The following is a 57,671-nucleotide window of genomic DNA, read 5'->3' as shown; positions in this document are numbered from 1 at the left end:
AATGCATAAAAATGTATCTTCATTAATTTTTGGAAATGAAGGAGTGTACCAAACTAAATTAAGTGGAAGTGGAATAGTAGTATTAGAAATACCAGTTCCAGATAAAGAAATATTAAGATGTAAGATGTTTAGAGATACTTTAAAGGTAGACGGTAATTTTGCTATTTTAAGAAGTTCTAATATAGAATTTACAGTAGAAAAGTCAGGAACTACGTTAATAGGAACTGCGCTTAATGGAGAGGGTTTACTAAATGTATATAGAGGGACAGGAGAAGTATGGTTAGTTCCAACTAAGGCTATATATGATGAATTAAAGGAAAAGGGATTAAAAGAATTAGTATATCCGCAAAGAGACAGTGATACAGAAATTTAAATAAATAATACTTCAAGGTAATAAAGTTGTAAACTAATGAAAATATAGTTATAATTTATTAAGAGTATTCAAAAGAAAACAAGGGGTGAGATATTTGGGTCAAGCAGAAAGCAAGCTTAAAAATCCAGAACTAGATCTATTTTTTGAAGCTGTTTTAAAGTTAGGAAGTATAGATGATTGCTATAATTTCTTTGAAGATGTTGCAACAATAAATGAACTTAAGGCACTAGCGCAGAGAATGCATGTTGCAAAGATGTTAAAGGAAAAGAAGGTATATACAGAAATTGCAGAAGAAACGGGAGCCAGTACAGCAACTATAAGCAGAGTAAATAAATGCTTGAATTATGGTACTGGAGGATATAATTTAATTTTAGATAGACTAAAAGAAAAGTAGAATATAATAAAGTTTTAATAATAATAAAGTTGTAATATATAACTTGTGAATGTATACTATTTATTAGGACATTATGTAAAACCAATAAACCAATAGAAAAAGTGAGGTAAAAAATATGGGTAGAATGTTTGGGACAGATGGAGTTAGAGGTATCGCCAACACAGAATTAACATCTGAAATAGCGTATGGCTTAGGGAGAGCAGGAGCTTATGTATTAACAGAAGGAACTCACAAGCCAAAAATATTAGTTGCAAAAGATACAAGAATATCAGGAGATATGCTAGAAGCAGCTTTAGTATCAGGAATATTATCAGTAGGAGCTGAAGCTGTTATATTAGGTGTTGTTCCAACTCCAGCAGTAGCACATTTAATAAGAGAATATAATGCTGATGCAGGTATAATGATTTCAGCATCACATAATCCTGTAGAATATAATGGTATAAAGTTTTTTGATAATAAAGGATACAAGTTACAAGATGAATTAGAAGATGAAATTCAAAGAGTTATAGAAAGTGGCTTTGAAGGCGTGCCAAGCCCAACAGGACATGACTTAGGAAGATCATCTATGGAAATTGGAGCTCTTGACGAATATACTGATTATGCATTATCAACAATTCCAGTAGATTTAAAAGGTTTAAGAGTAGCTTTAGATTGTGCAAATGGTGCATGTTACAAGGCTGCAGTAAAGGCATTTAGACAACTTGGAGCAGAAGTTTATGTTATAAATGATAATCCAGATGGAACAAACATAAATGAAAACTGTGGATCAACTCATCCAGAAGAATTACAAGATTATGTTGTAAGAAAAAAATGTGATTTAGGATTTGCTTTTGATGGTGATGCAGACAGATGTTTAGCAGTAGATGAAAAAGGAAATCTTATAAATGGAGATTTCATACTAATGTTATGCGCAAAACATCTTAAGGACTTAGGTAAGCTTAAGGATGATACTTTAGTTGTTACAGTAATGAGTAACTTAGGGTTAGACATTGCTTGTAAGAAAGAAAATATAAAGACAATAAAGACTAAAGTTGGAGACAGATATGTATTAGAAGAAATGGTTAAGGATGGTTATATTTTAGGTGGGGAGCAATCTGGACATATAATATTCTTAGATTATAATACAACTGGTGATGGATTAGTTACAGCTCTTCAAGTTGCAGCAATAAGAAAGAGAAGTGGAAAAACTTTAAGTGAGCTAGCTGGAATAATGAAGGAGCTTCCTCAAGTTTTAGTTAATGCTAAAGTTCCAAATGAAAAGAAAAATATATACTTAGAAGATGAAGAAATAATTAATGAAATAAAGAAAATAGAAGAAGCACTGCATGGTGCAGGTAGAGTCTTAATTAGACCTTCAGGAACAGAACCACTAGTTAGAGTTATGCTTGAAGGAGAAGATCAAGAAGAAATAGATAAAATGGCACATGGATTAGCGGATTTAATATTAAGTAAAATATAGTAGAAAAATGAAAGAATGAAGTGCTGTTTGAAATTATTATTTCAAATGTACATGAAATAATTAAAGAAGAAACTCAGCTGAAGAGCTGAGTTTCTTCTTTAATATAATATATAATTATTTTACGAATTTAGTCAAATTTCAAGGGACTAACGTTTCGTTATATCCTTGAATTTTATGCCTATTCCTCTATTGTTACTGATAATTGTAATTCTCCATTATCCTTTACATCATTTATTCTTACATGAAGTACTCCTGAATATTTAACAGCAACACCTGGGTTAATTGCATGAGGTTTTAATGCATATGAGAAATTCTCTTCATTTGCTTTATTATACATCATAATATCAGTATGATTCTTTAGATTGATAGTAGAAATACCTGTCTGTTTATTTTGTCTAGGTTTTAATGTAGGAATAACTACATCTTCTGACATACTTCCTTCATAATTAAAGGAAATATCATTAATAGTTGTATCAGTATTGTTGGTGATATTTACCACGGTTAATTGTAGTAGTGGAAATCCATACATAAAAAACATCCCTCTCAATTTAAATATTTTATATTAAAATAAATAAATTATTATTAACAAATTATCTGTTTTAGTATCTTGTGAACTAAATTTAATTTAGAATGTAAAATTATATATAAGTAATATGTTTTAAAATCTACTGATTAATAAATAAGAATCTTAGATTTAAACTGTAAATTAAATTAGCAAAAAAATGTATATTTTTCTAATACATATTTATGATGATGAAAAAATAATTACTTATTTATCAATAGATATATAATTTGAATATTAAAATGGTAATATTATACTCTTGAAATAGTATTCAAAAAGCAATCTGGTAAAGTTTTTACTTTATAATTGACACTTGAAGAAATGAAGAGTAAAATTTTAGCAATAACAAAATTTAATATGTCCTTATAAGTTTTATAAATGCGAAGACGGAGACTTTTATTTAGGCGATAAAGTTACAGAGAGTCCATGGTAGGTGTGAATGGATACTTTACTAAATAAATATCACTCTAGAGCAGTGTCCAGAAAGTACAAGGGGGTATGAGTAAGCGACTACCGGTAAGCACCGTTAAAGGCAAGGGTTTGTTAGAACCTAGTGATAGTATAATTTAAGGCGGAATGTTTATTACCACCATATTGAGTCATATCATTAAGGGTGGTTTTTTTACACAATTTTTTAATAAAGGGGGCTAAAAATTTGGAAAGGCATGTATTATCTGTACTGGTACGTAATTCATCTGGGGTATTAACTAGAGTTTCAGGATTATTTGCAAGGCGTGGATTTAATATTGATAGTTTAACTGTTGGAAGAACAGAGAATCCAGAAATATCAAGAATGACAATCGTATTAATGGGAAATGAAGATATACTAGAACAATTTACAAAACAACTCAATAAGCTAGAAGATGTTCTAAGAGTACATGAATTAAAGTCAGAATTTTCGGTATATAGGGAATTAGTTTTAATTAAAGTACAAGCTTCACCAGAAAAAAGAGGGGCAATAAACGAAGTAGTAAAAATATTTAGAAGCAAGATAATAGATGTTGCTCATAACACAGTAACAATAGAGTTGACTGGCGATGATAGTAAAATAAATGCATTAATAGAGCTTATGGAAGACTACGGAATAGTAGAAATAGTAAGGACAGGAATAGCAGCATTAGAAAGAGGCGATAAAGATATAACAAGTTATGGGGAATACTTTAATTGAAATGAAAAAATGGAGGAATGAAAGAATGAAAGAATTTAGGTTGAAATTCTTTTGGAATTTCTTTATTTCATTAAATTTTTCATTATTAATGTTTTCATTCTTCCCATTACTATTGGGGGTGTTTTAGCAATGAGCAATAGGCGAATAGAGATTTTTGATTCGACTTTGAGAGATGGGGCACAGGGTGAAGATATTTCATTTTCTCTTGAGGATAAGATAAAGGTTGCTGTGGCGTTAGATGATATGGGGGTATCTTATATAGAGGCGGGGAATCCAGGATCAAATCCAAAGGATATGGAATTTTTTAAAAGGATGAAGGAAGTTGATTTAAAGAATTCTAAGTTAGCAGCATTTGGGGCAACAAGAAAAGCTAACATTAAGGTTGAAGATGATATTAATATTAAAAGTTTAATAAAAGCAGAAACAGATGTTATTGTTATCTTTGGTAAAGCGTGGGATTTTCAAGTTAAGGAAATATTGAAAACTTCATTGCAGGAAAATATAAATATGATAAATGATTCAATTAAATATATAAAAAGCAAGAGTAAAGAAGTCATATTTGATGCAGAGCATTTCTTTGATGGATATAAAGAAAATAAAGCATATGCTATGGAAACTATAAATACGGCAAAGGAAGCTGGGGCTGATGTAATAGTATTATGCGATACAAATGGGGGGACGCTTCCATCTGAAATTAGAGATATATCAAAGGATGTAATGAAATCAATAGGTGGACGAGTAGGAATTCATTGTCATAATGATATTGGAATGGCTATATCAAATTCAATAATAGCTGTAGAAGAAGGAATATGCCATGTTCAGGGAACTTTTATAGGTGTTGGAGAAAGATGTGGCAATGCTAATTTATCAGCTATTATCCCAACATTACAATTAAAAATGGGATTTGAAGCTATACCACAAGAAAGATTAGCAAATTTAACAAAGACATCAAGGTTCATTTCAGAAATTTCAAATATAAATTTATCAGACAATATGCCATATATAGGAGCATCAGCTTTTGCACATAAGGGTGGGATGCATATAGATGCAGTTTGTAAGTCGTCAAAATCATATGAGCATATAAAACCAGAGCTTATAGGAAATGATAGAAGATTTTTAGTATCAGAAGTAAGCGGTAAAAGTACAATTCTAAAAGAAATACAAAAAAATTTTCCAAACATAACAAGAGAAAGTGAAGAAGTAGAAAAGATAACTAATAGACTAAAGGAATTAGAATATGAAGGCTATAAGTTTGAAGGAGCAGAAGGAACAGTAGAACTTTTAATAAGAAAAACTATAGGAAAGTATAAACCATTTTTCAAACTTAACCATTTTAAAACCATAGGAGAGCAGCCATTGAATAATAAATATTTTACTTCAACAGCATTAATCAATATAACAGTTGATGGTAAAAATAAAATGACTGCATCTGAAGGTGATGGTCCTGTAAATGCATTGGATAAGGCATTAAGAGAAGCACTTGAAAGTTTTTATCCACAATTAAAAGAAGTAAGATTAGTAGATTATAAGGTTAGAGTTTTAGATTCGGAAAGTGCTACAGGAGCAAAGGTAAGAGTTCTTATAGAATCAACAGATGGAATAGAAAATTGGAGTACAGTTGGGGTATCAAGAGATGTTGTTCAGGCCAGTTGGATAGCTTTAGTTGATTCATTAGAGTATAAATTAATAAAAGATATAGAAAAAACAGTAAGAATGTATTTTTAAAAGGGGGACTATAAGATGGGAATGACTATGACTCAAAAGATTCTAGCAGCTCATGCAGGTTTAGAAAGTGTAAAGGCAGGGCAATTAATTGAAGCAAACTTAGATTTGGTGTTAGGTAATGATATTACATCTCCAGTTGCAGTAAAGGAATTTAATAAACTAAATTTAGATAAAGTATTTAATAAAGATAAAATAGCTATAGTACCAGATCACTTTACACCTAATAAAGATATAAAAGCAGCAGAACAGTGCAAGCTTATTAGAGAATTTGCGAGAGAAAAAGAAATAACTAATTTCTTTGAAGTTGGAGAAATGGGAATAGAGCATTGTTTAATACCAGAAAAAGGATTAGCCGTTGCAGGGGATGTTGTAATTGGGGCAGATTCACATACTTGCACATATGGAGCATTAGGAGCATTTTCAACAGGAATAGGATCAACAGATATGGCGGCTGGAATGGCGACAGGTAAGTGTTGGTTTAAGGTTCCTTCAGCAATAAAGTTTGTTTTAAAAAATAAGCCATCAAAATGGGTTAGTGGAAAAGATGTAATACTTCATATAATCGGTATGATAGGTGTTGATGGTGCTTTATATAGATCCATGGAATTTGTGGGTAACGGATTAAAATATTTATCAATAGATGATAGATTTACAATGGCTAATATGGCTATTGAAGCAGGCGGGAAAAATGGAATATTTCCAGTAGATGATGTGACAATTAGATACTTAGTTGATCATGCACAAAGGGAATGGAAGGTATATGAAGCTGATGAAGATGCTGAGTATGATGAAGTTTATGAAATAGATTTAAGCAAATTAAGGCCAACAGTAGCATTTCCACATTTGCCAGATAACACAAGGACTATAGATGAAGTCGGGGAAGTAGCTGTAGATCAAGTTGTTATAGGATCTTGCACAAATGGAAGAATTTCAGATTTAAGAGTTGCAAGGGATATATTAAAGAATAAAAAAGTTAAAAAGGGAGTTAGATGTATTGTATTCCCAGGAACTCAAAAGATTTATCTTCAAGCTTTAGAAGAAGGTATAATAAAAGATTTAGTAGAAGCTGGAGCAGTAGTTTCAACTCCAACTTGTGGTCCATGCCTGGGCGGGCATATGGGGATACTTGCAAAGGGAGAAAGAGCAATATCAACAACAAATAGAAACTTCGTAGGAAGAATGGGGCATGTTGAATCAGAAGTTTACCTAGCAAGTCCAGCAGTAGCAGCAGCATCAGCATTAACTGGAAAGATAACAAATCCAGAAGAAGTGGGAATAGTGAAAGAGTGAAGGAGTGAAAAAGTTTAGGATGAAATTCCTTCGGAATTTATGTAATAAGAAGTAAGAGGGAAGAGTGAAAAGTGAAGAGTTATGGATGAGATTCCTCTGGAATTTTATTGAAAGTATTTAATAATTCAATTCTGTTGAATTATTATCTCAAATCTTTCACTCTTTCCACTAAAAAAAGGGGGTATATAAATGAAAGCAAGTGGAAGAGTTTTTAAATATGGTGACAATGTCGATACGGATGTAATAATTCCAGCAAGGTATTTAAATACATCGGATCCTAAGGAATTAGCAATGCACTGTATGGAGGATATAGATTCTGATTTTACTAAGAAGGTTGAGAAGGGAGATATAATTGTTGCAAATAAGAATTTTGGATGTGGTTCATCAAGAGAGCATGCTCCAATAGCAATAAAAGAAAGTGGAGTAAGTTGTGTAATAGCATCAACATTTGCAAGGATATTTTATAGAAATGCAATAAATATAGGATTACCAATAATAGAATGCGAAGAAGCGGTTAAGTCAATAGATGCTGGAGATGAGCTTGAAATAGACTTTACAACAGGAGTTATAAACAATAAATCAAAAAAACAAGAATATAAAGGCGAACCATTTCCGGAGTTTATGCAGAAAATAATAAATAGCAATGGACTAGTAAACTATATTAAGAGTGAAAAAGTGAAGAGTGAAGAGGGAAAGAGTTAAGGATGAAATTCTTTCAGAATTTCTGTAATAAGAAATAAGAGGGAAAAGTGAAAGAGGTATTGATGAAATTCCTTTGGAATTTCATTTAGAATATTTAATAATTCAACTCTGTTGAATTATTACCTAAATTTTTAACTTTTAACTCCTTCATTCTTCCCACTATTACAAGGGGGCTTTTTAATATGAATTATAAAATAGCGGTTATACCAGGGGACGGAATTGGCCCAGAGGTTGTGGAACAAACTGTGAATATTTTAAATTGTGTTGGGGATAAGTTTAAGCATGTGTTTGAATATGAGTATTTATTAGCTGGAGGATGCGCAATAGATGAAAAAGGAACACCTCTTCCAGATGAAACTTTGGAAGCATGTAAAAAGGCTGATGCTGTATTACTTGGTGCAGTTGGAGGTCCAAAATGGGATGATCCAAATGCTAAAGTTAGACCAGAGCAAGCATTACTTGGGCTTAGAGGTGGAATGAATTTATATTGTAATTTAAGACCAGCTTTATTATATGCACCACTTAAAGATGCATCTCCACTTAAAGATAGCATTATAGGAGATGGAATTAATATATGCGTAGTTAGAGAATTAACTGGTGGAATATATTTTGGAGAAAGAGGAAGAGAAAATTTAGATGGCGTGTCTGGAGCTTATGATACTGAAAGATACAATGTAAATGAAGTGAAAAGAATAGCTAAAATAGCATTTGATACAGCTATGAAAAGAAAGAAAAAGCTTACAAGTGTTGATAAGGCTAATATTCTAGAAACTTCGAGATTATGGAGAGGTGTTATAGAAGAAGTTGCTAAAGATTATCCAGAAGTAGAAGTAAATCATATGTATGTTGATAATGCTGCTATGCAATTAGTTAGGGATCCAAGACAGTTTGATGTAATAGTAACATCTAATATGTTTGGAGATATTTTATCTGATGAAGCTAGTATGATAACTGGATCAATAGGGATGTTACCATCAGCTTCATTAGGAGAAGGTACTCTTGGAATGTATGAGCCTATACATGGAAGTGCACCAGATATTGCAGGAAAGGGAATAGCCAATCCACTAGCAACAATACTTTCAGCAGCAATGATGCTGAAGTTTAGTTTCAATTTAGAAAAAGAAGCAAAGCTTATAGAAGATTCTGTTGTAAAAGTTCTTGAAGAGGGATATAGAACAGGTGACATAATGAGTGAAGGAATGAAGCTAGTTGGAACTAAAGAAATTGGGGAATTAGTTTTAGAAAAAATATTAGGATAAAAGAGGTGAGTTAGTTGAGAAGTGACGTAGTTAAAAAAGGACCATCAAGAGCTCCTCATAGATCATTATTAAAGGCAACAGGTCTTACGGATGGAGAAATAAATAGACCTTTAATTGGAGTTGTAACATCACAAAATGATATAATTCCAGGTCATATAAATTTAGATAAGATAGTTGAAGCAGTAAAAAAGGGAGTATTACTATCTGGTGGAACACCTTTAGTGTTTCCAACTATAGGAGTATGTGATGGTATTGCAATGGGACATGAAGGAATGAAATATTCCTTAGTTACAAGGGAGCTTATAGCAGATACTATTGAGTGTATGGTCAAGGCTCATGGATTTGATGCATTAGTTTTAATACCAAATTGCGATAAAATTGTTCCAGGTATGATGATGGCAGCATTAAGGCTAAATATTCCATCTATTATTGTTAGTGGAGGACCGATGCTTGCAGGAAAATTTAAAGGTAAGGAAGTATCACTTTCAACTATGTTTGAGGCAGTTGGGGCTTATGAGAATGGAACTATGTTAGAAGGAGATTTATGTGAGCTTGAAAATAAGGCATGCCCAACATGTGGATCATGTTCAGGAATGTTTACAGCAAATTCAATGAATTGTTTAGCAGAGGTTTTAGGTTTAGCCTTGCCTGGTAATGGAACTATACCGGCAGTATATTCAGAAAGAATTAGACTTGCTAAGTATGCAGGGATGAGAATAATGGATTTATTAGAAAAAGATATAAAGCCAAGAGATATAGTTAATGAAAAATCTATAAAGAATGCATTGACAGTTGATATGGCACTCGGATGTTCAACAAATAGTGTACTTCATTTAACTGCAATTGCAAATGAAGCAAGGGTAGAAATGAACTTAGACATTATTAATGAAATATCCTCAAAAACTCCAAACCTTTGTAAGTTAGCGCCAGCGTCTGATACTCATATAGAAGATTTATATTGGGCTGGAGGCATACAAGCTGTTATCATGGAACTTTCGAAGAAAGATTTATTAGAGTTAGAGTGTATAACAGCCACTTCTAAGACACATAAGGAAAATTTAAAAGGTGTAGTGGTAAATGATAGTAATGTAATAAGAAGTATAGAAAATCCATATAGCACTACAGGTGGTATTCAAGTGTTAAAAGGAAACCTAGCTGAAGATGGAGCAGTAGTTAAAAAATCAGCAGTATTAGAAGAAATGTTAACACATAAGGGGCCAGCAAGAGTATTTGATTCCGAAGAAGAAGCAATAGAAGCAATTCTTTCTAAAAAAATTATAAAAGGTGATGTAGTAGTAATAAGATATGAAGGACCAAAGGGTGGACCAGGAATGAGAGAAATGCTATCTCCAACATCAGCAATAGCAGGAATGGGCTTAGATAAATACGTAGCATTAATAACAGATGGAAGATTTAGTGGGGCAACAAAAGGAGCTGCAATAGGGCACGTTTCTCCAGAAGCAGCAGAAGGAGGAAATATAGCATTAGTTGAAGAAGGAGATACCATTTCAATAGATATACCAAATGGAAAACTAGAACTTTTAGTAGATGAGGAAGTATTAGCAAGAAGAAGAAAAAATCTAAAAATACTTGAACCAAAAGTAAAAGAAGGATACTTAGCAAGATACGCTAAGTTAGTAAGCTCAGCTAGCAAAGGAGCAATACTGGAGTAGTGAAAAGTGAAAGAGTGAATAGGGAAAGAGTGAAAGAGTTAAGGAAATAATTGATCTTTAATGAATTATAAAAAAAATGAAAAGATAAAAAAATGAAAGAAGTTATGAAATAACTCAGACAAGCTAAGTTATTGGAGAGTAAAAGTTAGAATTGAAGTTGTTAAGGTAGTAGGAAATATGAAATTAATAATTTCAAATTAAATAATTAAGCTTCTGCTTAATTATAACCATAACTTTTTCACTCGTTCATTCTTTCACTCTTCCCATTAAAATTAAGGGGGTTATTTATGTTTTTAACAGGGGCTGAAATATTGATTAAATCTCTCTTGGATGAGGGTGTTGATACTATTTTTGGATATCCTGGTGGTGCTGTTCTTAATATATATGATGAATTGTATAGATATAGGGATAAGATAAATCACATATTAACGGCGCATGAGCAAGGGGCGGCACATGCATCAGATGGGTATGCAAGGGCTACTGGGAAGGTTGGTGTATGTTTAGCAACTTCTGGGCCTGGGGCAACTAATCTTGTGACTGGGATAGCAACTGCATATATGGATTCTATACCAATGGTTGCAATAACGGGAAATGTTACAAAGCAACTTCTTGGAAAAGATAGCTTTCAGGAGGTTGATATAACTGGAATAACTATGCCGATAACAAAGCATAATTATATAGTTAAGGATGTTAATGACTTACAAGGAATTATAAGAGAAGCTTTTTATATAGCTAAAGAAGGAAGACCAGGTCCAGTACTAATAGATATACCAAAAGATATTACAGCAGCTAAAGCAAAATATGAACCTATAATACCAAAGGAAGTAGAGCGAAAAACAAAGCATATAACTGATAAAGCTTTAGAAGAAGTAGCCGCATTAATAAATGAAGCTGAAAATCCTTTTGTATATGCAGGTGGAGGAATAGTTGCATCAGAAGCTTTTGAAGAGCTAAAGGGATTTGTTGAAAAAATAAATTCACCAATAGCTACTTCTCTTATGGCAATCTCAGCATTTCCTTATAATCATCCATTATATACAGGAATGATAGGAATGCATGGAACTAAAGCTTCAAATATATTAGCTACTAAATGTGACCTCTTGATAAATTTAGGAGCAAGGTTTAGTGATAGAGTTATAAATAATCAAAAAAATATAAAGAACGCAAAGGTAATTCATATAGATGTAGATCCGGCAGAAATTAATAAAAACATTAAAGTAGATTCATTTATAGTTGGTGACTTAAAGATCGTTCTTCAAAAATTAATACCATTATTAAAGGAAAAGAAAAATGAAGAATGGTTAAATCAAATGAATGAACTTAAATCTTTAAATGTTAGAGATACTTCAGTTACAGGAGAATTAACTCCAGAATTTTTATTTAGAAAGCTAAGTGAACTAGACGATGGAAGTTTTGTAATTGCAACTGAAGTAGGCCAGCATCAAATGTGGGCTGCTCAGTATTTTGATTATAAATATCCAAGAAGCTTTATATCATCAGGTGGACTTGGAACCATGGGTTTTGGGTTAGGAGCATCGATTGGGGCTCAAATTGCATTAAAGAATAAGCAAGTTTTTAATATAGCTGGAGATGGAAGCTTCGGGATGAATTGCAATGAACTAGTTACAGCAGTAAAGAATAATTTGCCTGTAATTATAATAATAGTCAATAATAATTCATTAGGAATGGTAAGGCAATGGCAAAACTTTTTCTATGAAGCAAGATATTCATCAACAACTTTAAATAGATCAACTGATTTTGTTAAATTAGTAGAGGCCTTTGGGGGAATAGGTTTTAGAGTATATGAAAAAGAAGAACTAGAATCTGCTTTAAGGGAAGCCTTAGAGTTTAAAGGGCCAGTAGTAATAGATTATGTAATTAATAATGATAAAAAAGTATTTCCTATGGTTGCACCTGGTGCACCAATTAATGAAATAATAAGTGAAGAAGATGTAGATAATTAGGGGGTTAGAAAAATGGCAAAAATGTATTATGAAAAGGACACAAATTTAGAATTATTAAAGGGGAAAAAAGTTGCTATAGTTGGATATGGTAGTCAAGGACATGCACATGCATTAAACTTACATGAAAGTGAAGTAGATGTTGTAGTTGGACTTTATGAAGGAAGTAAGTCTTGGGAAAGAGCTGAGAAAGCAGGCTTACAAGTGGCAACAGTAGCAGAAGCTGCAAAAGCTGCAGATGTAGTAGTTATATTATTACCAGATGAAAAGCAAGCAAAGGTATATAATTCAGAAATAGCTCCATACCTAGAAGCAGGAAATTCATTAGTATTTGCACATGGATTTAATATTCACTATGGACAAATAGTTCCACCAGAAAATGTAGATGTATTTATGTGTGCGCCTAAGGGACCAGGACATATTGTAAGAAGAACTTACACAGAAGGATCAGGAGTTCCTTGTTTAATAGCTGTATATCAAAATCCAACAGGAAATGCTCGTGATTTAGCTTTAGCTTATTCAAATGGAATAGGTGGAGCTAGAGCTGGAGTTTTAGAAACTACATTTAAAGATGAAACAGAAACAGATTTATTTGGGGAACAAGCAGTTCTTTGTGGAGGTTGCACAGCACTTATAAAAGCAGGATTTGAAACTTTAGTAGAAGCAGGATATGCTCCTGAAAATGCATATTTTGAGTGTTTACATGAAATGAAATTAATTGTAGATTTACTATATCAAGGCGGAATGAGCATGATGAGATATTCTATATCAGATACTGCTGAATATGGTGACTATATGGTAGGGAATAGAATAGTAACTGAAGAAACAAAGAAAGAAATGAAAAAGGTATTAGCAGAAATTCAAGATGGAACTTTTGCAAAGAATTGGTTACTAGAAAATCAAATTGGAAGACCGATGTTTAATGCAAGAAGAAGAATGGAAGCAGATCATCCAATTGAAAAAGTAGGTCAAGAATTAAGAGAAATGATGAGCTGGATAGATACTAAAAAGTTAGATTAAAAAAGTTTACAAAGTTGTTATGGTTTGTCCATAACAACTTTATTTTATACATATTTAATATATGATATAATAAATTAAGGAAAACAAAGGAGGATTGAGTATGTTTTTGAATGAACTTAGTAGGGAGTTAGGTACTGCCTATATTAACTTACTTGTAGAATTTGCATTAGTAGATGATAAAGTAGAAGAACAAGAGAAGGAATTAATTGAGAGAGCGTTAAAAGAAATGAATATGGAAAACTTTGACTTAGAAGAAGTTAGCCATGAAGAAACAATTAATATCATAAAGAACGCTGGAGGAAGAATAATAAACATAGTATTTTTTGAATTGACTAGAGTTGCACTAGCTGATGCTGAATATGAAATGTCTGAAGTGAGATTTTTAGATGATTTAGCTGAAGAATTAAATATTTCTAGAGTTAAGAGATTCCAAATGGCAGATTATTTTTATAAGCATTCAGAATATGATGAAGGAGATATAGAAAGCCAAGAATCAGCAAAAATAGAAGCACAAGCGTTTTTAAATTAAAAATTAAATAAATAATAGTAAATTAGTAGAGAAAACCTATATGTCTATGTTTTAGAACTTATTTATAAAATTAATAAAATTGAATTTCTCTACTTTTTTCTTTTAATGTTTAAGTGGAAATATATTAGTTTATTCTAATTTTAATTAAAGTTATGAAATTAGTAAACTTACATATTTTCACTTTCCTATTTTGTAAATAAGTAATAAAATAGGTAATGAAATATTTTGAAGGGAGAATTTATTTTGGGAATAGGAAGCTTTTTAAAATTAGTAGAAATACAAACAAAAGTAGCAAGTGTAATTCCATTTTTATTAGGGACTTTTTATAGTTTATACAGATATGATAATTTCAATATAAAAAATGCAATAATAATGTTTTTATCAATGATAATATTTGATATGACTACTACAGCAATCAATAACTATATGGATTATGCAAAAGCAGTCAAAAAAGAAGGATATGGATATGAAACTCATAATGCTATAGTTAGTTATAATTTAAATCCAAAAGTAGTTAGGATAACTATTTATTTTATGCTTATATTAGCAACAGCTTTAGGCTTATTATTAGTTAAAAATACAAATATAATAGTTTTATTAATAGGTGCAGTTTCATTTGTTATAGGAATTACGTATTCATTTGGGCCAATACCAATATCAAGAACACCATTTGGAGAAATATTTTCAGGCCTTGCAATGGGATTTATAATAACATTTTTAACTATATATATACATATATTTGATTTGGGAATATTATCAATTAACTTCAATAATTTAAGTAATATAAGCATTAATTTCAATATAATTGAGTTAATATACATATTTATTGTAAGTTTACCAGCTATAATGGGAATTTCTAATATAATGCTTGTAAATAATATTTGTGACATAGATGAAGATATAGAAAATAAAAGATATACACTTCCAATATATATTGGAAAAGAAAATGCTTTAAAGTTATTTAAATGGTTATATTATATTGGATTTATAGCAATAGTAGTTGGAGTACTACTTAGAATATTACCAATAGTTTCAATAGTAACATTATTAGTATTAAAAGTAATAAATAAAAATATAAATAAGTTCAATAAAATTCAAACTAAAAAAGATACTTTTATATTAGCAGTAAAGAATTTTGTTGTAATGAATGTAACTTATGCATTAACTATATTAGTTGGAGTTGTTTTAAATTTATTTTATTAATTTGTGAGAAATAATTCAAATAATTTTTTAATTTTAAAGAAGGAACTGTCTTTTAAGATAGATCCTTCTTTTTTTACCATAAGTTTAGAGTGAGATGAGTATCATATTGTGGTGACTTTGAGGCTATAGATCTTGTGAGAGCACCATAAATGTGATGCTTACCTAATAAGTATAATTTAAAAATTAAGAGAGAAAATAATTATGTGGTTAAGAGAGAGAATAATTATATGGTGAAAAAAGGAGGAATTAAAATGAAAAAATTATTAATAGGTATGTTAATAACTTGTAGTTTAGGATTAGTAGCCTGTGGAAAAACTACTGCGGAAAATCCATCAACAAACAAAAATTCAGGCACAGGAGTAACAGAAGGAACAAATAATGGGACAAATGGTACTGGCGTGACAGATAATACAAATTCAAATACTAATGGTACCAATAATCAAGGGGGATCAGTAAATGAGAGTAGGACTTCTGTAAATAATTTGTACACAGAATTTAAAGGAAAAGTTGAGGGCGGAATAGAAAATATAAAATCTGAAGATTGGGATAAATATAGCAATGAATTTAAAGGAAAACTTACAAATTTAAAGAATACAGTTGAAGATGCTTCCATAAAAAGTACTGTAGGCGATATGGAAAATCTATTTAACGAATATGATAAAGCAATAAGAGAAAAGACAGATGTTGCTAAAGATAAAGTAGAAGAAATGAAAAATAGGATAGAAAATGCACTAAAGTAGATAGTGAAAAAAGGTTATCTTGAAAAGTATAGTTTAAGATAACCTTTTATTAAGCTATAAATTACTTTTATAAAGGCTTTTTATTGAGTTATAATTTACTTATTAAGATTATAGTAAAGATTAGACTAGGTGATAAAATGAATTATGTTTATATATTAAAATGTAGTGATAACACTTTATACACAGGATGGACAACTTCTCTAGAAAAAAGAATAAAAGCTCATAATAGTGGAAAGGGAGCTAAATATACAAGAGCTAGATTGCCAGTAGAAATAGTATATTTTGAAGAATTTGAAGATAAGAAAGATGCAATGAAAAGAGAATATGCAATAAAGCAATTATCTAGACAGGAAAAATTAAAATTAATAGGTAGTTTTATTGAGGACGATGCAGTTTAAATTAAATGCTAGTAAAGTATATTCTACTTATAATTAAAATTAAATTAATAAAAAATGTAGTTACTTTTGTAAAAAGAAAAGTAACTACATTTTTCTAGAAAATAGATAATTATAAAAGAATAATATTTATCAATTATCAATTCTCCATTGTCAATTGATTATATGTCTAGACATCTACATGTATAGTTATTAATAGAAGTAAACAGGAGTAAATAGAAGATATATAGAATTAATTTAATAAAACAGCTAAAAATAATTAAATTTAGATTAAAATAGTTGATTTTAAGAAAAAATATGTTAGAATTAGTGTAGATTTTAATTTGAAGTGCATAAAATAAATTATAAAAATTAAAAGGAGAATAGAAGAATAGAAAAGCGCCAGAGCTATTTGTTATCTTTAATAGGGCAAATAGCTGACGAGGTTGGGGAGTATCGATACTTCGGCGGGTGCCCCACGGTATTGCACACTACCGTTAACAGCTAATAAAACTGTGAAGTGATTTGCAGGACAAGATTAGCTTGGTGTTAAAGCCTTCAAGGTGCTATCGCACAATTTAAAATTAATAATTAAAAATGTAAAGTTAAAGAAGAAACTCAATAAGGAGTTTCTAAAATAGTATATTTTACATTATAAATTTTTAATTTAAAGGTGTTGTGATAGCTACTTAATTTTAAAATCAATAATATAAGTAAATGGAAGGAAGAAAGAATATGTGCGGAATAGTTGGATTCGTAGGAAAAAAGGAAGCATCTCCAATATTAGTTGAGGGATTATCAAAGCTTGAATATAGAGGATATGACTCAGCAGGAGTAGCAGTATTGGATGATGGAGAAATTAAAGTTAGAAAGTTTAAAGGGCGTTTAAAAAACTTAGCTGATGATTTAGAACAGAGTCCTTTAAAAGGAAGCATGGGAATAGGACACACTAGATGGGCAACTCATGGGGAACCATCAGATATAAATTCACACCCTCATACAAATGAAAATGCAACAATAAGTGTTGTTCATAATGGAATAATAGAAAATTATATAAAACTAAGGGAATGGTTAAAGGGAAAAGGATATGAGTTTTACTCAGAAACTGATACAGAGGTTATTCCAAACTTAGTGGATTATTATTATAAAGGAGATTTATTTGAAGCAGTAGTAAAAGCAACTTCAAAAATGGAAGGAAGCTATGCAATAGGGGTTATTTGTAAAGATGAACCAGATAAAATAGTTGCAGTTAGAAAAGATAGTCCATTAATTGTTGGAGTTGGAAAAGAAGAATACTTTATAGCTTCAGATATTCCAGCTGTTATTAACCATACTAGAGAAGTTTATTTATTAGAAGATAAAGAATTTGTAATAATGACTAGAGATGGAATAGAAATTAAGACAGAAGATGGAGAAGTTGTAGACAAAGATATTTATCATGTTACTTGGGATGTAGATGCTGCTGAAAAAGGTGGATATGAAGATTTTATGTTAAAAGAAATTCATGAGCAACCAAAAGCAATAAAAGATACATTAACATCAAGAGTTATAAAGAATACTAAAGTTCAATTAGACGATATAGATTTTACTAAAGAGGAATTAGAATCTTTTGATAGAGTATTTATAGTAGCATGTGGAACAGCTTATCATGCTGGACTAGTTGGTAAAACTATAATAGAAAAGCTAGCTAAAATACCAGTTGAAGTTGATATAGCTTCAGAATTTAGATATAGAGATCCATTAATAACAGAAAATTCATTATTAATAGTTGTAAGCCAATCTGGTGAAACAGCAGATACATTAGCAGTTTTAAGAGATGCTAAGAGGATAGGAGCAAGAGTTCTTGCTATCACAAATGTTGTTGGAAGTTCAGTTTCAAGAGAAGCACATCATGTTGTTTATACTTGGGCAGGTCCAGAAATAGCAGTTGCATCAACAAAGGCTTATGAAACACAATTAATAGCTATGTATATTTTAGGAATATACTTTGGAGAAATAAAAGGAACTATAGACAATGAATTATCAGAAGCTCTTAAGGAAGAGTTAATGAATTTATCTGAAAAGGTAAAAGAAATATTAACTCAAAAAGAAAAACTACAAAAATATGCTTCAAAGAACTATATGGATAAGGATGTATTTTTCTTAGGTAGAGGATTAGATTATGCAGTAGCTTTAGAAGGTTCATTAAAGCTAAAAGAAATTTCATATATTCATTCAGAGGCATATGCAGGTGGGGAACTTAAACACGGAACAATTGCTCTTATTGAAGATGGTACACCAATTATAGCTTTATTAACAGATGAAAAGCTAAAAGATAAAATGATAAGTAACATTAGAGAAGTAGTAACAAGAGGTGCAAAAATTTTAGGTATTGCTAATGAAGGAGATAAGGAAGCGAAAGAGGTTTGTGATGATGTTATTTACATTCCAAAGACAAATGCTTTATTGACACCAGTATTATCAGTAGTTCCACTTCAATTATTAGCATACTATATGGCTAAGCAAAAGGGTTGTGATGTAGACAAGCCAAGAAACTTAGCAAAATCAGTGACTGTTGAATAATTTTATTGTAATTATAAGGGAGAGATGTAATTATGAGAGAAGAATTAATTAAAACTTTATTAAATGAATATAAAGAAACAGAAAAAGCACTAGAGCTTGGAATGGATTTGCTAAGTGAAAAAGATTATGCTAAAGGTAAATTAGATTTAGTAAAAGTAATAATAGGAGATTTAGAAAAGCTATCTAAAGAAGCTTAATAATATAAGAATAAGGCTATATCAAAAAAAATTGATATTAGCTCATAAAAAGGGAAGTTCTAATTCGAGCTTCCCTTTGCGCATATATAAATGATAAAAATTGATATTTAAATTTAAAAATGCCTTTAAGTAAGTGAAATCAATAGTTTAAAAGGGGGTCGCGAAACGCGACCCCCTTTATAAAAATAAAAGATTAACTTTTTAAAGGCAATAAAGCTAATTGAAATTGAATTGGACATTGATTTAAAAAAGTTCTATTTTAAGGTATATATTATTAAAAATAGATAAATATGGTAAAATTAAAATATACATAATCTAAATGAGGACACACGATAAGTATAACTTTTATATAAATAAATTAGGAGATTCTTTTTATCATTTATTTGAACTTTATTATAAAAGAAAGGGGACTACGATGCAAAGAGAGATTATAGAGAATACAAAATTATTAAATGAACAAGGAAACTTAAATCAACCAGGATATGCAAGGAGTTTAATATTAGATTATAACAGAAAAGATATTAAAGCAAGCTCTCTACGTATTAAGGAATGGGATTATTATTTAATATATAATGATGAATATGGGATTGCTTTAACTCTTGCAGATAATTCTTATATGATCTTAGAGAGTATTTCTATTTTAGATTTTAAAAATGCAAGAGAAAAAACAGTATCACAAATTCAGGCATGCTCCCTTGGTAAAATAAATATGCCTTCAAGTTCAAAAGAAGGAGATGTAGCTTATACTTCTAAAAAAATTGACTTATCATTTAAACATAAAGATAATAAAAGAATTTTAGAATGTAGAATGGATAATTTTCATGATAAACAAACATTTCATTGTTATCTTGAGTTAGATGAAGAACCTCAAGATTCAATGGTTATTGCGACTCCATTTAAAAAAGAAAAACACTTTTATTATAATCAAAAAATAGTAGGGTTTAAAGTTAGTGAATATTTTCAATTAGGTGATTTTAAATATGAATTTAATAAAAATAGTACAAGAGGCATTTTGGATTGGGGGAGGGGTGTTTGGAATTATAAAAATATATGGTACTGGGGTGCAGGTTGTGGAATAGTTAATAATCATGAAGTAGGATTTAATATTGGCTATGGATTTGGAGATACAAGTACAGCAAGTGAAAATGCTATTTTTTATGATGGTATTTTGCATAAGTTAGAAGATATTACATTTAATATTCCAAAAGATGAAAATGAAAATTATTTATATACAAAACCTTGGACTATTACAAGTAGCGACCAAAGATTTGAAATGCAATTTGAACCAATTTTAAATAGAGCTTCTTGTACTGATGTGAAATTAATTTGTAGTGATCAAAACCAAGTTTTTGGTAAATTCAATGGTACTATGATATTAGATGATGGTACAAAGATAGTCTTAAAAGATTTTTTAGCTTTTGCAGAAAGAGTTTTGAATAAGTGGTAAAGTATAACTTGCTTTAGATAAGTACAATAGAAAAAAATAGATCTAAGATTTGTAAATTTCTTATTTAATAGGATATAAAATTTAAAAATTAATATATCTGATAAAAAATAAACATATAATAAAAGTGATTGGAGATATTAAAAAAGAGGTGATCTTATGTGTTTAACAAGTAATTTAATGGGTCAAGAGAAGATAATAGTTCTAAAAGCAACGAGAGATACTATTAACGATGTAATAGAAAATGGAATCTATGCATTAAATAATTTACCTAATAATTATAAGCAATTTGAAAAATTTGCATTAGTAGAGGCAACAGATACTAATGAGACTAAAGTTTTGGCAGTAGGAAATATAAGCGAGCCGTTTGAAATAAATGAAAATAGCAAGGCAGTAAACATATTTACCAATAAGAATTGGAAATGGGAGTATGAGTTATCAAATATAGTAGATTTAAGAGGAGATACATTAACGCTTGAAGATATATTTATAGAAAACAGTTTAGATAAAATTAACTATACAGTCCAATTTTAAATGTAATTATTTAAGAAAATTATCTATTAATTTTAAAATAATGGTAAACGTTTGTATAGTACGTTTCTAAAGTATAAAATTAAAATTAGAATAATTGTTTTTAAGTGTGAAATATCATATTGCGATAACTTTGGCGTTTCATGTCATAAGTAATATGGTATTTCATGCTTTTTCATTTTTATGCAATAAATTAATACATACTATATAAAAAGAATCATATGTAGTACAATGTTTATAGAATTATATACATAATCTGGAGGAGATAAAATGGATTTATTACCACTAGGGTCAATAGTTGTACTAAAAGAAGGATATAAAAAATTAATGATTATAGGAAGAAAAATTTATTCTGAAAATGGCGAAACTTTAAATGATTACTTAGGTTGTCTTTATCCAGAGGGATATTTAGGTGAAGAGTATTGTTATGTTTTTAATAAGGAAGATATAGATCAAATAATTTCTAAAGGATACACTGATTTAGAAGAAGAAGCATTTGTAAAAGTTCTAAATGATATGATGTAAGAAAATTTAATACAAGTAAATAAAGAGGCTATGCTAGCATAGCCTCTTTATTTTATATTTTATTCAGCATAATTATTCATTTAGTAATGTTAAGTTGAGAAATATAAGTTAGCGAAGATAAATAGAATATGTGGAATATGCATATAGCGAGCAATTAGAAGTACTTGGTGAAGGAAAAACTACTAGGCCTTAGTGTTGTTGGTTTGTTTGAGCGTAGCGAGTTAACCAAAACTCTTGGCATAGTAGGTTTTCAGAGCCTATTACTTCTTTGCACAGCTATTTAGCTTATGGAAATATATCTATTTATTTTCGCTCTTATATTCACAATTCATTATAAACTTGTCACCAATGTTAGATGACAAAAGGCCGGTTTCTTCAAATTGAATTAATGTGCATGTATAAATATAATTAAATTACAAAGTAAAAGTTTACAATGGAAAATAAATAAATGGAGGGGAAAATAATGACAAATTCTAAAACTAGTGCAAGAGATTCTATGCAAAAATTTGGGAAATTTCTAAGTGGTATGGTAATGCCCAATATTGGAGCATTTATTGCTTGGGGACTTATAACAGCATTTTTTATTCCGACTGGATGGATACCAAATGAGTTATTAGGAAGCTTAGTAGACCCAATGATTAAGTACTTATTACCATTACTAATTGGTTATACAGGAGGTAAGATGGTAGGCGGTGCAAGGGGAGGGGTTATAGGAACAGTTGCTACTATGGGTGTTATAGTAGGAGCAGATATTCCAATGTTTATTGGAGCAATGATTATGGGACCATTAGCTGGTTTTGTAATTAAAAAGTTTGACAAAGTTGTAGATGGAAAAATTCCATCAGGTTTTGAAATGCTTGTTAATAACTTTTCTATCGGTATATTAGGTATGATATTAGCTATACTTGGATTTTTTGCAATAGGTCCAGTTGTAGTAGTTTTAACAGGAATATTAAAAACAGGTGTAGAAGCCTTAGTTGCAAGAAAATTATTACCTTTAGTTTCACTATTCATAGAGCCAGGTAAGATTTTATTCTTAAATAATGCTATTAACCATGGAGTTTTAGGACCAATAGGACTAGAACAAGTTCAAGAAAGTGGTAAATCGATAATGTTCTTATTAGAAGCAAATCCAGGACCTGGATTAGGTATAATATTAGCTTATTGGATGTATAGTAAAGGATCAGTAAAACAATCTGCACCAGGAGCAGCAATAATACATTTCCTTGGTGGTATTCATGAAATTTATTTCCCATATGTATTAATGAATCCGCTACTTGTATTAGCTGTAATAGCAGGAGGAGCATCAGGAATATTAGTATTTACAATATTGGGAGCAGGGCTTGTAGCAACACCTTCACCAGGAAGTATATTTGCATTAATGGCGATGGCACCAAAGGGTGGATTGCTACCAGTTTTAGCAGGGGTGGCAGTAGCAACAGTAGTTTCATTCTTAGTGGCTGCACCATTTATTAAAATAGCATCAAAGAATGCAAAAGAAGAAGATCTAGAAGAAGCAAAAGGCAAAGTCAATGAAATGAAAAATATAAATAAATCTAGCGTGAAAAAGATAGTATTTGCTTGTGATGCAGGTATGGGATCAAGTGCAATGGGAGCTTCAAAGTTTAGAAATAAGATTAAAGAGTTAAATCTTGGAATAGAAGTTATTCATGCATCTGTGGATGAGATACCTAAAGATACGGATATTGTAGTTACTCATAAAACATTAATAGATAGAGCTAAGAAGTCTTGTCCTAATGCAGAATTAATAGCAATTCAAAACTTTTTAACTGATGATAATATTCAAAACTTATATAATAGACTAGCAAATAAATAATAATAAAAAGACGTAAATACTTACGTCTTTTTTATTATTTAGAGAAGCTGCTATAAATTGTTTAATTGTTCATTTGATAGAAATAGTTTCTTATAAAAACCAAATGTAACTTTGATATAATGATAAATAAAGATAACCTTCTATTTAAAAGTGTCACTAAGTGATTAAGACATTTATAATGGATGATTAAATTGAGTTAAGATATAACAAAGTTTAAAATATAGATGTAAGGAGTTGGACAAGCAAAAATGTCATTAATGGAGAGGTTTAATATGAGAAACAAAAAACTAAACTCTAGACAGAAAGAAATAATTCAAATATTAACTAGATCTACAGTAACAAATCCAATAACAATATCATCAATAGCAGATAAATTATCATTAAGTTCTAGAACGGTATTACGAGAAATGCCAAAGATAGAAAAGTGGTTGGAAGAAAATGAGTTTAAGTTTATAAAAAAACCAGGAGTGGGTCTAGTAATTGATGAAGATTTAGAAAATCAAAAGTTAATATTAGAATTACTAGAAATAGAAAGAATTGAAAAAGAGTACTCTAAGGAAGAAAGAAAACGGATAATAATAAGCGAGTTACTAATTTCAAAGGATCCAATTAAATCATTTTACTTTACATCGCTTTTAAAAACTTCAGAAGGAACTTTAAGTAATGATTTAGATAGCATAGAAGATTGGCTAAAATCATTCAACATAAAGTTAGTTAGAAAGCCAGGGCTTGGAGTTTATGTTGAAGGTAAAGAAAATGATTATAGAAAAGCACTTACGAATATCTTATATGAAACTTTAGAAGAAAAAGAATTAATAAATCTTTTAAAAGGCTCCTTAATAACTAATAGAGAAAATGGAATAGTAGAATTTTCAATAGAAAATAGACTTTTAAATTTTATAGACAAGTCCATAATAAAAGCTATTGAAGAAATCGTTTCAGGATTAGAAAAAGAAAATGATATTAGACTTGTAGATAGCGCTTATATAGGGTTAGTAGTTCATTTATCTCTAGCTATTCAAAGAATAAAAAATAAAGAAAATATAAAGATAGACCCAGATGTTTTAGAAGAACTAGCTAAATTGCCAGAATTTGAAATAGGAAAAATGTTAGTAAGAAATATTGAAAGTAAATTCAATATAGAAATTCCTGTAGATGAGATTGGATATATCACTATGCATCTTAAAGGGGCAAAGCTTAGACTGAATTCTGTTTCAAAATTAGAAGAGGATATAGCTAATCTTGATATTAAGAGAATAGGAAAAAATATAGTTGAAGTAGTGGAAAAAGAATTAAATATTTTTTTGAAAGATGATGAAAGGCTTTTAAAGGACCTTACAAATCATTTAGTACCTGCAATAAGCAGGTTAAAGATGAAATTAAATATAAGAAATCCTCTATTAAATAATATAAAAGAAAAATATCCAATGGAATATAATGCAACAAAAAAGGCTTGCGAAATACTTAAATTAAATACTAAGGTTGACGAAATTCCAGATTCGGAAATAGCATATATAACTATGCATATAGCTGCAGCTATTTATAAAAAGGGGTTGGAAGAAAAAATAAAAGTAGTAATATCTTGCCCAACTGGTATTGGAACTTCAAGTCTTCTAGCAGCACTATTAGAAAGAGAATTTAATAATGTTGAAGTTATAGGTACAATATCTGCTATAAATATAGACGAAGATAAATTAAAAAAGGATGAAGTAGACATTATAGTTTCCACAGTCCCACTAGATATAAATTTTAAAAATATTTGTGTTGATCCAATTTTATCTTTACATGATAAGGGATTATTACAAGATAGTTTTAGGAAAATACTTAAAAATAAGAAATACAAAAATGTTATAAAGAAAGTAGACGTAAATAATAAAAAGGCTATGGGAATTAGAGAAATTACAGAGTTAGGAAATGAAATTATATCAATAGTAGATAATGTGAAAATAAAAGAAATTAAGGATATTGGAGATTTAGAAGAAATAATTGAGGAAGCAAGTAAGTTATTTTCAAAAGACAGAAAAGAAGCTGAAGAAATAAAAAATAAAATACTAGATAGAGAAAAGGTTAATAGTACTTATTTAAAAGATTTAAATATACTGCTTTTACATTGTAAATGTAAATGTTTAGATAGTGGGAGGTTTGGATATTTAAAAATTAAAGGTCAATTTAAAAATGAAAAAGGAGTAATCAAGGGAGTTTTAATATCTATAATACCAGAAGACTATAAAGAAATTACTTCAGAACTCATGAGTAAGATAAATGGTGCAATCATTGAAAATGAAAGATTTTTAAATATTTTAAATGAGAAAGATAGTAAAGAAGCTTCTCAAGAGGTTGAAAAGATATTAAAGGAAATTTATATAAGTAAGATAAAAATAAGCTTGGAGGGATAAGGAGTGATAAGGTCTAAGTTTCAAAGAGTAGTTAAATTCTTAGGTTCGATGATAATGGCTAATATAGGAGTATTTATTTCTTGGGGACTTATAACTTTGCTAGTTATTCCAGAAGGCTTTTTTCATAATGAAGCATTAGAATCTTTAGCAGATTCAATGGTAAAATACCTCTTTCCATTAATAATTTCAATAAAAGGCGGAAATATGGTTTCAGGATACAGAGGAGGAATTATAGCTGCAGTAGCAACTATGGGATTGATAGTAGGAACAGATACAGTAATAGTAATGATAATTGGAGCAATGATAGTTGGACCTTTATCAGCATATATAATCAAGACTTTCGATAAGGTTATGGAAAATAGGATACCAGCAGGATTTGAAATGTTAGTTAATAACTTTTCCATCGGGACAATTGGTATGGTATTAGCAATAATGGGGTTTATTATAATTAGTCCATTAACCTTTGGATTGTTGAGTGCTTTAAAAAATATTAAAGAATTCATTGTATCAAAAGGATTAATACCTGCGATTTTTATAGTTTCTATTGTAGTAGTAATAATATTTATAAGAATGTTATCAATAGATAAGGGATCAAAGGAAGCAATAGAAGGAGAAAAAGAAGATTTTGAAGTGAATGAAGCAGAAAATAATGAAATTAAAAAAATTGTATTTGCATGTGATGCTGGAATGGGATCTAGTGCAATGGGAGCAACAAAATTTAGGAAAAGAATAAAATCTTTAGGGTTAAATATTGAAGTAACTAATTCATCAGTTGATTCAATACCACAAGATGCTGATTTAGTAATTAGCCACATTAATTTAGTAGAAAGAGCAAAAAGAAATTCTCCGCATGCAGAACATATATTTATAGAAGATTTTTTAAGTGACAATAAAATAGATAAATTATTTGAAAGGTTGGAAGATAATATGTTAAAAGGCTTAAAGCAAAAATTACAAATAAAGAATATTTTAAATGCTACAGATGAAAAGAATAATTTACCGATTTTATCAGAAAGCAATATAATTTTAGGGTTAGAAAGTGAAGGCAAAGAAGATGCCATTAAGAGAGCAGGAGAGCTATTAGTAAAAGGTGGGTACGTAAATGAAAATTACGTAGACGCTATGTTGGAGAGAGAAAGAGTTATTTCTACTTATATAGGAATGGGAGTTGCAATTCCTCATGGAATAGGAGAAGCTAAGAGAAATATAAAAGCATCTGGAATAGTAGTTCTACAATATCCAGAAGGAATTGATTTTGGCGAAGAGCTTGCATATTTAGTTATAGGTATAGCTGGAGTTGGAGATGAACATTTAGAAATACTATCTAATATAGCAATATCACTAGAAGATATTGAATTGGTAGATAAACTTAATAAGACGAGAGATAAGAAGGAAATTTTAGAAGTATTTAAGAAATAAGGAGGGTTTTTATGAAAAAGGCAATACAATTTGGAGCTGGAAATATAGGAAGAGGTTTTATAGGAGCATTGTTATCTAAATCAGGATATCATGTAGTTTTTGCAGATGTAAATGAATCTATAATAAATAAAATTAATGAAGATAAGCAATACACTATAAATATTATGGATATACAATGTACAGAAGAAAAAATAAATAATATAAGTGGTGTGTTATCAAATAGCAAAAGTATTTTAAATGAAATAAAGGAAGCAGATATAATTACAACAGCAGTTGGACCTTTAATTTTACCTAGAATAGCAGAAACAATAGCAAATGGAATTAAGCTTAGAAGAGAAAATAATATGCAAGAATATCTAAATATAATTGCTTGTGAAAATGCAGTTAAGGCAAGCTCTCAACTTAGAGATGAAGTTATAAAATATTTAAATGAAAAAGAGTTGGAATATTTAGAAAAATATATTGGGTTTCCTAATTGCTCAGTTGATAGAATAGTTCCTCCTGTGAAAAGTGAAAATATTTTAGATGTAGTTGTTGAAAGTTTTCATGAGTGGAATGTTGAAAAAAATGCTTTTAAGGGTGAGATTCCTAATATTGAAGGAATGAATTTAGTAGACAATTTAGTAGCTTATATAGAAAGAAAGTTATTTACATTAAATACTGGACATGCTATTACGGCATATTTTGGATACTTAAAGGGATATAGAACTATAGATGAAAGTATAAATGATGAAAAAATATATAATTTTGTAAGGAAGGCTATGATTGAAAGTGGAGAAGCCTTAATTGCAAAGTATGGATTTGATAGAGAAAGCCATATTAAATATATTGATAAAATTATAGGAAGATTTAAAAATCCTTACTTAAAGGATGATGTTGCAAGGGTAGGAAGAGAGCCTTTAAGAAAATTAAATAAAAATGACAGATTAATAAAGCCCTTAATAACAGCAAAAGGATACAATATTGATTCTGAAAATTTACTATTAGGGGTTGGAGCAGCTATGCACTACAAAAATGATGAGGATGAGCAGAGTAGACAGCTACAAAATTTAATAAAAAGTAAAGGTGTAAAAGGATCATTATCTGAGATAGCAAAATTACCAGAAGATAGTGAAATATTAATTAAGATAGAGCATTACTATAATCAAGTTAGAAGATTAATAGAAGGCTGAAAGATAAATAAAAAATAAAACATTTAAAGACGCCCATATAAAAATAAAATAATTAGAAAGATAAGGATTATGTATTACTAAATAACATAATCCTTATCTTTTTGCTGGAAAATTACTCTGAATAAAATATAAGAATATTTATAATTATAATAAAATTCTTATTAAAATGTTGTAATTTGGAATATTATACTATAATATGTACATATAGTGAATATTATGATATTTATAGTAATGATATATTATAACAAAAGTTATTAAAATTAAAAAATAGATTATAGTTAGGCCAAAATGGAGAGGTATATATGAGATATCAAAATATTAATATTATAAGTACAGGAGTAGATCATCCTGCAAATAGAATACATAATGATTATTTTATTAATCATTTTAATGAAATGGGCATTGAAGTATCGGGTTTATTAAAGCATTTAGAAAGAGAATATAGATATATTTCTAATGATCCTAATGAAACTGTTATAACTATGGCTCACAAGGCAAGTATAGAGGCATTAAAAGATGCAAAATTAAATATCAGTGATATAGATTTACTTATTTTTGCAACAGATACACCAGAATATACATCACCATCTAATGCAGTTAAGGTGTTAGAGATGTTAGGTGGTCCAGAAGCTAAGATACAAATGGCATATGATACAAATACAAATTGTCTGGGAATGATAACTGCATTAGATCAGGCAAGTAGAATACTAATGACTAATAAAAGATTTAAAAGGGCTCTAGTTGTTGGAGGAATACTATTTAGTTCTGTGGGAAGTCCTAATGATTCAGTTTCATATTCAAACTTTGGAGATGCAGCAGCAGCAGTTATCTTAGAAAAGGTTGATGAAGATGAAAAGAGAGGATTTATTGATTCTACGCATTTAGCGCAAGCATCAGAATGTAATAATATACTTATGCCTAAAGCAGGATACTCAAAAATTATAAGAGATGGAATAGAGGAAGAGGATGATAAGAGATGGTCTTGGAAGCCTTTTGATGGAAGTTTTATATCTGATGTTTGGGTAGATTTAATTAAAGAAGTTGCTGAGGATAATGGAATAAGGGTAAATGATATTAATCATCTTATTTTTTCTCAGTTTACAATTCCTGATGCGAGACTTACATTAGAGAAGTTAGATATAGATAAGAATAGGACAACCTATATTGGAGATGAATTTGGCTATACTGGAACAACAAGTCCTATAATAGCTCTTGATAGAGCATTGAAATCTGAAAAAATAAAAAAAGGTGACTATGTTACATTAGCATCTATGGGGTCAGGCTCAGTAGTAACTGTTTTATTATTTAAATTCTAAAGATAAATATACTAATATATAGTAATGTTAGTAAGTTTATAAAAAATAATTTTAGGAGGATTTATTATGGTAAAATACCAAGGAAAAAATTCAAATTATCAATTAAATGTGGACAAGGTAAAGAAGGTTTTTCATGCACAAGCTTCAGGATTTTTTAGTGAAGAAGATGGGGCATCTTTTTTAAAGGATTATGATGCTATTACTAAGACATTTCCATCAAAGGATTATGCTTTAGTAATTGATGCGGCAGAATTAAAGCCATCAAGTCCAGCTGTAGCAAATATGTTAGGAACTTTATTACAAAGATATATGGAAGTTCCATTTAAGAGTAGATTTTTAGTCACACAAGGCAATATTGTTACTATATCTCAATTTAAGAGATTAGGAAAAGAAATACCAGGTTGGACTGAATCAGTTCAATATGTAGATAATTTTGATGATGCTTTAAAAGGAATATAGTACATAGAAATTAATATAATATTTATAAAAGTTATAATGCATAAAGTCTCTACTAATTTTAATAGAGGCTTTATGTATTTTTTATTTATATTAAGTAAAAAAAAGTATGTTTTGTTTTGAGTGATAAGAATCAATTAGTAGAATATTCGCCATAATATAAGGAGATATATACAGTAAAATATTTAGTTATTAAAGCAATGATAATTATTATCGATAATTATCTTGACTTAAAGATATATTAGGGATATAATTATCTTGAAATCAAGATAATGTAGGTGAAGATATGAGCGATATAAATTTAAAACTAGTTATTGCTATGGCTAGAACTTATAATGATATGTTTTTTGAAATAGAAAAAAATGTTCAAGAGTTTGGACTTAATATTAGCGAATTTGGCGTTTTAGAAATGCTATATCATAAAGGTGATCAACCAGTACAAAAAGTAGCTGAAAAAATTTTAGTTACAAGTGGAACAATAACATATGTAATAAATAAATTAGAAAAGAAGGAATTGGTTGTTAGGAGGAAATGTGAAAAGGATAAAAGAGTATTTTATGTTTCTTTAACAGAGAAAGGAAGAGAATTTATTTCAGATATATTCCCAAAACATAAGGAGTTCTTAGATAATTTATTTATTGAATTAAATGAAGATACTAAAAGAGAATTAGTAGATAACTTAATTCAATTAAGAAAAATATTAAAGCAATAAGTTTTAAATTATAGCTTTATAGATTTTAAAAAGATTATTTTAGATGGATAAACAATTAAGACTAATTAAAAATTTAAAATGATATGATAGGAGAATGATATAAATGAGTAAAAATTTTTATGATGCAATAAAAGAAAGAAGAAGTATATATTCAATTAGCAAGGAATCGCCAGTATCAGATGAAAGGATTCAAGCAGTAATAGAAGATTCTGTAAAGCATGTTCCATCTGCTTTTAATTCACAAACTTCAAGAGTTGTTGTATTATTTGGAGAAAAACACGATAAGTTATGGGATATTGCAATGGAAGCTTTAAGAAAAATAGTTCCAGAAGAAAATTTTGCTTCAACTGAAGAAAAAATAAATTCATTTAAAGCTGGTTATGGAACAGTATTATATTTTGAAGATTTTAGCGTAGTGGAATCATTACAAAAACAATTTGAACTTTATAAAGATAATTTCCCAGTTTGGGCACAGCAAACTTCAGGAATGTTACAATTTGCTATTTGGATAGCATTATCTATTGAAGGACTTGGAGCAACATTACAACATTATACTGAATTAATAGAAGATGAAGTTAGAAAAGAATTCAATATACCAAGTAATTGGAAGATGATTGCTCAAATGCCATTTGGTAAAGGCACTGCTCCAGCTGGAGAAAAAGAATTTTCACCAATAGAAAACAGAGTAAAGATAATGAAATAAGTGAATATAAAGGCTACGATAACTAGATATGTTCCATAAGCCAAATAGCTGTGCAAAGAAGTACTAGGCTTGGAAAAACTACTATGCCAAGAGTTTTGGTTAACTCGCTGCGCTCAAACAAACCAACTAGTAGTTTTTCCTTCACCAAGTACTTCTAATTGCTCGCTATATGCTTATTTCACATATTCTATTTATCTTCGCCAACTTATAATGCTTCATTTAAAATTAGTAAATGAAGAATTAGTATCATTGATACATATCATTAAGTTTAATTTTTTATTTTATAAGAAGCTAAGGAGGTTTGATTATGTTAAGAAAGTTAGATCATAGGAATATGGGAAAAAGTAATTTAGGATGGCTTAAGAGTATATTCCATTTTTCTTTTGCAGAATATTTTAATATAGATAATATGAATTTTGGAGTGTTAAGAGTTATAAACGATGACTTAATTGAAGGTAATACTGGTTTTGATTTACATCCTCATAAGGATATGGAGATAGTATCTTATGTAGTTGATGGAGAATTAACTCATGGAGATACTATGGGAAATAGAAATACTATTTCTAGAGGACATGTTCAATATATGAGTGCAGGAACAGGAGTATATCATAGTGAACATAATTTAGGGGATAGTACAGCTAGGTTACTACAAATATGGATTATTCCAGATAAAAAAGGATATAAGCCGGCATACGGTGATTATAGATTCAATTGGGATGATAGAAAAAATAAGTGGCTTAATATAGTTTCAAGCAAAGATGGAGATGCAGCTATTAAAATAAATCAAGATGCAAACTTTTATGTAGTAGAGCTAGATGAAGGAAAAGAAATAGACTTCCAAGTTGGTTTTAATAGACAGGCTTATTTAGTTCAAATAGAAGGAAATTCTACAATTAATAATTTAGAATTAAATGAAAGAGATGCACTTGAAATAATTGAAGAAGATATTTTAATAAAGGCTGATAAAAAATCACATATACTTGTGATTGAAATGAAAAAGCAGTTAAAGTGGTAAAGTAGGAGATAACTCTCCTACTTTTTTTATATTAAATAAAGAATATTCATTTAATAATTATTTATAGATAATTATTATCTTTAAAGTTTAAGAAAATTTTGGTATAGTATTTTAAATGCATGTTTTTAAAATTGAATAATAGACGAGTTCTATGCAAATACTTAAATTATTATAAATTTATTTATAAATGCAGTTATTTTTAATTCATAAGGAGGATTAATAAAGATATGAGAAAAACAAAAACAATGGATGGGAATACTGCTGCAGCATATGTTTCCTATGCGTTCACAGAAGTAAGTGCAATTTTTCCAATTACTCCATCTTCACCTATGGCAGAACATATGGATGAGTGGGTAGCACAAGGAAGAAAAAATATTTTTGGAAAACCAGTTAATATAGTAGAAATGCAATCAGAAGCTGGAGCAGCTGGAGCAGTACACGGATCACTTCAAGCTGGAGCTTTAACTACTACATTTACAGCATCTCAAGGTTTATTATTAATGGTTCCTAATATGTATAAGATGGTGGGTGAAAGACTTCCAGCAGTTATACATGTTGCAGCCAGAGCAATAGCAACATCATCACTAAGTATATTCGGAGATCATCAAGATGTTATGGCTGCAAGACAAACAGGTTTTGCAATGTTATCTGAAGGGTCAGTACAAGAAGTTATGGATTTAGCACCAGTTGCACATTTAACTGCAATTAAAGCTAGAATGCCATTTCTGAATTTTTTTGATGGTTTTAGAATTTCTCATGAAATTCAAAAGATAGAAGTTTTAGAATACGAAGAATTAGCTAAGTTAGTTGATTATGATGCAATTAATGATTTTAGAAAAAATTCATTAAATCCTGATCATCCAGTTGTAAGGGGAACATCACAAAATCCAGATACATATTTCCAATTAAGCGAATCATTAAATAAGTATTATGATGATATCCCAGAAGTTGTTGAAGGATATATGGCAAAGATTACAGAGCTTACAGGAAGAGAATATCACTGCTTTGATTATTATGGGGACCCGGAAGCGGATAGAATACTTGTAGCTATGGGTTCTGTAATGGAAGTTGCAGAAGAAGCCATAGATTACTTAAGGAAAAATGGTGAAAAGGTTGGGCTTGTAAAAGTAAGACTTTATAGACCATTTTCAATAGAAAGATTATTAAAAGTTATACCTGAGACTGTTAAGAAAATAGCAGTGTTAGATAGAACAAAAGAACTAGGTTCAATTGGTGAGCCATTATACTTAGATGTTGTTAGAGCAGTAAGTGAAATGGATACTCCACCTAAGGTATATGGAGGAAGATTCGGACTTGGATCAAAGGACCCATATCCATCACATATAGCAGCAATTTTTGAAAATTTGAGTCAAGAAAAGCCAAAGAACAGATTCACTATTGGTATAGAAGATGATGTTACTAATTTATCAATTTCACCAAAAGAAGAAATTGATGTTGCACCAGAAGGAACAACAGCATGTAAGTTCTGGGGACTAGGATCAGATGGAACAGTAAGTGCAAATAAGAGTGCAATTAAGATAATTGGTGATCATACAAATATGTATGCGCAAGGATATTTTGCTTATGATTCTAAAAAATCAGGAGGAATAACTGTATCTCACTTAAGATTTGGTAAAACTCCGATAAGATCACATTATGAGATAGATCAAGCAGACTTTGTAGCATGCCATAATCAATCTTATGTGTATAATTACAATTTATTAAAAGGACTTAGAAAAAATGGTACATTTGTTTTAAATACAATATGGACTGAGGAAGAATTAAATGAAAAACTTCCTGCAAGCATGAAGAGATATATAGTAGAAAATAATATAGATTTTTATATTATTAATGCCATAAAAATAGCGCAACAAATAGGTCTTGGTGGAAGAATCAATATGATAATGCAATCAGCTTTCTTTAAGCTTGCTAATATAATTCCACTTGAAGATGCTGTTAAATACTTAAAGCAAGCAGTTGTTACATCTTATGGTAAAAAGGGTGAAAAAGTAGTTAACATGAACTACGAAGCTATTGATAAAGGTATTGAATCTTTAGTTAAGATAAATCCACCTGAAGAATGGAAAAATGCTGAAGATGATAAGTTAGAAGAAAAAATGGATGTTCCTAAATTCGTTGAGGAAATATGTATTCCAATAAATAAATTAGAAGGAAATCACTTACCTGTATCTAAATTCATAGAATATGGTGCAGAAGATGGTACATTTATGGCTGGTACAACTGCTTTTGAAAAGAGAGGAATTGCAGTTAATGTTCCAGAGTGGATTCCAGAAAATTGTATTCAATGTAACCAATGTTCATTTGTATGTCCACATGCTGTTATAAGACCATTTTTAGCTACACCTCAAGAAATAAAAAATGCACCAAGTAGCTATAAGAGTTTAAAGGCTAATGGAATTAAGGGCGATAAGGAATATTTATATACAATAGGAATAACTCCTTTAGATTGTACTGGATGTGGAAACTGTGCTCAAATTTGTCCTGCACCAGGAAAAGCATTAGTTATGAAGCCTATGGATACACAAAGTGATCAAATAGAAGCTTGGAATTATGCTGTTGAAGAAGTTACTCAAAAGATAAATCCTATGAGTAAAACTACTGTTAAGGGAAGCCAATTTGAGCAACCACTACTTGAATTCTCAGGAGCATGTGCAGGTTGTGGAGAAACAGCTTATGCTAAACTTGTTACTCAATTATTTGGAGATAGAATGATGATTGCAAATGCTACAGGTTGTTCATCAATTTGGGCAGCATCAGGAGCAGCAACAGCTTATAGACCAAATTACAATGGTCATGGGCCTGCTTGGGCGAACTCTTTATTTGAAGATAATGCAGAATACGGATTAGGAATGTATTTAGGTGTTAAAACAATTAGAGAAAGAGTTGCAGATAACATTAGGATTGCTTTAGAGGGTGATATGCCTGAAAATACAAAGGCTGTATTAAAGGATTGGTTAGACCATAAGGATAGTGGAGAAGGAACAAGACAAAGAGCAGAAAACTTAACAAGAGTTTTAGAAGAAGACAACTCTGAAATTGCAAAGGAAATTTTAAAGGATAAAGAATTTTTTGTTCATAGATCTCAATGGATCTTTGGAGGAGATGGTTGGGCTTACGATATTGGATACGGCGGCTTAGATCATGTTTTAGCATCAGGCGAAAATGTTAATGTTTTAGTATTTGATACAGAAATATATTCAAATACAGGTGGTCAATCATCAAAATCAACTCCTGAAGCAGCAGTAGCAAAATTTGCAGCAACAGGAAAGAGAACAAAGAAGAAAGATTTAGGATTAATGGCAATGACTTATGGCTATGTATATGTAGCACAAGTTTGTATGGGTGCCAACTTAAATCAAACACTTAAAGCAATTGCAGAAGCAGAAGCGTATAATGGACCTTCATTAATAATAGCTTATTCAACTTGTATAAGTCATGGAATAAAGATGGGGATGTCTAATACTCCATATGAAGAAAAGAGAGCAGTTGAATCTGGATATTGGCATTTATACAGATATAATCCTGACCTAAAGGTTGCTGGAAAGAATGCATTTAGCTTAGATTCAAAAGAGCCAAATAGTAATCTTAAAGAGTTCTTAATGGGAGAAGTAAGATATGCTTCATTAGCAAAAGCTTTCCCTGAAATAGCAGAAGAGTTGTTTGCTAAGACAGAAGAAGATGCTAAAGAAAGATATGAAAGATATAAAAAGCTTTCTCAAGACTCCTTATTATAACATTGTTATAAATAATTATAGTTTGCTAGAATATTATTAAATATAATAATTAGTATAAAATTAGTAGACACATTATGTAAGATTAAGTAAAATAATACTGAGTTCTAAAAGGATGTGTACTACATAGGTGAAGGCAAAAATATAAAAATAAAATAATAAATTACGAATATAGCCTTTAATATGCTCTATAGATTCACTTGTAATATAACAAGAAATTTTAAGAAATATTAAGGCTATATTTTTTTATATTATGAAAGATTATATTATATCATAGAAGAAAGCTTCTAATTGTATTCTAGTAGAATGGTTATTGTATATATAAATTTAAAAAATGATACACTAGTATAAATTAAATAGAAAATTATAAAATGAGTGTGTTAAGATGCAATACACTGGAAGGAACTATAAATTTATACCCTCAATATATTAGAAAAGTATTAATAAAATAAAGAGATTAGAGAATTATTAAAAAGTTGGTACAAAACTTGCTTAGTATAATTGTACAATTAATAAATTAAATTTATTTAGGAGGAATTATTATGAAAAATATATTTTTATTCTGTGACGCGGGAATGTCAACAAGCTTACTAGTAACAAAAATGAGAGAGGTTGCTACTAAGCATAATGTAAATGTTAACATAGAAGCGCTTCCTTTTGCAAAATCTTTTGAAACATTAAATGAAAAACAAGTAGATTGTGTTCTTTTAGGACCTCAAGTAAAATTCTTACTAAAAGATATAGAAGGACCTTGTAAAGAAAAAAATATTCCAGTGGATGTTATAAACGCAGCTGATTATGGAACAATGAATGGTGAAAAGGTATTAAAGCAAGCAATAAAAATGATAAGAGCTAATCAATAAGCTTAATTAAAGAAAAGAGGGTATAAAATGAATAAGTTTGAAGCAATGTTAGAAGAAAAAGTTATTCCTATAGCTCAAAAGATATCTGCACAAAGGCATTTAAGAGCTGTCCGTGATTCTTTTGCAACAATAATGACTTTCTTAATAATAGGATCTGTATTTATGATAATTGCAGACTTCCCTATACCAGGATGGGAGGATTTACAAGTAAAACTTTTTGGTGAAGGTTTTTATCAACTAATTAAAACACCAGTAAGAGTAACTTTTGATTTCATGGCTGTTTATATAGCAGGGGCTATAGCATATAACCTATCAAAGAGATATAGAATAGATGCTTTTACAGTGTCTTTAATAAGTATAGCAAGTTTCATTATATTAATGCCATTTGATAAGTATATTGAAATAGAAGGTACTTCACATTATGTAGGAAGAATGATTGAAATTGGTAACTGGGTAGGAGCTAAAGGTATTATAGTTGCTATTTTTGTAGGTATCGCAGTTACAGAAATATTTAATATATTTGTTAAGAAAAATATTTCAATTAAGATGCCACCAAGTGTTCCAGAAGCAGTTTCAAAAGCTTTCTCAGCACTTATTCCTGGATTCGTTATTATTACATTAATGCTAATAGTTCGTACATTATTCCAAATGACTTCATATGGTTCAATATTTGATATGATTTATACAATTATAGCAGCTCCAGCGCAAGCTTTAGTTGGAAATAATATATTTGGAGCTATAGGATTAGCAGTGTTATCTACTTTATTCTGGTTCTTAGGAGTTAATGCAACTTCAACATTAAATGGTGTTGTAAGACCATTCTGGTTACAATTACAAGAAGAAAATATGGCTGCAATTCAAGCTGGGCTTCAACCTCCACATATTTTAACTGAACAATTCTATGATTTAGTTTACATGGGAGGAATAGGAGCAACACTTGCTGTTTGTATATTCTTAGCATTAAGAGCTAGATCAAAGCAATACAAGGAAATTGGTAAGTTATCAACAGTACCAGGTATATTCAACATTAATGAACCAATTATGTTTGGATTACCTATGGTTTTAAATCCAATTGCATTTATTCCATTAATATTAGCACCAGTAGTTCTTATTTGTATAAATTACTTTGCAATGAGTACTGGAATAGTACCAAAACCAAACGGAATTTACTTACCTTGGACAACTCCTCCAATAATTCAAGGATACTTAATTACTGGAAGTATAAGGGGAGCATTATTACAATTATTTGATATGTTTGTTGTTATGGGAATATGGTATCCATTTATTAAGATGATGGATAAGAAGCAATATGAATTAGAAGTAAAAGAAGCTGAAGAAGATGATGATGATTTTGATTTCTCACTATAATATAAAAGTGAGGTAATAAATTATGTATTTATTTGATAATATAAAGTTAGAAGATGAATTTTTTAATGATTTATTTAGAATCCTTAAAATAAACACAGTGAAAAGTGAAAAACAAGATGCTGCTCCCTTTGGGAGTGGCATAAAATCAGGATTGGAATGTATATTAGATATATGTAAAAGTTATGGATTTAACACTACAAACTTAGATAATTACATTGGATATGCTGAATATAAAAATGAAGATAGTGAAGATTATGTAGGTGTGCTTGGACATATAGACGTAGTTCCTGTTGGATCTGGATGGGACACAGATCCTTTTAGTCCAGTAATCAAGGAAGGAAAGTTATATGCAAGAGGAGCAGTAGACGATAAGGGACCATTATTTGCTTCATTATATGCATTAAAGTTATTGAAGGATTCAGATATTAAGTTATCTAAAAATGTTAGAATTATATTTGGAACTAATGAGGAATCAGGAACAGAGGATATAGATTATTATTTGGAGCGAGAGAAGCCACCAGTATTATGTTTTACACCTGATGCATACTTCCCAATAGTTACTTCAGAAAAAGGAATACTAACCTTTGAGCTTACTCATAAAGTATCTCCAAGTGAAAAATATAAACTTGAATATATTAAGGGTGGTAAAAAGTCTAATATAGTTCCAGATATTTGTGAAGTTAAAATATCTTTTAAAGATAAAAGCTTTTTAAATAATTTCAATAATGAAGATTTAAATAAGGTATATAATATTGAAACTTTAGAAAATGAAGATTCAATATTAATAAAATCTTTTGGAAAATCCGCTCATGCTAGCACTCCAGAAGAAGGGGATAATGCAGTATGCAAGATGATGGAGTATTTATATAAAGTTTTAAATTTCAATGATGACTTCACAGTCTTTTTAAAGGATTTTAATAATCTTATTGGAAGAGGCTATAATGGAGAAAATTTAGAAATTAATTTTGAAGATGAAGAATCAGGAAAATTAACTATGAATTTAGGTATTGTCAATGGAGATTCTGAAGAGATAAGAATGAGGTTCAATGTAAGATATCCAGTAACTATTGATTTTAAGGAAATAGTTAAAAAAGTAGAAGAAAAAGTAAATTTAAGTACCTTAAATTTTATTATGGGAAATCATAATTACCCATTACATTTTCCAAAAGATCATAATCTTATAAAAAGTTTAAAGAAAGCTTATGAAGAAACATTCAAGAAAGAAGCTAAACTTTTAGCTTCAGGTGGAGGAACCTATGCTAAATTAATGCCAAATACAGTAGCTTTTGGGCCTCTTAATGAAGGCGATCCTGATTTAGCTCATCAAAAAAATGAGTATATAGAAATAAATCAGCTTAAGGAATGCGTAGAAGCATATGCAAGAGCAATTTATGAACTAGCAAAATAATATAATGATAAAAATCTTAGAATGATTTTAAATTATTCTAAGATTTTTTTATTGTTGTAATTGTAAATAAGTTTAAATAGAGTGTAAAAAAAGAATAAACTGAAAATTAGTGTGTTAAATAAATTGAAAGATTAGATTAGTGTATAAATAATTGTAGAATAGTCAAAGAAAAATAATACAGTTACTGGTAGTGAGTAAATATTTTATAAAAAGTAACTATAAATCAATATTAATATATTTGGCATATATATTGCTTTCTAAAATAGTAAGAAAATATTTAAAGGTATTTATTACTTAGGAGGTACTAAAATGGAATATAGAAAAGAAAGAGACTCTATTGGAGAAAAATATGTTGAAAAGGATGCTTATTATGGAGTTCAAAGTTTAAGAGGATATGAAAACTTTAGAATAAGTGGATTAAATATAAATAAAGAGTTTATAAAGAATTTAGCTATAGTAAAAAAGGCATGTGCAATTACAAATGAGAAAACAGGAGAATTGAAAAGAGAATTAAGTAATGCAATTATTAAAGCTTGTGATGAGATATATGATGGAAAATATTTTGAGCAATTTATTATAGATCCTATTCAAGGTGGAGCTGGAACTTCAATGAATATGAATATAAATGAAATAATAGCAAATAGAGCAAATGAAATATTAGGATATGAAAAAGGAGAGTATTATCCAGTTCATCCAAATGATCATGTAAACATGGGACAATCAACAAATGATGTAATTCCTACTGCAGCTAGTATAACAGCATATAAATTATTAGTTAAATGCATAAAAAATATTAAAGTTTTAGAAAGTGCATTAAATGAAAAGGCTAAGGAATTTACTGATATTATAAAAATGGGAAGAACAGAAATGCAAGATGCAGTTCCTATAAGTTTAGGTTCTGAATTTAAAGCATTTTCACTAGCTATAGGTAGAGATGCTAACAGATTAGAAAATGTTAAGGACTCATTATTAACAGTAAATTTGGGAGGAACAGCTGTAGGAACAGGAATAACGGCTACTAAAGGGTATATAAAAGAAGTTACAAAAGTATTAAAAGAATTATTTGGAGAAGATATAAACCAATCAGAAGATTTAATTGATGGAACTCAAAATCTCGATAAGTATGCTGATATTTCTTCACAATTAAAGGTTTGCGCTGTTAATTTAAGTAAGATTTCAGGTGATTTAATATTAATGTCATCAGGGCCAAGAACTGGTTTTGGAGAAATAAAATTGCCTTCAAAGCAAAATGGTTCTTCAATTATGCCAGGAAAGGTTAATCCAGTAATGCCAGAAGTAATGAAGCAAATAGCTTTTCAAATAATGGGAAATGATTTAACAATAACTATGGCAACTCAAAGTGGACAATTAGAGTTAAATGCTTTCTATCCAATAATCATGCATAACATATATGAATCTATAATAATATTAACAAATGGTATAGAAACATTTGTAGAAAATTGCATTAAGGGAATTGAGGCTAACGAAATAAGATGTAATGACCTTGTAAATGGAAGTATAGGAATTGTAACTGCTTTAGCACCAGTATTGGGATATGAAAAAGCTGCATATATTGCTAAGAAAGCCTTAAATACAGAAAGATATGTTAAGGATGTTGCTATTGAAGAATGTGGTATGCAAGAAAATGAAGTAAGTAAGATATTAAACATTAAAGATATGATAAACTTAGTAAGCTAATAAAGAGATTGTATATAAGTATCTAGTTCTAAAAGTAATAGCTTAGTTTATTTGAAAATTAAATAAATTATATGATAAATTAAAAGCACCTAATAAGAATAATCACATCTTATTAGGTGCTTTTTATTTTGAAAATCTAAAAATTAATCTGCAAGTTATAGTTTAGAGGTATCTAATTTATTAATGCAGTATATAGTAAATGTCATTAAGAAAATAAATTCTAAGTCAGATAAATTTATATTATATGTTTTTTCAATTAAAGATTTAATCTCCATAGCTAATGGACAGTAGTCCTTATATATAGACTTTAATTTATTTAATGAAGGTAGAGTAGAGTAATCCATAAGATCGATTCTGTCATAAATCATATCGATATGGATGTTAAAGAAAGTTTTAAAATCACTATTAGAAAGTTTTTCATTTATCTTATCATCTAATTCTAATAGTTTAGATAATAGTTCATCATATGCTGATTGTTCAAAATTAAAATTATAATTAGCCTTATTTTCAATTACTAAATCTATATATTTAGTAAAATAATTAATAATCAAATTTGTACAATTTTCTTTATGATGTATAGCACTATCTATATTATTTATAAAATCCTTGTAACTTGATAAAATCATATGTTTTTGTTTTAAAAATGAATGGCTTGTTATCTCTGTATTCTTATCATAAACAAAGTATCCATCTACTGAATTAAGAGATTCAATAAGTAGTTTTTCTCTATCTAAAGGATTATTAAGTGCTCTTTTAATATCCAAAGGTAAATCTGGACTATTTATTTTTATATGCTTTTTATTATTTATAAAATACTCAGAATAAGCATTAGCCACAGCAAGAATAATATCATTTTTTAATTGTCCAACATTATACGGACAATCATAGGACAATAAACATAACATTGAATTTTTTGATACAAGTACAGGTTTATCTAGTTTTATACTTTCTTCTTTAATAAAAGATTCTATTAAGGTCAATCGTTCTTCTAAAAGTCTTTCATTTAAATCAGGTAAATTTATCTTTATAGGGATTCTTCTTATAAATGTATCTAATAATGATGAATTTATATCTTTGTTAGTAGCGCATATTATACGAGCAGAGGATTTAATTCTTTTAGATACTTCTCCTAATCTCTTAAAGTATCCAGTATCCATAAAGACAAATAACATTTCTTGGCCTTCACTTGGTAGATTATGAATTTCATCTAAGAATAAAATACCGCCATTTGCTTCTTCTATTAATCCAGGTCTATCTTCATTAGCTCCTGTAAATGTACCTTTTTTTACTCCAAATAACTGAGCACTTAATAGTTGAGTATTACTTGAATAATCTGAACAGTTAAAATGAATGAAAGGCATATCTTTTGTATCATCTAAAGAATTAGAATACTCATGCATAAGCTTTGCTAGCATAGATTTACCAACTCCTGTATCTCCGATTATTAAGGAGTTCATACCATTTGGAGGATATAGTATTGCAGTTTTAGCTAATTTAATTGCAGGAGCAAGGGATGGATATAAATAACTTAGTTTATCCATTGAGGATTTCTTAGAAAAATCGGTAGCATTAGGATTATTAAAAAAATATTTTACTGGACGACTATTATTTTTAAAAAGCTTTCCTTTTTTTAATAATATGTTTAAATCTTTGCTTACATTTGAACGCTCCAAATTAAGATATTTACTTATATCTAAAGTCGTTATACCATCACCATTATCGAGGTTTTTAACAGTATTATAAATTAAATCTATTCTTTTCATAAGTGCACCCTTCTTATAAATTTATTGTTTGTATAGAAGATATATGTAATTTGTATTGCTATTATTAAAAAATTTAAGTTACTGTATTAAAAATAAATTAAATTATTATTATATGTATCATTTTACAATACACTTATATGCAAAGGCAATTAATAGTTATAATATTCTTTAAAATACTACTTACATACAATGTTGGCATAGATATTGCTTTTAATAATTGCATAGTTAATTGAAGTGGAGGAGAGACTTATGAAATATGCAATGATAGCAACATGGAGAATGGCAGTCGAAGGAATAACTAGTTCAGCAGAACTATTAAGGGATGAAAAATCAGCAGGAGATGCAATAGAAAATGCAATAAAAATGGTAGAAGACTTTCCTTTCTATAAATCAGTAGGATATGGTGGGTTACCAAATGAAGAATGTGAAGTTGAGCTAGATGCTGCTTATATGGATGGTGATTCCCTTTCAATTGGGGCTATAGCTGGAATTAAAGATTTTAAGAACCCAATTAGTATAGCAAGAAAATTAAGCAATGAGCAAGTGAATTGCTTTTTACAGGGGCTAGGTGCAGAAGCATTTGCCCATAAAAATGGTTTTGAAAGAGTTAATATGCTTACAGATAGAGCAAAATTACATTATGAAAAGAAAAGAAGAGAAATTGCAAAAGAAGGGTTGAGCCCATATGATGGACATGATACAGTTGGAATGGTGGCACTTGATTCTAATAAGAAAATGGTAGCAGGAACATCTACGAGTGGCTTATTTATGAAGAAAAAAGGAAGAGTAGGGGATTCACCATTATCTGGTTCAGGTTTCTATGTAGATAGTGAAGTTGGAGGTGCTACTGCAACAGGTCTTGGAGAAGACTTAATGAAGGGATGTATATCTTATGAGATAGTAAGATTAATGAAAGAAGGGCATCATCCTCAAGAAGCAGCTGATATGGCAGTTGAAAAATTAGATAAAGAGCTTATAAGAAGAAGAGGTAAGGCCGGTGATTTATCAGTAGTAGCATTAAATAATAAAGGGGAATTTGGAGTTGCAACAAATATTGAAGGTTTCTCATTCTCAGTAGTTACAGAAGATTTAGAGCCAACAGTCTATGTGTGTAATAAACAAGAAAATGGCAAAACTACTTATGAAGTAGCAAGTCAAGAGTGGTTAGATGCATATTTAAAAAGAATTAAATCACCTATAACATTTGACTAATATAAGGAGTAAATTTATGAATATATATGAAGCTTGTGTTGGAAATTACAATGAAGCTGTTAGAGCTGAAGCTTTAGGAGCTAATAGAATAGAGCTTTGTGATAACCTTTTAGAAGACGGAACTACACCTAGTTTTGGAACAATTAAAAAGGCTGTAGAAAAGTTAAATATTCCAGTGATGGTTATTATAAGGCCAAGAGGTGGAAACTTCGAGTATTCTGAAGATGAAGCTGATATAATGATACAAGATATTAAATTGTGTAAAGATCTAGGAGCATATGGTGTAGTAATAGGGGCCTTGAAGGGAAATACAATAGATTTAGACTTAACTAGAAAAATGGTAGAAGCAGCTAAACCAATGAAAATAACATTTCATATGGCTTTTGATAGTATTGATGATAAAAAATCTGCAATTGATGATTTAGTAAAGCTTGGAGTAGATAGAATATTAACTAAAGGTGGATGTGAAAATGCTCTTGCAGGAAAAGATAAGCTTAAGGAATTGGTAGATTATGCTGAAGATAGAATCATCATTATGCCTGGAAAAGGGGTTAATAGAGATAATAGAGAGTATATTTTAGAGTATACTGGATCTAAAGAAATTCATGGAACTAAAGTTGTTTAGGTTTAGCGAAAAGAAAGAAGGGTGATATACTTGAATATATATGAGGAATCTTTAGAATTTCATAAACAAGTAAAAGGAAAATTTGAAATAACTTCAAGAGTAGCTATAGAAAATGAAAAAGACTTAAGTTTAGCATATACTCCTGGTGTTGCAGAGCCTTGTAGAGAAATACATAAAGACCCAGAAGCAGCATATGTTTATACAAGAAAGTGGAATACAGTAGCAGTTGTATCTGATGGAACTGCAGTTTTAGGCTTAGGGGATATTGGACCTTTAGCAGCATTACCAGTAATGGAAGGAAAAAGTATACTATTTAAGAATTTTGCTGATGTGGATGCATTTCCATTAGTATTGGACACAAAGGATACTGATGAAATAGTTGAAACAATAGTTAGAATATCTCCTACTTTAGGTGGAGTAAATCTTGAAGATATATCAGCACCAAGATGTTTTGAAATAGAAAAAAAATTAAAAGAAAAATTAGATATGCCAGTATTTCATGATGATCAACATGGAACAGCGATAGTGGTTTTAGCGGCTTTAGTAAATTCATTAAAGATAGTAAATAAAAAGTTAGAAGATCTAAAGGTTATTGTTAATGGAGATGGATCAGCAGGTAGTGCTATTACTAGATTGTTGTTATCATCTGGAATAAGCAATTTAATAGTTTGTGGCAAGGATGGAGCAATATATAAGGGTATGAATTATCCTAATGAATCAATAAAAGAATTAGCCTCCATAACGAATCCTAATAATGAAAAAGGTAAATTAGGTGAAGTTATTAACGGAGCAGATTTATTTATTGGTGTATCAGTTGGAAATGTTTTGACTAAGGATATGGTATCAAGAATGAATAAAGATGCTATAATATTTGCTATGGCAAATCCTATTCCAGAGATATTTCCAGAAGAGGCGAAGGCTGCTGGAGCAAGGATAGTTGGAACAGGAAGATCGGATTATTCAAATCAAATAAATAATGTATTAGCTTTTCCAGGAATATTTAGGGGAGCGTTAGATGTTAGGGCAACAGAAATAAATGAAGAGATGAAAATTGCAGCTGCTTATGCTATAGCAAATTTTGTTTCAATAGAAGAGTTAAGTGAAGAAAAAATTCTTCCAAAGGCATTTGAAAAAGGTGTTGGGGCAGCAGTAGCAGAGGCTGTAAAAAAAGCAGCAGTAGAAACAAAGGTAGCCAAAGTAGTAAAAGTGCAAAAGTAGATAAATAGTGGAGGATGGAATAAATGGATAATTTAGAATTAGTATCATTTCAATTAATTAGTAATGTAGGAGAAGCAAGATCAGCTTTATTTGAAGCTATGAGAGCTGCAAGAGAAGAATGTTTTGAAGAAGCAGATAAATTAGTAAGGGATGCAGAAGATTCATTGATAAAAGCACATGAATCACATAGTTCTCTAATTATGCAAGAAGCATCAGGAGATAAGGTGCAAATATCATTACTTTTAATGCATGCAGAAGATCAATTAATGACAACAGAACTTTTAAAAGGAATGGCAAAGGAAGTTATTTTAACTCATAAAAAGTATTCAAATAAATAATAATTAAATATCAGATTAAATGTTAACATAAATTTAGGAAAGATTTTATAGATAAAATAAATTAATAAAAATATAGTTAAAAAATCTCTATATAAATGGTTTTACTCTATACTATTTATATAGAGATTTTTTATATATTAAAATTTATTATTTAATGTGTCTATCAGTGAAAGTCTACTATTTCCATCCCTACCTATAAGAGTTTCATTATTATATAATGAAGTCATAATTGCATCTTCACAGGCTTCAATAGAAGCTCTAAATACTATATCAATTTTATTTTCATGAATTTCCTTTATATTAATTATATCAGTAGTTTGATAATGAGGAATTATATTAGCAGTAGAGAATCCTATTACGATATCACCACTTCCATTTCCTAAATATGATCCTAACCTTGCTAATGAAGCACTCATTCTTTTACAAACCCTTTTTAGTTGACGTGATGACAATGGTATATCAGTAGCAAGTATCATCATAATGCTACCTTTTTCTAAAGTTTCATCATCAATATCTGAAAAACTAATATTATCGAAAATAAAGTCTTTTTTTAATCCAAAATTACTTAATACAAGAAGACCTACAGTGTACTCTTGTCCATCTAGCTCAATAATACGAGAAGCAGATCCAATACCACCTTTCATTTGGAAACATGACATCCCTCTACCAGCCCCTACGCTACCAAGTTCAAAGTCGATAGTTGCATTATGAATAGCTTCATAGACATCTTCTTCTTTTACAGCACAAGTACGAATATCGTTAAGGTAACCATCATTACATTCCCCTACAACAGTATTAACAGTTCCTGTTTCTTTACCGATATCAGGATTATCCTTTAGCATATGTTTTACAATAGCTTGCTGAACAGTACCTACATTTAAAGTGTTTGTTAGACCTATAATACTTTCTAAAGTTCCAAGTTCATCAATTTGAATTAAACCACTCGTTTTTCCAAATCCATTAATTACATAAGATGATGCCACATATTTATTTTGAAATATATTATCTTCACTTGGAATAATAATAGTTACACCTGTATGAATATCTCCATTATCAATTGTTTTATGACCAACCTTTATTCCTTTAACATCAGTAATTTTATTTAATCTTCCTGTTTTCATTTATATCTCCCATTTTAATACCTATTTTATTAATTATTTCCATATAATTATAACATACTAAAGATTTAAGAATTAATGCTAATTTATATAAAAGCTATATATAAATTGATTATATATTATTTATTTAGAATATTTAAAATAAATTATTAATATATAGTTAAGATTGATGCTTTTATATTTAGCTAATGTTAATATAAAAATATATTCAAATTAGCTAAGATAAAGGGTGATTATATGTTAAAAAATGTTGGTAAAAAAATTTTTAGAGAAAGAATAATAAATGAGGATTTTTTGGATGCCATACAAAAAAATATAATGCCAATGAATGAATTAATGGCGTACTATCGTTGTGCAATTATGGAAGTTGAAACAAAATTTAATGTATTAAATGAAGAATTTTCATTACAGTATGATAGAAATCCAATAGAAAATGTAAAATCTAGATTGAAGTCTACTGATAGTATTATAAGAAAGCTTAAGAAAAAAGAGTTACCTTTTTCACTGGAAGCAATGCAAGAAAATATAAATGATGTAGCTGGCATAAGAGTAATTTGCTCATTTCCAGAAGATATTTATATGTTAGCGGACTGTTTATTAAATCAAGATGATATTAAGTTAATTACAAAGAAGGATTATATAAAAAATCCGAAAAAAAGCGGATATAGAAGTTTACATTTAATTATCGAAGTACCAATTTTCTTGAAGAATGAAAAGAGGTATATGAAGGTAGAGGTGCAGCTTAGAACGATAGCTATGGATTTTTGGGCAAGCTTAGAACATAAATTAAGATATAAGAAAAATATTTCCCTAGAGGAAGCTGAAATTATCAGTAAAGAGTTACTTGAGTGTTCAGAAATTAGCGCAACTTTAGATAAACGTATGGAAGATATACGAAATAGAATTGAAAAAAGGTTATAATATAAGGTAATATAAGGTAATATAAGGATAAACATTAATTAAGCTGTCACAAGGACAGCTTAATTTAAAATAAAATTGCTTCACTTAATACTTTGCCAATAGAATCATGAATAACTAAATTTGCATTATTATCAGCAGAAGTTGTACTCTTATTAATTAGAATTAAATTCTTACCTTTAAAGTAATTTATAAGTCCAGCAGCAGGATAAACAACAAGTGAAGTTCCACCTATGATTAAAGTATCTGCTTCAGATATTGCTTTAATAGAACCTCTAATTACAGAATCATCTAAGCCTTCTTCATATAAAACCACATCAGGTTTAACTCTTCCACCACATTTAGTACAAGTAGGTACACCTTTAGATTCTAGTATAAACTTTTCATCATAAAATTCATTACAACTACTACAATAATTTCTTAAAACAGATCCATGAAGTTCAAAAACATTTTTACTTCCAGCTGCTTGATGAAGTCCATCAATATTTTGAGTTATAACAGCTTTTAATTTTCCCATTTCTTCAAGCTTAGCTAACGCCATATGTGCTTCATTAGGTTTTGCTTCAGGATATATAAGTTTAGCTTTATAGAAATTAAAAAACTCTTCAGGATATCTAATATAAAAGCTATGTGATACTAACTGTTCCGGAGTAAAGGTTATATTAAGTTTTTCATTAAAAAGACCATTAGAACTTCTAAAGTCAGGAATACCTGATTCAGTTGATACACCAGCTCCACCAAAGAATACTATGTTACTACTTTCTTTTAAGATTTGAGTTAATTGTTCTATTTTATTTTCCATTAAATCATCTCCAAAACGATATTTATTACTTCTATTATCATATAAATAAAATTCTAATTAAAGTATATCTATAAATGAAGATAAAAACAATTTTAAAAATTGCTTTACTTTCCATTTTAAAGAATGTTACATTCATTATATGAGTGGAAATACTTTACAAACGGAAGTAGCTTTAGAGATTTGACAAAATTGAGCAAGCCTGGTTAGGAATTATAAATTTTAATATCTTACAATGAATATATGAGGTGAGAAGAAGATGAATTACATTCAAAGCATACAAAAATCAATTGATTATATGGAAAATCATATTTTAGAAGATATTAATTATGAAGATGTAGCAAGACATGTTTATATGTCAAATTATCATTTTCATAGATTATTTAGTATGATAACAGGCATAACAGCTAACGAATATATAAGGAAAAGACGTTTGTCTATGGCTGGACAAGAAATTTCTATGTCAGATGCTAAAGTTTTAGATATTTCATTAAAATATGGATATGATTCACCAGAGAGTTTTTCAAAAGCATTTATGAGGTTTCATGGAGTTACACCAAATATAGCAAGACGTTCGGGAATGAAATTAAAATCTTTTAATAGCCTTGTAATAAAAATTTCATTGGAAGGTGGAACGGTTATGGATTATAAAATCGTAAAAAAAGAAAGTTTCAAACTATTAGTAAAGGTTAAGGAGTTCAGAGTAGAATCAATTTCAGAAGATAATAATGAAGATATACCTAACTTTTGGAATGAATGCGCAGAGAATGGTGTGTTTGATGTATTAAAAAGTAACACAACAAATCATGATATTTATGGCGTGTGTAAACCTATATCTAAAGAAAGTAAATACTTTGATTATGGGATTGCTATGAAATATGATGGTGGTGATGTTCCAGAAGGTTATAAGGTTTGGGATGTACATCCTACATTGTGGGGAGTTTTTAAATGTGTAGGAGAAAATGGTGATTGTATTGGTGAAATGTGGAATAGAATATTTAATGAATTTTTACCAAGCTCAGATTATACTATGTTAGATGATATTGATTTTGAATTTTATAAAGAAGATAATAATACAGATTGTTTTTGTGAAATATGGATACCTGTTGAAAAGAAATAAATGAGATGGAGCTATAGTATATAATATAAAATTTAATATGCTATAGCTCCCTTAAATTCTTATAAATAGATCTTAGTTTAGTATATTGGTAAGGATTTTAATAATAGCATAAAGGTTTATATGGATAAAAATATATATTGATATAATACAATTATATAAACATATATTATAGAGAAATAGTATATTAGTGTATAAAAGGATGGTAGGGAATTAAATGAAAAATAAAGAAAAAATATTATTAGGTTTAACATGCTTTCTAGGAGGAGTTGTAGCTGGTTTTATTATTGCACCAATTAAGCAGGGAGTTTATTTAGGAAATAACTGTGGGAGTCATTGTGGAAATAACTGTGGAAATACTGTGAAAAATGATGAGGAATTAGAAAATATTGTGGATAATAATATAGAGGAAAATGAGGGCTTGTAATAAATATATTATTGATATACGTAGGAGATAAATAGATATGAATAGAATTATAATTATTGGATGTGGAGGAAGTGGCAAATCTACATTAGCTAGAAATTTATCTAAGAAGACTAATTTACCAGTAGTTCATCTTGATAAGATATTTTGGAAAGAGGGATGGATAAATATATCAAGAGAAGAGTTTAATACTTTACTTAAAGAAGAATTAAAAAAAGAAAAATGGATAATAGATGGTAATTATGATAGAACAATAAAGGAAAGAATTGAAATGTGTGATACTGTTATCTATTTAGATTATCCAAGGATGTCTTGCTTATTTGGTGTTATAAAAAGAGTAGTATCAAGTTATGGTAAAGTTCGTCCAGATATGGCAGATGGATGTCCAGAAAGATTTGATTTAGAATTTTTAAAGTGGATATGGAATTTTAATAAGGAACATAGAGATAAGTTTTACAATATTCTTCAAAAAGAAAAAAATAAACAGATATACATATTTAAAAATAGAAAAGAATGTAATGAGTTCGTAAAAAACTTATAAGGAGATGAGAATTAGAATAATGGCGTTAGGATTTATAGGTATCATAATTTTTTTAGTTCTGTTGTCCTATGTTATTAGAGAAGCAGTAGAACAGGGAGTATTTAATGCATTAAAAAATATGATAAATGGAAAGAAAATGATACTTATAATGAAGGATAAAAAAACTCAGCATATAGCTGAGTTTTTTCCTAAACTTTTAACTCTTTCATTTCCTTAAGCATATATTCTTTCCAATCGCCATTTTCAATATAAATAGCTTCATCTTGGAATTTTGTATCTATATCCTTATTATAGAAATAAGAATAACAATCTTCAAAGCTTTCATCATCAGTTAGTTTTACTTTTACAATTTTTCTTGAATATTCATTATTTGGATTTCCTTCACCTAAGAAGCCTTCCATTTCATCCATAGGTTTAAGTGTTGAATCATAATTTATAAGTTCAACAACTTCACCGACTATGGTGTTTTTTCCAGGTAATACGGCAGGATATCCCTTGTAAGGCATATGATATAATTCAAATCCGCTTATTTCAGCAGGTCTTATAGAATTAATCTTTCCCTTTAAATAAAGGTCATAGTTAAAAAAGCCTTCTCTTAAACTACCATATACAAAAATCTTTAGTTTCTTATTCATTAGCAAATAGCTCCACCTATAGTTTTTATATCTGATGAATTTTCTATGATAGCTTTGAGACTAAGTTCTAGTCCTTTAGATATATCATCAATAGACATAGATGGCATATTAGGCTTTGTAGTTACTTGAGATGGTATGTAAGGTACATGTATAAAACCACCTCTTATATTTGGATATTTTTTATCGATTAAATATAATATTCCATACATAACATGATTACATACAAATGTTCCAGCTGTGTTAGAGACAGAAGCGGGGATTTCGTTATCCATCATTTCTTTAACCATTGCCTTTATAGGAAGGTTTGAGAAATAAGCAGCTTCACCATCTTCAAAAATAGATATATCTATTGGTTGATTGCCCTCGTTGTCTTTTATTCTTGCATCATCTATGTTAATTGCTACTCTTTCTGGAGTAACTCCAAATCTTCCACCAGCTTGTCCTACAGATATAACAACATCAGGCTTATGTTTTATTATATTTTCTTCAATTGTTTCTAGAGATTTTCTAAATACAGTTGGAATTTCTAATTTTATTATTTCACTATTTAAAATAGTATCAGGTAATTTTTTTACAGCCTCTAATGCTGGATTTATATTCTCTCCACCAAAAGGATCAAATCCTGTAATTAATATTTTCATATATAAAGCCTCCCTTAAAATCTAAAATGCTAAGAAGTACATAAGTGGTATATGAATTGCAAGTAATACAATTGCAAATACAGCTTGTGATTTTATAACAGCATTTTTATCTTTAGTTTCTAATAAAGCCACTGGCAATACATTAAAGTTTGCCGCCATAGGTGTTAATAATGTTCCACAAAATCCTGCTGTCATAGCTAATGCTGATGCAATTATAGGATCTCCACCTTGAGCAAATACAAAAGGTACTCCTATACCAACTGTTATAACTGAAAATGCAGCAAAGGCATTCCCCATGATTGCTGTAAATATAGCCATTCCTATACAATAAGCGCATATTCCTAGTAGTATGTTTCCTTCAGGGATAACGCTTGAAATCATATTTGAGATAATATCACCAACACCAGCAGCGGTAAATAGTGCTCCAAGAGCAGCTAGAAGTTGAGGCAATATTGCAGTAGAACCTATAGATTGAAACATTCTATTACTATCTTCAATAAATTCATTAGGTTTAGCCTTTGTTATTATGAATGTTGCAATTAAGGCTATTATTGCAGCAATACCAACAGCAGTTACTCCTGATATTGGTGTAAACTGAGCAATGCCTAAAGCAACTAAAGCTATAATTAATGATGGAATAAATATTTTAATTCCAATTTTAGATGCTTTTAAATTTGCGAAAGTACTGTCTAATTGTTTAATAGTTCCAACATTAATTTGATTAAATGCTGCTAATATACCTATAACTACAATAAGTAGTCCAGTTATCATTGAAGGAATTGCTTCTCCTAATATAAAGATAACTCCAAGTATTCCCCAAAAAAGGGATGTACCGTATTTAGTTTTATGATTTTTATCTTTTAAAGTAAACAACATAGTAAGTAGAAAAAATAAACCTACCATAATGTAAAATACTTGTAATAATATATTTGAAAAAGTATTAATATCCATAAAATTTACCTACCTATTTTTATATTTTTTAGCAAGCTTTTTATCTAGATAATAGTTTTGAATAGCTCCTAAAATAAAAGCTATTATAGCAATTGGAATTGAAGCTTTAGCAATTTGTAATGTGTCCACATTATATCCTAAAGTTTCTAAAGTACCAGCTATAAGTAAAACACCGGAGTTTGCTATAAATACATTTTGTCCAAAGAAATTACCATAGTTATCAGCTGCCGCAGAGTGAGCTTTTATTAGGTCCTCATCTTCTTCATCTAATTCACCATATTTTGAAATTGCAGCACCTTGGGCCATTGGATTAATTAACGGTCTAACAAATTGAGGATGTCCACCAAGTTTAACTGCCATTGCAATAGATAATTCTCTAATAAATAAATATCCAGATATAATTTTTCCAGTAGATAAGCCTTTTACATTTTTTATAAGCATTATTGCTTTTTCTTTTAATCCATATCTTTCACACATTCCTACAACAGGAAGAGTCAGTAAAAATAAACACATTTCTCTTTTTTGAACGAAGGTTTGTCCTAAAGTGGTAAGTATTTCTGAAATACTCATACCAGAAACTAGTCCAGTTACTAATCCAGATACAATTACAACAGCAATTGTATTAAACTTTAATGCAAATCCTACAATTATTATTAATATTCCTATTAACGCCATATTTATCGAATCCTTTCGAAATTTGTAGTAAATTAATCATTTTTTTATAATTATACAATCAGATTTGTATAAAATCCATAGAAAAATCTGATAATTTATAGTAAAAGGTGCTATAAAATTGATAGATATATAAGGAAAACTCTAAATGTTAATAAAATGTTAATTGATTATTTAGAGATTAGTTATAAGTAAAATATGAGCAATACTAAAGTATAAGTAGAATTATTATAAAGATTGGATAGTTAGAAAGGTATTTATTTTCAACAAAATTTAAAAAAGTGTGAACTATTTATAAGTTCAAGATAATAATGACTTTATTTTACTGTTAATTAATAATAAAAAAAGTATGTAGACTTTGGAAATCTATTCATACTTTTTGCGTATTTATAAAATTTAATTATAAGCTAACACAGTATACTAAAAAAAATAAAAAGGACGTTAATAATAAAATAATTGATAAATCTATTCTTAAAGAACTTGCTTTGCTAGTATTATTTTCCAAAAATATCACCTCGTTTAATTTATGTCCAGGTTTACGAAAGTTTAAACAGTTAAAGAAAATTTAATTTTAAAATAAATAGGAATTATTTTATTGTCATAAACGTATATTATATAGTTAGCAATAGTTTGAAAAAATTTATATTTAAAAGAAATAGTAAGAAATAATAAGATTTTTATAAATAGTAAATGGTTACAAGGTTTAATTAACCAAAAGAAAAAAATATCAATTATAATAAAATTAGTAATTTTTATTTAGAATATATATAATAATAAAGTAACAGGGAGTTGGTTTTATGAATAAAAAAACTAAAGAGTTGAATCAATATAAGTTACTCAATAATATGATAAATAAATTGATGGAAAAAAATAAAATAGTAAAATAATAAAAAAATCATTTACATTTAAAAAATGATATGATATTATAATCACATAATTAAATACGTAGTGTGTTACTGGTTATGCAGGCAAGGACTAAAAATATTATAGATATAGCTATATCTATAAGTTTTGGTCCTTTTTTTATTTTTTTTAAATACATTTAAAAAACTTTAATAACTATTGTATAAAAAGGAGATAATAAACCCATAGTAGCACATACTACTGTAGCAATTTATTTTTTATTATATAAATATTTTAAAGGAGGAATTATAAGATGCTACAACAATTACAAAGAATCGGTAAAGCGATCATGCTTCCAATAGCAGCTTTACCAATAGCAGGTATTTTACTAGGTGTTGGGGGTGCATTACTAGGTATATCAGGGTTATCTAACCCACCAGCAGTGTATCAACCATTAATAGCATTTGTTAATATTCCTGTAGTTACAGCAATATTAACAATAATGAAAAACGTAGGAGATATTATATTTGGAAACCTACCATTACTATTTGCAGTAGGTGTTGCAGTTGGACTTGCTAAAAAAGATAAAGGAACTGCAGGTTTAGCTTCAATATTTGGTTTCATAGTTATGAACCAAGTTATATCTTCAATGTTAGCATTAGGATTAACTCAATTAGGAGTTGTTACTCCAGATGCAGTTGGTGGATATAGTACTTATGTTACTACTAACTTAGGTATATTTACATTAAATATGTCAGTTTTCGGTGGTATCATCACAGGTATAGTTACAGCAATATTACACAATAAATATCATACAATACAATTACCACAAGTTATTGGATTCTTCTCAGGATCAAGATTTGTGCCAATAGTAACTTCTTTAGCTATGGCAATAGTTGGTGCTTTATTAGCATTTATTTGGCCGGTAGTTCAAAATGGTATAGGAGTACTTTCAGAATTAGTTAGAAATGCAGGTGCTATAGGAACATTCTTCTATGGAGTTATTGAAAGAGCATTAATTCCATTTGGATTACACCACGTATTCTATACACCGTTCTGGTATGGATCATTTGTTGAAGGACAAATATTAGTAGATGGAGTATGGCAAACAGTTGCAGGAGCTAACACAGCTTACTTTGCTCAATTATCAAGCATGAGTAGCTTAGTTGGAGCTTCATCAGCAGATATGGCTACAGTAGTTGCAGGTACTACAAGATTTATGGCTGGTAAATTCCCATTCATGATGTTTGGTCTTCCAGCAGCAGCTTTAGCTATGTATAAGACAGCAGCTCCAAGCAAGAAGAAAGCTGTTGGATCATTATTAGCATCAGCTGCAGTTACAGCATTGCTTACTGGTATAACTGAACCAATAGAATTTACATTCTTATTCGTTGCACCAGTATTATATGGAGTTCACTGTGTATTAGCAGGTTTATCATTCATGTTAATGGATATACTTAATGTATTTATTGGTATGACATTCTCAGGTGGATTAATAGACTTTACATTATTCGGTTTATTACCAGCAGGAGCAGGAGTTCCTACTAACTGGTTAAGATTAGTCTTAGTTGGTATAGTTTATGCGGTAGTTTACTACTTCTTATTCTTATTCTTAATTAAGAAATTCAATTTAAAGACTCCAGGTAGGGATGAAAGCGAAGAAGAAGTTAAACTTTATTCAAAATCTGATTATCAAGAAAAAGCAGGTATTCCTCAAGCTGATATTAATGAAAAGTCTGGTAACAAGAAAGCTGGAAAAAATAATGAAATAGTTGAAAAAGCTCCAGCAGTTTTAGCAGCTTTAGGTGGAGAAGAAAATATAGTTAGCGTTGATGCTTGCATAACAAGATTAAGAGTTGAAGTTAAAGATAAAGCAAACGTAAATAAGGATCAATTAAAATCTTTAGGTGCTGCTGGTGTAGTTGAAGTTGGTAACGGAATTCAAGCCATCTTTGGTGCTAAAGCAGATGCATACAAGAATGAAATTAAAAACATCTTAGATATAGATTAATATTTAATAGCGTATATAGTTGTTAAATAAAATAAAAAA

The 57,671-nt window shown here is 29.4% G+C and carries 52 protein-coding genes (1 of these 52 running past the window's edge); 44 read left to right on the top strand and 8 right to left on the bottom strand.

The window, feature by feature from the left end:
- The 3 genes from CSBG_RS15770 to glmM all read left to right on the top strand — a co-directional run.
- Positions 1-373: the final stretch of an AIM24 family protein gene (locus tag CSBG_RS15770; RefSeq protein ID WP_008681108.1), read on the top strand. 461 nt of this gene lie to the left of the window's left edge; the window shows 373 of its 834 coding nt (coding positions 462-834); its start codon lies beyond the left edge, outside the window; it ends in the stop codon at positions 371-373.
- Between the two features lie 94 nt (positions 374-467).
- A complete protein-coding gene (locus CSBG_RS15765; protein ID WP_008681107.1) occupies positions 468-767 on the top strand; it encodes a YerC/YecD family TrpR-related protein in 300 nt (99 codons plus the stop codon).
- 115 nt (positions 768-882) lie between these two features.
- Complete coding sequence (gene glmM / locus CSBG_RS15760; protein ID WP_008681106.1) at positions 883-2,226, top strand: phosphoglucosamine mutase; 1,344 nt, start codon at positions 883-885, stop codon at positions 2,224-2,226.
- A 178-nt stretch (positions 2,227-2,404) separates the two neighbouring features.
- On the opposite strand, the gene CSBG_RS15755 is transcribed toward glmM, so the two are convergent.
- Complete coding sequence (locus CSBG_RS15755) at positions 2,405-2,755, bottom strand: hypothetical protein (RefSeq protein ID WP_008681104.1); 351 nt, start codon at positions 2,753-2,755, stop codon at positions 2,405-2,407.
- 688 nt (positions 2,756-3,443) lie between these two features.
- Between CSBG_RS15755 and ilvN the strand changes: the two genes are divergently transcribed.
- The 31 genes from ilvN to CSBG_RS15605 all read left to right on the top strand — a co-directional run bounded on the left by ilvN (position 3,444) and on the right by CSBG_RS15605 (position 41,806).
- Positions 3,444-3,956, top strand: coding sequence for an acetolactate synthase small subunit (gene ilvN, locus CSBG_RS15750; RefSeq protein WP_008681103.1), 513 nt, complete (start codon positions 3,444-3,446; stop codon positions 3,954-3,956).
- A 129-nt stretch (positions 3,957-4,085) separates the two neighbouring features.
- Positions 4,086-5,681, top strand: a complete 1,596-nt coding sequence (gene cimA / locus CSBG_RS15745) for a citramalate synthase (protein WP_008681102.1) — start codon at positions 4,086-4,088, stop codon at positions 5,679-5,681.
- Between the two features lie 15 nt (positions 5,682-5,696).
- Positions 5,697-6,971 carry a 3-isopropylmalate dehydratase large subunit gene (gene leuC, locus CSBG_RS15740; protein ID WP_008681101.1) on the top strand — a complete coding sequence of 425 codons (1,275 nt, stop codon included), beginning with the start codon at positions 5,697-5,699 and terminating at the stop codon, positions 6,969-6,971.
- Between the two features lie 189 nt (positions 6,972-7,160).
- The gene (leuD, locus tag CSBG_RS15735) at positions 7,161-7,673 is read left to right on the top strand and encodes a 3-isopropylmalate dehydratase small subunit (protein WP_008681100.1); all 513 of its coding nucleotides are present in this window, start codon (positions 7,161-7,163) and stop codon (positions 7,671-7,673) included.
- Between the two features lie 182 nt (positions 7,674-7,855).
- Positions 7,856-8,932: a 3-isopropylmalate dehydrogenase gene (leuB, locus tag CSBG_RS15730; protein WP_008681099.1), complete on the top strand. Its 1,077-nt coding sequence runs from the start codon at positions 7,856-7,858 to the stop codon at positions 8,930-8,932.
- A gap of 14 nt (positions 8,933-8,946) precedes the next feature.
- A complete protein-coding gene (gene ilvD / locus CSBG_RS15725; protein ID WP_008681098.1) occupies positions 8,947-10,605 on the top strand; it encodes a dihydroxy-acid dehydratase in 1,659 nt (552 codons plus the stop codon).
- A 287-nt stretch (positions 10,606-10,892) separates the two neighbouring features.
- A complete protein-coding gene (gene ilvB / locus CSBG_RS15720) occupies positions 10,893-12,569 on the top strand; it encodes a biosynthetic-type acetolactate synthase large subunit (RefSeq protein WP_008681097.1) in 1,677 nt (558 codons plus the stop codon).
- A 12-nt stretch (positions 12,570-12,581) separates the two neighbouring features.
- A complete protein-coding gene (gene ilvC, locus CSBG_RS15715) occupies positions 12,582-13,586 on the top strand; it encodes a ketol-acid reductoisomerase (protein WP_008681096.1) in 1,005 nt (334 codons plus the stop codon).
- Between the two features lie 100 nt (positions 13,587-13,686).
- Entirely contained in the window at positions 13,687-14,115 is a 429-nt protein-coding gene (locus tag CSBG_RS15710) for a hypothetical protein (protein ID WP_008681095.1), read from the top strand.
- Positions 14,116-14,358: 243 nt separating this feature from the next.
- A complete protein-coding gene (gene menA, locus CSBG_RS15705; RefSeq protein WP_008681093.1) occupies positions 14,359-15,318 on the top strand; it encodes a 1,4-dihydroxy-2-naphthoate polyprenyltransferase in 960 nt (319 codons plus the stop codon).
- Between the two features lie 251 nt (positions 15,319-15,569).
- Positions 15,570-16,058, top strand: a complete 489-nt coding sequence (locus CSBG_RS15700) for a hypothetical protein (protein WP_008681092.1) — start codon at positions 15,570-15,572, stop codon at positions 16,056-16,058.
- 137 nt (positions 16,059-16,195) lie between these two features.
- Complete coding sequence (locus CSBG_RS15695) at positions 16,196-16,456, top strand: GIY-YIG nuclease family protein (protein ID WP_035285529.1); 261 nt, start codon at positions 16,196-16,198, stop codon at positions 16,454-16,456.
- A gap of 711 nt (positions 16,457-17,167) precedes the next feature.
- On the top strand, positions 17,168-18,994 hold the full coding sequence (gene glmS, locus CSBG_RS15690; protein ID WP_008681090.1) for a glutamine--fructose-6-phosphate transaminase (isomerizing): 1,827 nt from the start codon (positions 17,168-17,170) through the stop codon (positions 18,992-18,994).
- A 32-nt stretch (positions 18,995-19,026) separates the two neighbouring features.
- Positions 19,027-19,191: a hypothetical protein gene (locus CSBG_RS18635; protein WP_008681089.1), complete on the top strand. Its 165-nt coding sequence runs from the start codon at positions 19,027-19,029 to the stop codon at positions 19,189-19,191.
- Positions 19,192-19,606: 415 nt separating this feature from the next.
- Entirely contained in the window at positions 19,607-20,638 is a 1,032-nt protein-coding gene (locus tag CSBG_RS15685) for a DUF2804 domain-containing protein (RefSeq protein WP_035285527.1), read from the top strand.
- Positions 20,639-20,794: 156 nt separating this feature from the next.
- Complete coding sequence (locus tag CSBG_RS15680; RefSeq protein ID WP_008681087.1) at positions 20,795-21,169, top strand: hypothetical protein; 375 nt, start codon at positions 20,795-20,797, stop codon at positions 21,167-21,169.
- 267 nt (positions 21,170-21,436) lie between these two features.
- Positions 21,437-21,691 carry a DUF4176 domain-containing protein gene (locus tag CSBG_RS15675; protein ID WP_008681086.1) on the top strand — a complete coding sequence of 85 codons (255 nt, stop codon included), beginning with the start codon at positions 21,437-21,439 and terminating at the stop codon, positions 21,689-21,691.
- A gap of 463 nt (positions 21,692-22,154) precedes the next feature.
- Positions 22,155-23,528: a PTS mannitol transporter subunit IICBA gene (locus CSBG_RS15670; RefSeq protein WP_008681085.1), complete on the top strand. Its 1,374-nt coding sequence runs from the start codon at positions 22,155-22,157 to the stop codon at positions 23,526-23,528.
- Between the two features lie 272 nt (positions 23,529-23,800).
- A complete protein-coding gene (locus CSBG_RS15665; protein WP_008681083.1) occupies positions 23,801-25,924 on the top strand; it encodes a transcription antiterminator in 2,124 nt (707 codons plus the stop codon).
- Positions 25,925-25,927: 3 nt separating this feature from the next.
- Complete coding sequence (locus tag CSBG_RS15660; protein WP_008681082.1) at positions 25,928-27,343, top strand: PTS sugar transporter subunit IIA; 1,416 nt, start codon at positions 25,928-25,930, stop codon at positions 27,341-27,343.
- Between the two features lie 11 nt (positions 27,344-27,354).
- Positions 27,355-28,515: a mannitol-1-phosphate 5-dehydrogenase gene (locus tag CSBG_RS15655; RefSeq protein WP_008681081.1), complete on the top strand. Its 1,161-nt coding sequence runs from the start codon at positions 27,355-27,357 to the stop codon at positions 28,513-28,515.
- A gap of 302 nt (positions 28,516-28,817) precedes the next feature.
- Positions 28,818-29,831 (top strand): ketoacyl-ACP synthase III, encoded by a 1,014-nt coding sequence (locus CSBG_RS15650; protein WP_008681080.1) that lies wholly within the window; start codon positions 28,818-28,820, stop codon positions 29,829-29,831.
- Between the two features lie 66 nt (positions 29,832-29,897).
- Entirely contained in the window at positions 29,898-30,290 is a 393-nt protein-coding gene (locus CSBG_RS15645) for a hypothetical protein (RefSeq protein ID WP_008681079.1), read from the top strand.
- Between the two features lie 283 nt (positions 30,291-30,573).
- On the top strand, positions 30,574-30,999 hold the full coding sequence (locus CSBG_RS15640) for a MarR family transcriptional regulator (RefSeq protein ID WP_008681078.1): 426 nt from the start codon (positions 30,574-30,576) through the stop codon (positions 30,997-30,999).
- A gap of 103 nt (positions 31,000-31,102) precedes the next feature.
- Positions 31,103-31,702, top strand: coding sequence for a nitroreductase family protein (locus CSBG_RS15635; protein WP_008681077.1), 600 nt, complete (start codon positions 31,103-31,105; stop codon positions 31,700-31,702).
- Between the two features lie 307 nt (positions 31,703-32,009).
- A complete protein-coding gene (locus CSBG_RS15630; protein WP_008681076.1) occupies positions 32,010-32,717 on the top strand; it encodes a pirin family protein in 708 nt (235 codons plus the stop codon).
- A 227-nt stretch (positions 32,718-32,944) separates the two neighbouring features.
- Positions 32,945-36,472, top strand: coding sequence for a pyruvate:ferredoxin (flavodoxin) oxidoreductase (gene nifJ / locus CSBG_RS15625; protein WP_008681075.1), 3,528 nt, complete (start codon positions 32,945-32,947; stop codon positions 36,470-36,472).
- Between the two features lie 539 nt (positions 36,473-37,011).
- Positions 37,012-37,332, top strand: coding sequence for a PTS sugar transporter subunit IIB (locus CSBG_RS15620; RefSeq protein WP_008681074.1), 321 nt, complete (start codon positions 37,012-37,014; stop codon positions 37,330-37,332).
- Positions 37,333-37,359: 27 nt separating this feature from the next.
- Entirely contained in the window at positions 37,360-38,700 is a 1,341-nt protein-coding gene (locus CSBG_RS15615) for a PTS sugar transporter subunit IIC (RefSeq protein WP_008681072.1), read from the top strand.
- Positions 38,701-38,722: 22 nt separating this feature from the next.
- Positions 38,723-40,108: a dipeptidase PepV gene (gene pepV, locus CSBG_RS15610; protein ID WP_008681070.1), complete on the top strand. Its 1,386-nt coding sequence runs from the start codon at positions 38,723-38,725 to the stop codon at positions 40,106-40,108.
- A gap of 309 nt (positions 40,109-40,417) precedes the next feature.
- Positions 40,418-41,806 carry an aspartate ammonia-lyase gene (locus tag CSBG_RS15605; protein WP_008681068.1) on the top strand — a complete coding sequence of 463 codons (1,389 nt, stop codon included), beginning with the start codon at positions 40,418-40,420 and terminating at the stop codon, positions 41,804-41,806.
- 155 nt (positions 41,807-41,961) lie between these two features.
- Here the strand turns inward: CSBG_RS15605 and CSBG_RS15600 are convergent, their stop codons facing one another.
- Entirely contained in the window at positions 41,962-43,569 is a 1,608-nt protein-coding gene (locus tag CSBG_RS15600; protein ID WP_008681066.1) for a sigma 54-interacting transcriptional regulator, read from the bottom strand.
- Positions 43,570-43,818: 249 nt separating this feature from the next.
- On the opposite strand from CSBG_RS15600, the gene CSBG_RS15595 reads away from it, so the two are divergent.
- The 4 genes from CSBG_RS15595 to CSBG_RS15580 are packed head-to-tail and all read left to right on the top strand — an operon-like array spanning position 43,819 to position 46,962.
- Positions 43,819-44,781 carry a N(4)-(beta-N-acetylglucosaminyl)-L-asparaginase gene (locus CSBG_RS15595; protein ID WP_008681064.1) on the top strand — a complete coding sequence of 321 codons (963 nt, stop codon included), beginning with the start codon at positions 43,819-43,821 and terminating at the stop codon, positions 44,779-44,781.
- Positions 44,782-44,797: 16 nt separating this feature from the next.
- Positions 44,798-45,406, top strand: coding sequence for a copper homeostasis protein CutC (locus tag CSBG_RS15590; RefSeq protein ID WP_008681062.1), 609 nt, complete (start codon positions 44,798-44,800; stop codon positions 45,404-45,406).
- Between the two features lie 30 nt (positions 45,407-45,436).
- Complete coding sequence (locus tag CSBG_RS15585) at positions 45,437-46,624, top strand: malic enzyme-like NAD(P)-binding protein (RefSeq protein ID WP_008681060.1); 1,188 nt, start codon at positions 45,437-45,439, stop codon at positions 46,622-46,624.
- A gap of 23 nt (positions 46,625-46,647) precedes the next feature.
- Entirely contained in the window at positions 46,648-46,962 is a 315-nt protein-coding gene (locus CSBG_RS15580; protein ID WP_008681058.1) for a PTS lactose/cellobiose transporter subunit IIA, read from the top strand.
- Positions 46,963-47,099: 137 nt separating this feature from the next.
- Here the strand turns inward: CSBG_RS15580 and CSBG_RS15575 are convergent, their stop codons facing one another.
- Positions 47,100-48,083, bottom strand: a complete 984-nt coding sequence (locus CSBG_RS15575; RefSeq protein WP_008681056.1) for a P1 family peptidase — start codon at positions 48,081-48,083, stop codon at positions 47,100-47,102.
- A gap of 234 nt (positions 48,084-48,317) precedes the next feature.
- On the opposite strand from CSBG_RS15575, the gene CSBG_RS15570 reads away from it, so the two are divergent.
- Positions 48,318-49,001 (top strand): GTP pyrophosphokinase family protein, encoded by a 684-nt coding sequence (locus CSBG_RS15570; protein ID WP_008681055.1) that lies wholly within the window; start codon positions 48,318-48,320, stop codon positions 48,999-49,001.
- A gap of 64 nt (positions 49,002-49,065) precedes the next feature.
- Here CSBG_RS15570 and CSBG_RS15565 read toward each other — a convergent pair whose 3' ends face one another.
- Entirely contained in the window at positions 49,066-49,800 is a 735-nt protein-coding gene (locus CSBG_RS15565) for an NAD-dependent protein deacylase (RefSeq protein ID WP_008681053.1), read from the bottom strand.
- Between the two features lie 256 nt (positions 49,801-50,056).
- On the opposite strand from CSBG_RS15565, the gene CSBG_RS15560 reads away from it, so the two are divergent.
- The 4 genes from CSBG_RS15560 to CSBG_RS15545 all read left to right on the top strand — a co-directional run bounded on the left by CSBG_RS15560 (position 50,057) and on the right by CSBG_RS15545 (position 52,096).
- Entirely contained in the window at positions 50,057-50,917 is an 861-nt protein-coding gene (locus CSBG_RS15560; protein WP_008681051.1) for an AraC family transcriptional regulator, read from the top strand.
- A gap of 214 nt (positions 50,918-51,131) precedes the next feature.
- Positions 51,132-51,341: a hypothetical protein gene (locus CSBG_RS15555; RefSeq protein ID WP_008681049.1), complete on the top strand. Its 210-nt coding sequence runs from the start codon at positions 51,132-51,134 to the stop codon at positions 51,339-51,341.
- Between the two features lie 37 nt (positions 51,342-51,378).
- Positions 51,379-51,879, top strand: a complete 501-nt coding sequence (locus CSBG_RS15550; protein ID WP_008681047.1) for a DNA topology modulation protein — start codon at positions 51,379-51,381, stop codon at positions 51,877-51,879.
- Between the two features lie 4 nt (positions 51,880-51,883).
- Entirely contained in the window at positions 51,884-52,096 is a 213-nt protein-coding gene (locus CSBG_RS15545) for a hypothetical protein (RefSeq protein WP_207635935.1), read from the top strand.
- Here the strand turns inward: CSBG_RS15545 and CSBG_RS15540 are convergent.
- From CSBG_RS15540 to CSBG_RS15525, 4 genes are read right to left on the bottom strand one after another with little or no spacing between them, the layout of a single operon-like run.
- A complete protein-coding gene (locus tag CSBG_RS15540) occupies positions 52,068-52,514 on the bottom strand; it encodes a gamma-glutamylcyclotransferase family protein (RefSeq protein WP_008681043.1) in 447 nt (148 codons plus the stop codon). The genes CSBG_RS15545 and CSBG_RS15540 overlap by 29 nt on opposite strands.
- Positions 52,514-53,155, bottom strand: coding sequence for a pyroglutamyl-peptidase I (gene pcp, locus CSBG_RS15535; RefSeq protein WP_008681041.1), 642 nt, complete (start codon positions 53,153-53,155; stop codon positions 52,514-52,516). Before pcp ends, CSBG_RS15540 begins: the two co-directional genes overlap by 1 nt.
- Before the next feature lie 21 nt (positions 53,156-53,176).
- Positions 53,177-54,106 carry a DUF979 domain-containing protein gene (locus tag CSBG_RS15530; RefSeq protein WP_008681040.1) on the bottom strand — a complete coding sequence of 310 codons (930 nt, stop codon included), beginning with the start codon at positions 54,104-54,106 and terminating at the stop codon, positions 53,177-53,179.
- Positions 54,107-54,115: 9 nt separating this feature from the next.
- The gene (locus tag CSBG_RS15525; protein ID WP_008681038.1) at positions 54,116-54,781 is read right to left on the bottom strand and encodes a DUF969 domain-containing protein; all 666 of its coding nucleotides are present in this window, start codon (positions 54,779-54,781) and stop codon (positions 54,116-54,118) included.
- A gap of 1,153 nt (positions 54,782-55,934) precedes the next feature.
- Between CSBG_RS15525 and CSBG_RS15520 the strand changes: the two genes are divergently transcribed.
- Positions 55,935-57,632, top strand: a complete 1,698-nt coding sequence (locus tag CSBG_RS15520; protein ID WP_008681035.1) for a PTS transporter subunit EIIC — start codon at positions 55,935-55,937, stop codon at positions 57,630-57,632.
- Positions 57,633-57,671 lie beyond the last annotated feature (39 nt).

It is taken from the genome of Clostridium sp. 7_2_43FAA (genome assembly GCF_000158375.2).
Classification (GTDB): Bacteria; Bacillota; Clostridia; order Clostridiales; family Clostridiaceae; genus Clostridium; species Clostridium tertium.
This window is presented reverse-complemented; position numbering and strand designations above follow the sequence as displayed.

What these genes read in the sequence shown, in the direction of transcription:
- CSBG_RS15640 (WP_008681078.1), top strand. Translation starts at nt 30,574, where the DNA reads ATGAGCGATATAAATTTAAAACTAGTTATTGCTATGGCTAGAACTTAT.
- CSBG_RS15590 (WP_008681062.1), top strand. Translation starts at nt 44,798, where the DNA reads ATGAATATATATGAAGCTTGTGTTGGAAATTACAATGAAGCTGTTAGA.
- CSBG_RS15530 (WP_008681040.1), bottom strand. Translation starts at nt 54,106, where the DNA reads ATGGATATTAATACTTTTTCAAATATATTATTACAAGTATTTTACATT.
- CSBG_RS15695 (WP_035285529.1), top strand. Translation starts at nt 16,196, where the DNA reads ATGAATTATGTTTATATATTAAAATGTAGTGATAACACTTTATACACA.
- leuD (WP_008681100.1), top strand. Translation starts at nt 7,161, where the DNA reads ATGAAAGCAAGTGGAAGAGTTTTTAAATATGGTGACAATGTCGATACG.
- CSBG_RS15580 (WP_008681058.1), top strand. Translation starts at nt 46,648, where the DNA reads ATGGATAATTTAGAATTAGTATCATTTCAATTAATTAGTAATGTAGGA.
- CSBG_RS15520 (WP_008681035.1), top strand. Translation starts at nt 55,935, where the DNA reads ATGCTACAACAATTACAAAGAATCGGTAAAGCGATCATGCTTCCAATA.
- pepV (WP_008681070.1), top strand. Translation starts at nt 38,723, where the DNA reads ATGTATTTATTTGATAATATAAAGTTAGAAGATGAATTTTTTAATGAT.
- CSBG_RS15700 (WP_008681092.1), top strand. Translation starts at nt 15,570, where the DNA reads ATGAAAAAATTATTAATAGGTATGTTAATAACTTGTAGTTTAGGATTA.
- CSBG_RS15630 (WP_008681076.1), top strand. Translation starts at nt 32,010, where the DNA reads ATGTTAAGAAAGTTAGATCATAGGAATATGGGAAAAAGTAATTTAGGA.
- CSBG_RS15555 (WP_008681049.1), top strand. Translation starts at nt 51,132, where the DNA reads ATGAAAAATAAAGAAAAAATATTATTAGGTTTAACATGCTTTCTAGGA.
- CSBG_RS15645 (WP_008681079.1), top strand. Translation starts at nt 29,898, where the DNA reads ATGGTAAAATACCAAGGAAAAAATTCAAATTATCAATTAAATGTGGAC.
- CSBG_RS15620 (WP_008681074.1), top strand. Translation starts at nt 37,012, where the DNA reads ATGAAAAATATATTTTTATTCTGTGACGCGGGAATGTCAACAAGCTTA.
- CSBG_RS15670 (WP_008681085.1), top strand. Translation starts at nt 22,155, where the DNA reads ATGACAAATTCTAAAACTAGTGCAAGAGATTCTATGCAAAAATTTGGG.
- CSBG_RS18635 (WP_008681089.1), top strand. Translation starts at nt 19,027, where the DNA reads ATGAGAGAAGAATTAATTAAAACTTTATTAAATGAATATAAAGAAACA.
- leuB (WP_008681099.1), top strand. Translation starts at nt 7,856, where the DNA reads ATGAATTATAAAATAGCGGTTATACCAGGGGACGGAATTGGCCCAGAG.
- leuC (WP_008681101.1), top strand. Translation starts at nt 5,697, where the DNA reads ATGGGAATGACTATGACTCAAAAGATTCTAGCAGCTCATGCAGGTTTA.
- CSBG_RS15545 (WP_207635935.1), top strand. Translation starts at nt 51,884, where the DNA reads ATGAGAATTAGAATAATGGCGTTAGGATTTATAGGTATCATAATTTTT.
- ilvC (WP_008681096.1), top strand. Translation starts at nt 12,582, where the DNA reads ATGGCAAAAATGTATTATGAAAAGGACACAAATTTAGAATTATTAAAG.
- CSBG_RS15665 (WP_008681083.1), top strand. Translation starts at nt 23,801, where the DNA reads ATGAGAAACAAAAAACTAAACTCTAGACAGAAAGAAATAATTCAAATA.
- CSBG_RS15540 (WP_008681043.1), bottom strand. Translation starts at nt 52,514, where the DNA reads ATGAATAAGAAACTAAAGATTTTTGTATATGGTAGTTTAAGAGAAGGC.
- CSBG_RS15550 (WP_008681047.1), top strand. Translation starts at nt 51,379, where the DNA reads ATGAATAGAATTATAATTATTGGATGTGGAGGAAGTGGCAAATCTACA.
- CSBG_RS15560 (WP_008681051.1), top strand. Translation starts at nt 50,057, where the DNA reads ATGAATTACATTCAAAGCATACAAAAATCAATTGATTATATGGAAAAT.
- CSBG_RS15600 (WP_008681066.1), bottom strand. Translation starts at nt 43,569, where the DNA reads ATGAAAAGAATAGATTTAATTTATAATACTGTTAAAAACCTCGATAAT.
- CSBG_RS15675 (WP_008681086.1), top strand. Translation starts at nt 21,437, where the DNA reads ATGGATTTATTACCACTAGGGTCAATAGTTGTACTAAAAGAAGGATAT.
- pcp (WP_008681041.1), bottom strand. Translation starts at nt 53,155, where the DNA reads ATGAAAATATTAATTACAGGATTTGATCCTTTTGGTGGAGAGAATATA.
- CSBG_RS15655 (WP_008681081.1), top strand. Translation starts at nt 27,355, where the DNA reads ATGAAAAAGGCAATACAATTTGGAGCTGGAAATATAGGAAGAGGTTTT.
- CSBG_RS15605 (WP_008681068.1), top strand. Translation starts at nt 40,418, where the DNA reads ATGGAATATAGAAAAGAAAGAGACTCTATTGGAGAAAAATATGTTGAA.
- nifJ (WP_008681075.1), top strand. Translation starts at nt 32,945, where the DNA reads ATGAGAAAAACAAAAACAATGGATGGGAATACTGCTGCAGCATATGTT.
- cimA (WP_008681102.1), top strand. Translation starts at nt 4,086, where the DNA reads ATGAGCAATAGGCGAATAGAGATTTTTGATTCGACTTTGAGAGATGGG.
- CSBG_RS15755 (WP_008681104.1), bottom strand. Translation starts at nt 2,755, where the DNA reads ATGTATGGATTTCCACTACTACAATTAACCGTGGTAAATATCACCAAC.
- CSBG_RS15710 (WP_008681095.1), top strand. Translation starts at nt 13,687, where the DNA reads ATGTTTTTGAATGAACTTAGTAGGGAGTTAGGTACTGCCTATATTAAC.
- CSBG_RS15525 (WP_008681038.1), bottom strand. Translation starts at nt 54,781, where the DNA reads ATGGCGTTAATAGGAATATTAATAATAATTGTAGGATTTGCATTAAAG.
- CSBG_RS15615 (WP_008681072.1), top strand. Translation starts at nt 37,360, where the DNA reads ATGAATAAGTTTGAAGCAATGTTAGAAGAAAAAGTTATTCCTATAGCT.
- CSBG_RS15575 (WP_008681056.1), bottom strand. Translation starts at nt 48,083, where the DNA reads ATGAAAACAGGAAGATTAAATAAAATTACTGATGTTAAAGGAATAAAG.
- CSBG_RS15685 (WP_035285527.1), top strand. Translation starts at nt 19,607, where the DNA reads ATGCAAAGAGAGATTATAGAGAATACAAAATTATTAAATGAACAAGGA.
- CSBG_RS15650 (WP_008681080.1), top strand. Translation starts at nt 28,818, where the DNA reads ATGAGATATCAAAATATTAATATTATAAGTACAGGAGTAGATCATCCT.
- glmM (WP_008681106.1), top strand. Translation starts at nt 883, where the DNA reads ATGGGTAGAATGTTTGGGACAGATGGAGTTAGAGGTATCGCCAACACA.
- ilvB (WP_008681097.1), top strand. Translation starts at nt 10,893, where the DNA reads ATGTTTTTAACAGGGGCTGAAATATTGATTAAATCTCTCTTGGATGAG.
- CSBG_RS15565 (WP_008681053.1), bottom strand. Translation starts at nt 49,800, where the DNA reads ATGGAAAATAAAATAGAACAATTAACTCAAATCTTAAAAGAAAGTAGT.
- CSBG_RS15570 (WP_008681055.1), top strand. Translation starts at nt 48,318, where the DNA reads ATGTTAAAAAATGTTGGTAAAAAAATTTTTAGAGAAAGAATAATAAAT.
- CSBG_RS15595 (WP_008681064.1), top strand. Translation starts at nt 43,819, where the DNA reads ATGAAATATGCAATGATAGCAACATGGAGAATGGCAGTCGAAGGAATA.
- CSBG_RS15635 (WP_008681077.1), top strand. Translation starts at nt 31,103, where the DNA reads ATGAGTAAAAATTTTTATGATGCAATAAAAGAAAGAAGAAGTATATAT.
- glmS (WP_008681090.1), top strand. Translation starts at nt 17,168, where the DNA reads ATGTGCGGAATAGTTGGATTCGTAGGAAAAAAGGAAGCATCTCCAATA.
- CSBG_RS15680 (WP_008681087.1), top strand. Translation starts at nt 20,795, where the DNA reads ATGTGTTTAACAAGTAATTTAATGGGTCAAGAGAAGATAATAGTTCTA.